35 protein-coding genes are annotated in these 45552 nt (G+C 69.2%); 21 read left to right on the top strand and 14 right to left on the bottom strand.

From position 1 onward, the window contains the following. A partial coding sequence (locus VGS97_RS14605) for a helix-turn-helix transcriptional regulator (RefSeq protein ID WP_326854024.1) occupies positions 1 to 280 on the top strand: 280 nt, incomplete at its 5' end. A gap of 353 nt (positions 281 to 633) precedes the next feature. Continuing rightward, positions 634 to 2535, top strand: a complete 1902-nt coding sequence (locus VGS97_RS14600) for an arabinofuranosidase catalytic domain-containing protein (protein WP_326854023.1) — start codon at positions 634 to 636, stop codon at positions 2533 to 2535. A 161-nt stretch (positions 2536 to 2696) separates the two neighbouring features. Here the strand turns inward: VGS97_RS14600 and VGS97_RS14595 are convergent, their stop codons facing one another. Together VGS97_RS14595 and VGS97_RS14590 are read right to left on the bottom strand one after the other, a co-directional pair. After that, positions 2697 to 4307, bottom strand: a complete 1611-nt coding sequence (locus VGS97_RS14595; protein WP_326854021.1) for a carbohydrate binding domain-containing protein — start codon at positions 4305 to 4307, stop codon at positions 2697 to 2699. Between the two features lie 581 nt (positions 4308 to 4888). After that, on the bottom strand, positions 4889 to 5071 hold the full coding sequence (locus VGS97_RS14590; protein WP_326854020.1) for a hypothetical protein: 183 nt from the start codon (positions 5069 to 5071) through the stop codon (positions 4889 to 4891). Positions 5072 to 5436: 365 nt separating this feature from the next. Here VGS97_RS14590 and VGS97_RS14585 point away from each other — a divergent pair, with 365 nt between their 5' ends. Beyond that, positions 5437 to 7290 (top strand): hypothetical protein, encoded by a 1854-nt coding sequence (locus VGS97_RS14585; protein ID WP_326854019.1) that lies wholly within the window; start codon positions 5437 to 5439, stop codon positions 7288 to 7290. After that, entirely contained in the window at positions 7287 to 8786 is a 1500-nt protein-coding gene (locus VGS97_RS14580) for a hypothetical protein (RefSeq protein WP_326854018.1), read from the top strand. Before VGS97_RS14585 ends, VGS97_RS14580 begins: the two co-directional genes overlap by 4 nt. Here VGS97_RS14580 and VGS97_RS14575 read toward each other — a convergent pair. After that, on the bottom strand, positions 8743 to 9738 hold the full coding sequence (locus tag VGS97_RS14575) for a LysR family transcriptional regulator (protein ID WP_326854017.1): 996 nt from the start codon (positions 9736 to 9738) through the stop codon (positions 8743 to 8745). The two genes, VGS97_RS14580 and VGS97_RS14575, sit on opposite strands and share 44 nt — an antisense overlap. A 143-nt stretch (positions 9739 to 9881) precedes the next feature. On the opposite strand from VGS97_RS14575, the gene VGS97_RS14570 reads away from it, so the two are divergent. Both VGS97_RS14570 and VGS97_RS14565 read left to right on the top strand, forming a co-directional pair. Next, a complete protein-coding gene (locus VGS97_RS14570) occupies positions 9882 to 11099 on the top strand; it encodes an MFS transporter (protein ID WP_349262134.1) in 1218 nt (405 codons plus the stop codon). Positions 11100 to 11386: 287 nt separating this feature from the next. Beyond that, positions 11387 to 12409 carry a glycoside hydrolase family 11 protein gene (locus tag VGS97_RS14565; RefSeq protein ID WP_326854015.1) on the top strand — a complete coding sequence of 341 codons (1023 nt, stop codon included), beginning with the start codon at positions 11387 to 11389 and terminating at the stop codon, positions 12407 to 12409. 176 nt (positions 12410 to 12585) lie between these two features. On the opposite strand, the gene VGS97_RS14560 is transcribed toward VGS97_RS14565, so the two are convergent. Then, positions 12586 to 14112 carry a chitinase gene (locus VGS97_RS14560; protein ID WP_349262133.1) on the bottom strand — a complete coding sequence of 509 codons (1527 nt, stop codon included), beginning with the start codon at positions 14110 to 14112 and terminating at the stop codon, positions 12586 to 12588. A gap of 532 nt (positions 14113 to 14644) precedes the next feature. Here VGS97_RS14560 and VGS97_RS14555 point away from each other — a divergent pair. Continuing rightward, positions 14645 to 15976 carry a carbohydrate-binding protein gene (locus VGS97_RS14555; RefSeq protein ID WP_326854013.1) on the top strand — a complete coding sequence of 444 codons (1332 nt, stop codon included), beginning with the start codon at positions 14645 to 14647 and terminating at the stop codon, positions 15974 to 15976. A gap of 197 nt (positions 15977 to 16173) precedes the next feature. Continuing rightward, positions 16174 to 18156, top strand: a complete 1983-nt coding sequence (locus tag VGS97_RS14550; RefSeq protein WP_326854011.1) for a glycosyl hydrolase family 18 protein — start codon at positions 16174 to 16176, stop codon at positions 18154 to 18156. Positions 18157 to 18279: 123 nt separating this feature from the next. Here VGS97_RS14550 and VGS97_RS14545 read toward each other — a convergent pair whose 3' ends face one another. Then, positions 18280 to 19077, bottom strand: coding sequence for a hypothetical protein (locus VGS97_RS14545; RefSeq protein ID WP_326854009.1), 798 nt, complete (start codon positions 19075 to 19077; stop codon positions 18280 to 18282). 44 nt (positions 19078 to 19121) lie between these two features. After that, complete coding sequence (locus VGS97_RS14540; protein ID WP_326854008.1) at positions 19122 to 19955, bottom strand: hypothetical protein; 834 nt, start codon at positions 19953 to 19955, stop codon at positions 19122 to 19124. 451 nt (positions 19956 to 20406) lie between these two features. On the opposite strand from VGS97_RS14540, the gene VGS97_RS14535 reads away from it, so the two are divergent. Both VGS97_RS14535 and VGS97_RS14530 read left to right on the top strand, forming a co-directional pair. Then, complete coding sequence (locus tag VGS97_RS14535; protein WP_326854007.1) at positions 20407 to 22341, top strand: glycosyl hydrolase family protein; 1935 nt, start codon at positions 20407 to 20409, stop codon at positions 22339 to 22341. A 499-nt stretch (positions 22342 to 22840) separates the two neighbouring features. Continuing rightward, complete coding sequence (locus VGS97_RS14530) at positions 22841 to 23587, top strand: maleylpyruvate isomerase family mycothiol-dependent enzyme (RefSeq protein WP_326854006.1); 747 nt, start codon at positions 22841 to 22843, stop codon at positions 23585 to 23587. Positions 23588 to 23672: 85 nt separating this feature from the next. Here VGS97_RS14530 and VGS97_RS14525 read toward each other — a convergent pair whose 3' ends face one another. Then, complete coding sequence (locus VGS97_RS14525) at positions 23673 to 24350, bottom strand: class I SAM-dependent methyltransferase (protein WP_326854005.1); 678 nt, start codon at positions 24348 to 24350, stop codon at positions 23673 to 23675. Positions 24351 to 24423: 73 nt separating this feature from the next. Between VGS97_RS14525 and VGS97_RS14520 the strand changes: the two genes are divergently transcribed. After that, positions 24424 to 25362 carry an AraC family transcriptional regulator gene (locus VGS97_RS14520; protein ID WP_326854004.1) on the top strand — a complete coding sequence of 313 codons (939 nt, stop codon included), beginning with the start codon at positions 24424 to 24426 and terminating at the stop codon, positions 25360 to 25362. Between the two features lie 21 nt (positions 25363 to 25383). Here the strand turns inward: VGS97_RS14520 and VGS97_RS14515 are convergent, their stop codons facing one another. After that, positions 25384 to 26079, bottom strand: coding sequence for a class I SAM-dependent methyltransferase (locus VGS97_RS14515; protein WP_326854003.1), 696 nt, complete (start codon positions 26077 to 26079; stop codon positions 25384 to 25386). A 126-nt stretch (positions 26080 to 26205) separates the two neighbouring features. On the opposite strand from VGS97_RS14515, the gene VGS97_RS14510 reads away from it, so the two are divergent. Continuing rightward, on the top strand, positions 26206 to 26331 hold the full coding sequence (locus VGS97_RS14510; RefSeq protein ID WP_326854002.1) for a hypothetical protein: 126 nt from the start codon (positions 26206 to 26208) through the stop codon (positions 26329 to 26331). 143 nt (positions 26332 to 26474) lie between these two features. Here VGS97_RS14510 and argG read toward each other — a convergent pair whose 3' ends face one another. Continuing rightward, a complete protein-coding gene (gene argG, locus VGS97_RS14505; RefSeq protein WP_326854000.1) occupies positions 26475 to 27842 on the bottom strand; it encodes an argininosuccinate synthase in 1368 nt (455 codons plus the stop codon). 55 nt (positions 27843 to 27897) lie between these two features. Further along, positions 27898 to 29103 (bottom strand): aminotransferase class I/II-fold pyridoxal phosphate-dependent enzyme, encoded by a 1206-nt coding sequence (locus VGS97_RS14500; RefSeq protein WP_326853999.1) that lies wholly within the window; start codon positions 29101 to 29103, stop codon positions 27898 to 27900. A gap of 100 nt (positions 29104 to 29203) precedes the next feature. Here VGS97_RS14500 and VGS97_RS14495 point away from each other — a divergent pair, with 100 nt between their 5' ends. From VGS97_RS14495 to VGS97_RS14475, 5 genes are all read left to right on the top strand, one after another. Then, positions 29204 to 30166 (top strand): cation diffusion facilitator family transporter, encoded by a 963-nt coding sequence (locus VGS97_RS14495; RefSeq protein WP_326853997.1) that lies wholly within the window; start codon positions 29204 to 29206, stop codon positions 30164 to 30166. Positions 30167 to 30277: 111 nt separating this feature from the next. Then, positions 30278 to 31486: a hypothetical protein gene (locus tag VGS97_RS14490; RefSeq protein ID WP_326853996.1), complete on the top strand. Its 1209-nt coding sequence runs from the start codon at positions 30278 to 30280 to the stop codon at positions 31484 to 31486. Between the two features lie 553 nt (positions 31487 to 32039). After that, positions 32040 to 33119, top strand: a complete 1080-nt coding sequence (locus tag VGS97_RS14485) for a ParB/RepB/Spo0J family partition protein (protein WP_326853995.1) — start codon at positions 32040 to 32042, stop codon at positions 33117 to 33119. Positions 33120 to 33220: 101 nt separating this feature from the next. After that, entirely contained in the window at positions 33221 to 33754 is a 534-nt protein-coding gene (locus VGS97_RS14480) for a hypothetical protein (RefSeq protein WP_326853994.1), read from the top strand. A gap of 322 nt (positions 33755 to 34076) precedes the next feature. Then, positions 34077 to 35429: a glycoside hydrolase family 6 protein gene (locus VGS97_RS14475; protein WP_326853993.1), complete on the top strand. Its 1353-nt coding sequence runs from the start codon at positions 34077 to 34079 to the stop codon at positions 35427 to 35429. Positions 35430 to 35678: 249 nt separating this feature from the next. Here the strand turns inward: VGS97_RS14475 and VGS97_RS14470 are convergent, their stop codons facing one another. Continuing rightward, entirely contained in the window at positions 35679 to 35834 is a 156-nt protein-coding gene (locus VGS97_RS14470) for a hypothetical protein (RefSeq protein WP_326853992.1), read from the bottom strand. 90 nt (positions 35835 to 35924) lie between these two features. Here VGS97_RS14470 and VGS97_RS14465 point away from each other — a divergent pair, with 90 nt between their 5' ends. Beyond that, a complete protein-coding gene (locus tag VGS97_RS14465; RefSeq protein WP_326853991.1) occupies positions 35925 to 36560 on the top strand; it encodes a class I SAM-dependent methyltransferase in 636 nt (211 codons plus the stop codon). A gap of 39 nt (positions 36561 to 36599) precedes the next feature. On the opposite strand, the gene VGS97_RS14460 is transcribed toward VGS97_RS14465, so the two are convergent. Continuing rightward, on the bottom strand, positions 36600 to 37973 hold the full coding sequence (locus tag VGS97_RS14460; RefSeq protein WP_326853990.1) for a cytochrome P450: 1374 nt from the start codon (positions 37971 to 37973) through the stop codon (positions 36600 to 36602). A gap of 250 nt (positions 37974 to 38223) precedes the next feature. Between VGS97_RS14460 and VGS97_RS14455 the strand changes: the two genes are divergently transcribed. Together VGS97_RS14455 and VGS97_RS14450 are read left to right on the top strand one after the other, a co-directional pair. Beyond that, positions 38224 to 38427, top strand: coding sequence for a hypothetical protein (locus VGS97_RS14455; RefSeq protein ID WP_326853989.1), 204 nt, complete (start codon positions 38224 to 38226; stop codon positions 38425 to 38427). 177 nt (positions 38428 to 38604) lie between these two features. Further along, complete coding sequence (locus tag VGS97_RS14450) at positions 38605 to 39744, top strand: hypothetical protein (RefSeq protein ID WP_326853987.1); 1140 nt, start codon at positions 38605 to 38607, stop codon at positions 39742 to 39744. Between the two features lie 106 nt (positions 39745 to 39850). Here the strand turns inward: VGS97_RS14450 and VGS97_RS14445 are convergent, their stop codons facing one another. Together VGS97_RS14445 and VGS97_RS14440 are read right to left on the bottom strand one after the other, a co-directional pair. After that, positions 39851 to 41038, bottom strand: coding sequence for a lipase family protein (locus VGS97_RS14445; RefSeq protein ID WP_326853986.1), 1188 nt, complete (start codon positions 41036 to 41038; stop codon positions 39851 to 39853). Positions 41039 to 41152: 114 nt separating this feature from the next. After that, positions 41153 to 43846, bottom strand: a complete 2694-nt coding sequence (locus VGS97_RS14440; protein ID WP_326853985.1) for a LuxR C-terminal-related transcriptional regulator — start codon at positions 43844 to 43846, stop codon at positions 41153 to 41155. A 314-nt stretch (positions 43847 to 44160) separates the two neighbouring features. On the opposite strand from VGS97_RS14440, the gene VGS97_RS14435 reads away from it, so the two are divergent. Continuing rightward, a partial coding sequence (locus tag VGS97_RS14435; protein ID WP_326853984.1) for a glycoside hydrolase family 3 protein occupies positions 44161 to 45552 on the top strand: 1392 nt, incomplete at its 3' end.

The raw sequence follows: 45552 nt of genomic DNA, 5'->3' as shown, positions 1-45552 counted from the left end.
CGCGGGTCGTGCGTCGATGTCGCGGGCGACGTTCATTCGGCGGTTCAGTGGGGCGACGGGGATGGCGGTGGGGGAGTTCATGACGGGGTTGCGGATGGCGATTGCGGCGGACATGCTCGCGGAGGGTGATCGGTCGGTCAGCGCGATCGCGGCGGCGGTGGGGTATCGCTCGGAGTCGGCGTTCGGCCGCGCGTTCCGTTTGGCGACCGCGACCACCCCGGCCCGCTTCCGCACCAACACACGGCCGGTCGGCACGCACAAGCGGGTCAAGAGGATCTGACCGTTCCGACGACATCAGTCAGAACTTTCCACACGTCTCGTACGCTGCGCCCAGTCCGGGCGCGATAGCAGCAGCCACCGGCTCTTCAGTTGCGGAACTTCCGTATGGCGTGTATGGCGGCAGGGTGCCGGTGAAGCGGCGGCAGTGGCTCGCGGGAGGCGGCCTTAGGCCGTCTTTAGCCCAAACATCTTTCGAAACGACCCTCTGGTACCCGTCATCAGCCTTGACTTATATCTAAAGTCGGCTGAACATGTCTCCTGCGCAACGCCGCCGCGGCGCCGGCTCAGCACCTCCCGCCATGCCCAGCAGACCAAGCTCAGCAGACCGAGCAACGTGACTCGACGGAGGTATTCGTGCTCTTACTACCCAGGCTTCGGCGGCGGACCCGGCTGGTCGTCGCCTTCTTACTCGCGACCGCGATCGCGGTGCCCGCCTTCGGCGCGACCGCGACGAGGGCCGTGGCGGCCACGTCGCAGCCCTGCGATATCTACGCGTCCGGCGGCACGCCGTGTGAGGCGGCGTACAGCACCACCCGGGCGCTTTACGCCTCGTACAATGGCCCGCTCTACCAGATCCAGCGCAGTTCGGACAGCAGCACCCTGAACATCGGCCTGGCGTCCGCCGGCGGGACCGTCAACTCGGCGCCGCAGGTCTCGTTCTGCTCCGGCACGACGTGCACCATCACGCTGCTGTACGACCAGAGCGCCAACGGCAACAACATGCCGATCTCACCGGGCAAGTCCTGTTCCGGCTGCTCGAACGGCATAGGCGGCCCCGGGCCGAACGGTTCGGACGTCGGCTCGAACGCGATGGCGCTGCCCGTGACGATCGGTGGCCAGTCGGCCTATGGCGCGCTGTTCAACGCCATAGGCACCGGCTATCGCAACAACAGCGCCAAGAACGTGCCCACTGGCTCGCAGCCCGAGGGTATGTACATGCTGACATCGTCGAACCTCACGAGCGGCAGCTGCTGCTTCGACTTCGGCTCGGCCGAGACCAACGACTCCGACGACGGCAACGCGACCATGAACGCGATCTACTACGGCACCGCCTGCTGGACCGGGGGCTGCTCCGGCACCGGTCCCTGGGTGGGCGGCGATCTGGAGAACGGCATGTACTTCAGCAACACCGGCCCGAACCCGTCGAGCATCCAGAGCGAGACGGGCTCGTTCCTGTCCGCGTGGGAGAAGAACAACGGCACGACCAACTTCACCCTCAAGTACGGGAACGGACAGCAGGGCGGGCTGACCCAGTCCTACTCCGGGGCGCTGCCCAACGGCTACAACCCGATGAAGGTGCAGCCCTCGATCGAGTTGGGCACCGGCGGGGACAACAGCCCGCAGGGCAAGGGAGAGTTCTTCGAAGGCGCCGTCGTGGCCGGCTTCCCCTCCGACGCCACCGAGAACGCCGTGCAGGCCAACATCACCGCCGCCGGATACGCCGGCAACACCACCACGTTCTCCACGAGCGAGGCCGTTATCAGCCTGAAGGCCCACGCCAACGGCAAGTACGTCGACGCGGCGAACAGCACCACCTCGCTGATAGCGGACGCGACCTCGATCGGCTCGGCCGAGACCTTCGACATGATGACCGGCACCGACGGCACCGTGAACCTGCGGGCGCACTCCGACCACGACTGGGTCACCGCCGAGAGCGCCGGGTCCGCGCCGTTGATCGCGAACCGCGGGGCGGTCGGCCCTTGGGAGACCTTCGATCTGATTCATAACGCTGATGGCAGCGTCAGCTTCCGTTCCTATGCCAACCGCGAGATCGTGACGGCTGACAACGCTGGTGCGTCGCCTCTCATCGCCAATCGCACTGCCATCGGGCCGTGGGAGGAGTTCGACCTGGTCCGCGACACCGTTCCGGTCAGCTTCCGAGCGCACGCGAACAACCAGATCGTGACGGCTGACAACGCTGGTGCGTCGCCTCTCATCGCCAACCGCACCGCCATCGGTTCGTGGGAGACCTTCGATCTGATCGGCAACGGCGACGGCAGCGTGAGTCTGCGTGCGCACGCGAACAGCGAGATCGTGACGGCCGACAACGCTGGTGCGTCGCCGTTGATCGCGAACCGCACTGCCATCGGTCCATGGGAGGAGTTCGACCTGGTTCCCAACACCGACGGCAGCGTGAGCCTTCGCGCCCACGCCAACCACGACATCGTGACTGCCGACAACGCCGGTGCGTCGGCGTTGATCGCGAACCGCACCTCGATCGGTCCGTGGGAGGAGTTCGACCTCATCTTCGACTGATCAGACACCTGATCAACCAGCCGGTCGGACGACGTTCCACCGGTCACGACAAGCGACGAGACCTCTGATTCATCGACCGACCCGACGGCCGGGGCGCGACATCATCAGAGGTCTCGTTCGCGTTCACGCGGTACTGACCGGAGAGGCTGCGTCGACCGATGTCACCCGCCAGGCGTGATCGGGATGGTGCTCGCGCCCGCGCCGCCGGTCACGTTGTTGGAGGCGTACACGACGTTCGGGTTCGAGGTGCACGCGGTCTGGTCCTTGATGTCGAAGCCGTAGCCGGGCGCCGAACCGAGATCGAGGGTGTTGCCCTTGAAGGTGTTGCCGCAGCCGAAGCCGGTGTAGAGCTGCTCGACGAGGATGCCCTGCTGGTACGCGTTGACGCCGGTGTTCCCGTTGACCTGGTAGCCGTTGCCCTTCACGTCGACCCAGGCCACCGCCGAGTTCGCGCCGGCCTCGCCGGTCGCGTCAAAGGAGTTGCCCTGGACCAGACCGCCCGTGGTGCCCTCCTTGATGTCGATGTTCTCGGCGGTGATGTTCGGGCCGAGCGTGTTGTTCTGCACGACGTCGTTGTTCGACGTGTCCGGCTGCCCGCCGCTGTACGTGCCCCAGTTGCTCTGCGCGGAGCCGATGTAGATGCCCTCGCCATATCCGGCCTGGTACTTGCCGGTGTCGTGCACGTGGCAGTTCTCGACGATGTCGTTGCTGCTGAAGGCGCGCAGGTGGATCGCCTCGTCGCCGATGTCGTATACGGTCAGCCCGTCGATCGTGTCGTGCGCGCCGCCGTCGACGACGACGCCCTTCTGGAATGTCGTGACACTGAAGCCCCGCAGAATCCAGTAGCTGGCCTGGAGATGGACGCCGTACGCGCTGTCGACGCTGGAGCCGGTGATGACCGCCGTCGACGGTCCGGTGAGCGTGATCGGGCTGCCCGCCGTGCCACTGATCGTCGCGTTGTACTGGCCGGAGTACGTGCCTGCGGCCAGGCGGATCGTCTCGCCGGGCACGACCGACTTGAGAGCTTGCGACAGCTGGCTTCCGGTCGAAACGTCGACCGTGGTGCCGGACGATGACGTACTGCTCGCGCTGGGGGACGGCGACGCGGAAGCCGAGGCAGAGGCAGACGATGATGGAGTCGGCGTAGGCGTCGCCGTCGTCGTCTTGCTCGGGCTGGGGCTCGCACTCGGAGAGGGTGGGGGAGTGCTTCCGGAGCCTGAGCCGGTAGCGATCAGGCTGAGGTCGTCCGCGTGGTACGTGCCCTGCGCGTACCATCCGTGCACGTATACGGTGATCGACGTGGTCGTCGCACCGGTCGTGAAGGTGGTGGACAGCTGCTGCCAGGTGGTGGCCGACGGCGTCCAGTTCTCGGTATAGCCGATCGCGCCAAGGTAGACGTACGCACCCTCCACGTACCCTGACAGTGTGTAACCGGTGTTCGGCTGGACGGCGACGGTCTGCGTGCACTGAGCGTCGTCGGAGCTGGTCGCGGCTCCGGCGAGCGAGTACGAGCCCGAGTGAACCGGCGTGGTGGTCACGCTCCCGGTGCCCGCGTCGCAGGTCCACGGCGAGAGCGCGGCCGACTCGAATCCGGGGTTCGACAACAGGTTCGTGGCGGCGCGGGCCGGCCCGGCGAACATCCAGGCCCCGGCGATCAGGGCCAGCGAGGTGGCGCCGGTCGCGGCGACCACGCCGAGCATGGAGGCCCGTTTGCGGCCGAACCAGCCGGCCCGGCGTTTGTGCGTGACGTGCGTGAAGCGCGAGACGTGCATGGACGAGTTCCTCTTCCTTTTGCTTCCGCGGAATCGGTCCGGCACACACGGCCGTGTCGCGCTGCGCGAGCGGCGGCGTCACGACGACGGTGCGCGAGGTCCTGTCAGCGACGAGGGTGCGCCGCGGACCGCGTCTGGCGGTCCACCGCCGCCCTGGATCAGAACTCGGTGGCTACCACGATTGGACTAGACCAGCTGTCTTGTCAACGCCTGTGGCGGGCTCGGTCCGTGACCACTGCGGATGCGGGAAAAGTAGAGCGGGGAAAGGCAAGATGAGAATGATGTCGCAGGTGATCGCAGGTGATCGCAGGTGATCGCAGGTGATCGCAGGTGATCGCAGGTGATCGCAGGTGATCGCAGGTGATCGCAGGTGGTGGCAGACGGTGGCAGACGACTGGTTGCGGCCGGATACGGCTGGATACGGACGGAAACGACTGCGGGACCGGCGGACGAGTTGAGACCGTCCGCCGATCCCGCGGTGATTGTTCACCTGCCAGAGCGGCACTTCGTGTTCGTATGCGTGCGCAGCGTCGCGCGCCTTGGAGGCTCGCAGTTGCGGCCGGCGACGCTGCCGGGGTCGACTACCAGCTGCCGCCGGCGCCGCCGCCACCGGACGAGCCACCGCCGAAGCCGCCGAAAGTGCTGCTGCTGCTGGCGGCGGGCGCGGACGTCGTCGCGTTCGCGGCGCTCGCGGTGACCAGGGTGAGGCCGAGGGCCGCGATCGTCGCGGCGGTCAGGGTCGCGGCTGTCAGTGCTCTGCGCACGGGAACCTGCCTTCCTTCCGTGGAGGGGAGACGTACGTTGTGAGTGAAGCAGCAGTGGCCAGACATCCGCCAGAGCAGATCCACACAGGGCAACGCGTGAGAAGGCTCGCAGATCAGTCTCCGGACACCGCCACGCCGCAGAGCATGTCCCACATCCGATATGCGCAGCTGGTCGTCTTCACCCCGACACGCCGTCTGCCGACGATGCCCGGCGCCTGAAATCGACACTCGGCCGGCTCGGCGAACTGTCCGGATACCGATCGTGTTACACAGGTAGGTCACGCTCAGGATTCGAATATGATGCGAGTCACATTGACGCGCGGATGGGTGCCCTGACCGCCCTTGACCGAGGATGGGGGAAATGCGTGGCGCAGTCGATCGATGTCGAGTGGCCGGGGCGGCGGCAGACGGTTGATCTTGTGCGTACCCGCCTCAAGCGGCGTGGCGTGCCCGCGCAGGCTGTGCCGATCGTGCTGCTGGTGGGGCGGCGGGGGACCGGGAAGACGCAGCTGCTTGAACGATTGCAGCGGGAGTTCGGGGACCGCAGTCCGTTGGCGGTCATCGACTTCGCGCACGCCCGGGATCAGAGCCCGCATGATGTGATGCTCACGGTGATGCGGGCGCTGAGCCGGCGGGTGCGTGCGGTCGGGGTGATTCCGCTGCCGCGACTGCTGCTCGGGCTCAAGACGATCGAGGCGCAGGACGGGACGCTGCCGACCGGGCCGACGCCGGGGTTGGCCGAGGACGTCATCGGGGATCTGGCGGATCTGCTGCCGGCCGGGTTCTTGTGGGCCAGGGCCGTGGCCAGGCTCGCGGTGCGGCTGGCGTATTCGATCAGCAATCGACGTCGCGGCGTCTACCTGGAGTGGTACAAGAACGAACTGCGCACTGCGGCGCCGGAGAATGCGCTGCCGGAACTGCGCAGGCTCGCGGGCTCGAACGACGACCGGATCTGGCGGGTGCTGGTCGCCGCGCTGCTCGACGATCTCGCCGAGGATTTCAACCGGTTCAGCTTGCGGCATGGCAGGCGGCTGACGAACTGCCTGCTGACGGTGGACCGGGCGGGTGCGCCGGCCGGGCGGGCGCTGCTGGACGCGATCGCGGCCGAGCGGCGGGGAACGCGTGAGTGGGGGCCGGATCCGCTCGTCGTGGTCGCGGCGCAGGCCGTGCGGCCGGAGCAGGGCATCGCCCGCAGCGCGGATCCGCTTTTTGTGATGCCGGAGCTTGTCGAGGTGGAGCGTATCGACGCCGTGTCGCGGCGGGTCGATGCCGAGATGCTGCTGCCGCTGGGGAAGGGTCTGCGGTTTTTCGGCTACGACGCGGATCGTAAGGCTGCTGACTATGTGGGTGATCTCTCGGAAGGGCACCTGGCCTCTGCGTGTCTGATCGCTGCTTCGTTGCGGTCGGCGCGGGCCGGTGAGGTCGCCCGGCTGCTGGAGCGGCCGCTCTCGGTGTCCGATGCGGCGCCCAGGCCGTTGTACGAGTTGATCGCGGACGGGCTGCTGCCGGACAGGACCGGCAGAGAGATCCAGACGCTGCGCCGCGCGCTGCCCGTGTACGCTGCGGCGTTCGAACCCGAACAGGTCGCCTTCGACAGTGTGTACAGATCAGGAGTCGAGCACGGGGACGTGGCCGACAGTCTCGATCGGCTGTTGTTGGTGGAGGCGAGCGGTGTGCGGATGTATCCGCTGCTGCGGCGGGCGTTGGTGCGGCGCCTCGCTCTCGACGAGGGGGAGTGGGTTCGCGTCCACGCGGCATTCCGGGATCATTATCGTGATGCCGGGCATGATCTCGGGTTCTGGTATCACAGCCTTGCGTTGGTGAGGCTGGATCAGGGCACTGCGCTTGATGAGCTGGTGGGCTGGCTTGACGGTGTGCTGGATCTGGAACCGGCGCGCAAGTGGCACGACGACTTCCTGGCGCCGATCGCGTCGGCGCCCAACCGGCTCGCCGCGGACCGCGATCCGGAGGACTGGGTGACGCAGCTGGCCGGTCCGGAGATCGCCGGCGACCGTAGGCGCGTCGTCAAGCGGTTGCTGGTCACGATGTGGCTGCACGGCGACCGCGACTTCGATCCCACGCACCGGCTCGCCGCCTCGGCCGCCCACGAGTACGGCGCGCTGCCTCGGCTGCGCCAGGGGGAGAACCGGGTGTTCACCGAGCGGGCAGCCTACTACCGGAACCTCGCGAACTATTGGCACCCGAGGGGGGACGTATGAGTCTGAGGGAATGGTGGGGCGGACGCAGCCGCGCGCAGCGGCTCAGCGTGGTCGCCGTGGCGGCGGTGGTGGCTGCGGGCGTCTGGGGCGGGGTCAAGATCGGCGGTACGGTGTCGCACAGCAACCACACCTGCTCGAATCAGGGGGCGACGATCGTCCTGAAGGACGGCCCGGACGGCGAGTGCGTCGGGCTGTCGGATGGTTACTACGACTTCGAACCGTCCCTGCACCGGGTTGATCAGCTCATACTCACCGAGAATCAGTGGGTTGTCGGGCAGCACAAGCCGTACGTCAGCGTCGTCTACCTGCTGCCGATGCCGAGCGGCGACGCCGGCACCCTCAGCGTCCACACGGTCGAGGAGCAGCTCGACGGCGCCTACACGGAGCAGCACTACGCGAACCGCGACGATGTCGGCAGCGCCGGCACCCTGCCGTTGATCAGGATATTGATCGGCAACGGCGGGAACCTCTGGGACGGCGAGAGCGGTACGCTGCGCGACATCGAGGCCGGGGTGTCCAGTCAGCGCATCGTCGCCTTGGCAGGCCTCGGCGTCAGCCTCGCCTCGACGGTGTCCACCGTGCAGCAGTTGACGGGTGACGGCCTGCCGGTGGTCGGCGCGAGTGCGACTGCTGACAACCTGGACAACATCCCGGGCCTGGTGCGGATCACGCCGAGCAACAGCGACGAGGCCAAGGTGGTGCTCGCGTACGTGAAGGCCACGGCGGCCAGCGCCGCGCTCATCGAGGACGACAACCCGGCCGACTCGTACGCCCAGGCGCTGAGCCGGGACTTCACCGCCGACTATCCGGCCGCCGGGATCGTGGACAAGGAGATCTACGACACCAGGGATTCCGCCGACGTCGTCCAGAACCGGATCAACCAGATGCCTGCGGACCTCTGCATCGCGCATCCCGGTGTGGTGATGTTCGCGGGACGCTCGGCGCAGTTGACCGAACTGCTCCAGGCTCTGGCTTCACGGCCGTGCTCACGCCAGGACATCACGATCGTGACCGGCGGAGACGCCACCAACGTCACGCTCGACTCCACGGTCAAGACGACTCTCGGCAGTGGTGTCGCGGTGTACTACGCGGGCATCGCGCACCCGGACGAGTGGGGCGCGGGCACCGGCGCGCCGTGTGCGTACAAGTATCAGGGGTATGCGACGTTCTGCCAGGCCTACACACAGTTTCCGGCCGGCTCGCTTGCCGACGGCAACACGATGATGGGTTATGACGCCACGCTGACCGCCGTCACCGCCATCCGGCTCGCCGGCACGCAGCCGTCGCCACAGGGCGTTGAGACCGATCTCGGCGCCCTGCAACGCGCACACGTCGTGTACGGCGCAAGCGGCCCCATCGTGCTCAGCGCCGACTACGCCGGCGGACGCGGGAGCGATCCGCAGAACAAGCCGGTCCCGCTGCTCCAACTTGAGCCGAACGGCGATCCGCGCCTCATTCGGCTGACATGGCCTGAGGGGCAGCCGTCGTCGTTTTGAGCGGGAGTTGGGGCGCTCTCCATGTCGGCGTCCAGGTCGTGGCGCTTGGTGTGGCGTCGGATTTGTTGGTACGCCTGGAATCCAGGTAGCGGTGAAGTCTGGCGAGTGCGGGGTGCGGATCGCCGTCGCGCCAGATCACTGACATGGGATAGATCGGGGCCGGGTGGCGGATGGGGATGCGCCGCAGGTCGTAGTTGTCCGGCCACAGGTAGCGTGAGCGTTCGCCGATCAGGGTCGCGACGTCGGGCGAGTCGGCGATCTCGTCGAGCAGGGCCTCGTTTCCGAATACCGGCCCGAGCATGTCGATGGCGAGCCCGAACGCGGTGGCGAGTTCGGCGTAGTAGTCGGCGACCTCGCCGCGGGCGGCCAGGCCGGGCATCCAGATCCGGTGCCCGGCGAGTTGCGCGGGCGTGACGGTGCGGGCGTTGGCGAGCGGGTGACGGGGTCCGACGAGCAACTCGTGCGGTTCGTCGATCACCAGGTTCGTCCTGATCGAGGCCGGCAGGTTCTGCTGCGGGCGGACGGCGTGGAAGGTGGCGTCGATCGTCCCGGACGCGACGGCGTCGACTGCGGCGTCGACGTCGGCGTCCAGGGTCACGATGTCCAACTCGGTGTCGGGGTGCGTGCGGTAGAAGTCCTGGAGGAGGACGGCAGGCGCGATCCGCCGGTTGACGACGTCGACGCGCAGGGCGCGGCGACCGGGACGCACGGATGCGTCAGCGCGTTCCGCCACCCGCAGGAGTTCGCGGGCGTGCGGCAGGAACGCCTGGCCGTCGATGGTGAGCCGGGCGCCGCGGGCCGTGCGGGTGAACAGGCGGACTTCGAGGTCTTTCTCCAGCGCGGCGATGCGCTTGGATGCGGCCTGCTGGGTGATCGAGAGTGTGGCGGCGGCTTCCTGGAACTGGCCGGCATCCGCGACGGCGACGAACGTGCGCACGGCGTCGAGGTCCATGGGGTGGACCCTATCGGTACAACGCGGTGTTGTGGCTCGCCGTCTGGCCGGTTGTTTGATCTGGCATCTTCGCCTTGATTTGATTCGGCGCAATCAACGACGGGTTGTGCCGGGAGCGAGGGCGAGGGTGACGGGTGCGAGGCCTGGGGGCGAGACGAGATCTGGGGCGGCAGTTCGGCTGGCTGTGGGCGGCGTACGCGGTCAGCGCCTACGGCTCCGGACTGGGATTCGGCGCGTTCCCGCTGATCGCCGTCCTGGTGTTGCACGCCGGCCCCGCTCAAGTGTCCGCGCTGTCCGCAGTGGGGCCGGCGGTGGGCGCATTGATCGCACTGCCGCTCGCGCCGTGGGTGGAGTTTCGCCGCAAGCGGCCGGTGATGATCGGGATGGACCTGTCCCGGTTCGCCGCGATGGCGACGATCCCGGTCGCGTACGCCCTCGGCCGGCTGAGCTTCGCCCAACTGCTCGTCGTCTCGGCGGTGGTGGCCGCGGCCAAGATCGCGTTCAACGCGGCCGGCGGCGCCTATCTCAAGACATTGGTGCGGTCGGACGACCTGCTGGTCGCCAACGCGCGGTTCGAGTCGACGAACTGGAGCTCCATCGCGGTCGGGCCGCCGCTCGGCGGGGCGGCGATCGGATTGTTCGGGCCGGTCACCACCGTGGTCGCGGACGCGCTGAGCTACCTGCTTTCCGCGCTGGGCATCGCCGCGATCCGCGGCCGGGACGACGCCCAGCAGAGAGCTGACAGGGGCCGGGTCGGTGCCGGCGAACTGCTCGACGGCTGGCGGCACATCCTGACCCATCCCGGCCTGCGACCGCTCTACCTCAACAGCATGCTCGTCGCCGGGCTGATCATGGCGACCGAGCCGCTGCTGGCCGTGCGCCTGCTGCGCCAGCTCGGGTTCCCACCCTGGCAGTACGGCCTCGCCTTCGCCGTGCCCTGCGTCGGCGGGCTGATCGGCTCCCGGCTGGCACGTCGGGTGGTGGCGCGGTACGGGCGGCATCGGGTCTTCCGGACCATCGGCACGCTGCGTGCGATCTGGCTGATCGGCCTGGCCTTCATCCGCCCCGGCGTCGCGGGGCTCGTCACCGTGATGGCCGTCGAGCTCGGGATCATCGTCAGCATGAGCCTGTTCAACCCCGTACTCGCCACGTACCGGCTCGAACACACTCCCGGGCACCGCGTCGCCCGCACGCTGTCGGCCTGGTCGATCGGCCAGCAGGCGTCGATCGCGATCTTCACCGCGCTCGGCGGACTGCTCGCCGAGACCACCAGTGCGCACACGGCTCTCACGGCCGTGGGGCTGCTCATTCTTGCCAGCCCACTGCTGCTGCCTCGCTGTGAGCGTCGAAAGTTTCGGTAATTTTCTCCTGGAACATTGCTAATCTGGCTGCTCATTGGTCGAGTGGCCGATCACCGACAGCCGTCTGATCTGGTGATCTGTATTTCCGAAACATTTCCGAAAGTGATTGACAGCCGTAGTGACCGGTCTGATACTCACGCCATCGACAGACCTTCACCACTGTCGATCCGGGTCACCGCTGCGACCTGCACTCCGGCCGACGCCCACACGGCGGCCGGCAATTCTCGCCGCGTCGAATCACGCTGCCTGGCCGCACGCCCGGTCTTCAACGAGGAAGAAGCGTGTAGATGAACCTCTCCCCAGCGGATCCGACCGGCCGCCGACGCGGCCGGCCCGGACTGCTCCGCGGCAACAGGCTGCTGATCGCAGCCGGTTTCGCACTCACCGCGGCGGCGACGACCCTGCCGGCCGGCGTTGCGAACGCCGCCTCCATCTGCTCGAACCAGACGGGCACCACCGGCGGCAACTACTACCAGATGTGGTCCAACGGCCAGGGCTCGGCGTGCATGACGCTGAATTCGGGCACGAACTACTCCACGACGTGGAGCGGTATCGGCGACTTCGTGGCCGGCGTGGGCTGGAACCCGGGCAGCAATCACACGGTCAGCTTCTCCAGCAGTCTGAGCGCGTCCGGCGGCACGTCGCTGATCTCGCTGTACGGCTGGTCGACCAACCCGCTGGTCGAGTACTACGTGATGGAGAACTACAACGGCTCGCCGCCCACCGCGGGCACGTACATGGGCCAGGTCAGCAGCGACGGCGGCACGTACAGCATCTACGAGCACCAGCAGGTGAATCAGCCGTCGATCCAGGGCACCGCGACGTTCGAGCAGTACCTTGCCATCCGCACCTCGCCGACCAGCAGCGGCACCATCACGATGCAGAACTTCTTCAGCGCCTGGTCCAGCCACGGGATGAACCTCGGGACGCTCAACTACCAGATCCTCGCGACTGAATCCTTCGGCGGCGGCAGCGGCAACTCCAGCGTCACGATCGGCAGCACCACCGGTGGTGGCGGCGGAGGCGGAGGCGGCGGCGGTGGTGGCGGCTGCACTGCGACGCTGTCGGCCGGGTCGAAGGGCAGCAACTGGTACAACCTCAACGTCGCGGTCACCGGCTCCAACACCTGGACCGTGACGATGAATCTGGTCGCCCCCGCGGTCGTGTACTCGACCTTCAATGTGAGCGCCACGTGGCCCAGCCAGTACGTGATGGTCGCCAAGCCCAACGGCAGCGGCAACAACTGGGGAGTCACCATCTCGCCCAACGGCCAGTGGACGTGGCCGTCAGTCTCCTGTTCGACGAGTTAGCGCAGAGCATTAACAGCGAGTACTGAGAAAACGGGCTCTGTGGCGCGACGGCCGGATACCGCCGCGCCACAGTGAGGCGCGGCGGGCGGCCTGAGGAGTTGGGCCGCCCGCCGCGCCGTTTCGTGCCCGCCTTCAGCCGCCGGCTGTCAGGTGGCGGTTCTCGGCAGGGTCAGTTGTCAGCATGTGCCGTTGTCGGTCCAGACGTTTTGGGCGTTGTTGCCGGGGATGTCGCCCTGGGTCCACCATTTGGCGGTCCATTTGTGGGTGTTGTAGCTGACGGTGGCGCCGCCGTTGTACGCGGTCGATGCGCTCCACGCCGCCAGGGTCGAGCAACTGCCACCACTACCGCTGGTGGCCGATGCGGACGCGCTGGGCGTGCCACCACCGCTACCCGTGCACGCACCGTTGTCGCTCCACACGTTCTGCGCGTTGTTGCCCGGGACATCGCCCTGAGTCCACCACTTCGCACTCCACGTGTGCCCGTTGTACGACACAACCGCACCACCGTTGTACGCCAGGGTCGAAACCCACGCCGCCGCCACACACGAACCAGTACCAGCCGACGACGACGGCGACACACTCACCGACGCAGACACACTCGGACTCGCACTCGGCGAACCACCACCGGACGGCGAAGTGCTCGGGCTCGGCGAGCCCGCGGTCGCGCCACTGGTGAAGGGCTCGAAGGTGTTCGAGAAGTACCACGTGCTCTGCGAGATGCCGGAGCAGGTGTCGGAGCCCGACGTGCCGACGCAGCCGCCGTTGTCGCGCTGGAGCGCCCAGAAGGAGAGTTCGGCGATGCCCTGCTGGGTCGCCCACTGCTCCATGGTCGGCGCGTCGGCGGTGGTGAAGGTCTCCGCCGCTCCGTAGTCGTCGATGCCGATCATCTCGGTGACGCCGATCATGTTCCACAGCTGCGTGCTGCTGTCGCCCGGGTAGAGCGAGGCGAGCTGCCCGTGCAGGCCGGTGGCCGCGCTCTCGCTGTTCTGGGCCATCTCGTGCGTGCCGCCGTCGTAGTAGTCGAACGTCATGATGTTGACCACGTCGATGCGCGCACCGTTGCTGACCGCGTTTTGCAGCACCGCCAGGCCCGAGGAGGCCAGGCCGTTCTCGGTGGACGGCAGCGTGTACGAGAACTGAACCGTGCGGTTGTTCGCGGCGGCCCAGTCCTCGACCATCTTGATCGCCTTGTTGCGCCGGTCGATGCCGGCGGTGTTGGTCAGTGAGTTGTCCTCGGTGTCCAGGTCGAGCCGCGTGACGTTGTAGGTGGTGATGACGTTCTCGTATGCGGCGGCGATCGAGGAGACGTTGGTGCAGCTGTCCGCGATCTCGGTGCCGGTGTTGTCGGCGGTGTAGCCGCCGAAGGACGGGATCACGTCCCCGCCGTTCGCGCGGACCGTCGCGATGTCGCCGGCGAAGGTGTTCCCGATCGGCTGGCTGGTGTCGCCGTCCCAGTAGACCGTACACGAACCCTTGGTCGCGGCCTGGATGAAGGCCATGTTCAGGAATTTCGCGCCGGACTGCTGGGACAGGCCGGAGAGGCTGTCGCCGTTGTAGGCCTCGAAGTAGGGGGCGAAGACGTGTGCCGGAATGGTCGGTCCGGCGGCCTGCGCGCTGGTCGCGGTGGTGGCGATGACCCCTGCGGCCCCGGCCGCGGCGACCGCCGCGGCTATCAGCGCACGGGTTTTCTTGCGCACCTGCATGAATGCTCCTGGCGGATTCGGCGATGTGAGAAAAAACGGCGGCGTGGAGGGGGAGATCGCCGTCCGCTCCGCGCTGCGCACGCCGCACTCCGGGTGTCGCCGGCACCGGGAGACGCGGCATCGTCTGAGACGGTGCCCATGATTGGACTAGACCACAGCGGGTGTCAAGTGGCCCGGGGCGCCGCAAACGCTTACAGCCGGTCGGCGCATCCTCGGCCGTTGATGATTGCATGACGGCCAAGAAAGCCTCAAATGAAGATTAAGTATCGCTGGTCAGCGTCGGCAATTGTGCGTTCACCTGCTGTTTGTCGAGTGTCATCGATGCCTGGTCTAGGCCTATTGGACTAGACCTATCTTGACAACGCGGACCGCTGTCGGTAGACCGTTGACGTTGCACTCTCCGGTGGACGGCGCATCCGTCGGACCGAGTCGCCCCGCCACGCGCGGCGCGGACCATCCCGGCCACATCCGGCCGCGGACCGGCCGCGCGGCACCCGGCCGGGCGGCCCCCCACCTGACAGGAGCAGCGACGATGGTGTCGATATCCGACCGGAAGTCCCGTGTCCCGGGCTTCTGGCGCACCGCCCGGGCCCGCGTGGCCGTCGGCGCGGCGGCGAGTGCCGCGCTCGCCGTCGGCGGCGTGCTCGCCGCCACCGGGTCCAGCAGCGCCGCCACCGGCGCCCTCAGCCACAACTGGTACGCCTCCGCGCCCTACCTGTTCGTCGACGGCAGCCAGCCGGACCCGACGCAGGTCATGGCGGCCACCGGGGCGAAGGCCTTCGAAATCGCCTTCATCCTGGCGCCCAACGGCGGCGGCTGCTCGCCGACCTGGAACGGGACCGACCCGATCGGCGGCGACACGACCGTCGGCCCGGTGATCAACGCGATCCGCGGGGCCGGCGGCGACGTCTCGGTGTCCATCGGCGGTTACGGCGGCACGAAGCTGGGCCAGACCTGCGGCACCGCCGCGGCCACCGCCGCCGCATACCAGCAGGTGGTCACCCAGTACGGCCTGCACGCCATGGACTTCGACCTCGAAGAGCCCGAGTACGAGAACTCCACGGCCATCGCCAACGAGCTCGGCGCGGCGCAGATCCTCCAGCGCGACAACCCCGGCATGTACATCTCGGTGACGATGCCGGGCACCGCGGCGGGCACCGGCTGGTTCGGCACCCAGCTGCTCGACGAGGCCAAGTCACTCGGGTTCTCGCCCGACAACTTCTCGATCATGCCGTTCGACGGCGGTTTCAGCGGCGCGGCCTCGCAGACCGGCGCGCTGGAAGCGTTCCACTCGCTGCTGATGACGCACCTCGGCTGGGACTCGGCCACCGCGTACGCGCACGAGGGCATCTCGTCGATGAACGGCCGCACCGACGCCGCGGAGTTTTTCTACCAGTCGGACTTCGCGTCGGTGCTCTCCTACGCCACCAGCCACGGCCTCGGCCGGTACACGTTCTGGGACGTCAACCGCGACCGGCAGTGCAACCCGCCGGACAACAACGGCACGCTGTCCGGCAGCTGCTCCAGCGTCCCGCAGAACGCGTGGGACTTCACCAAGTACACGGTCCAGTTCGCGGGCGCGACCCCGCCGAGCACGCCGCCGAGCAGCACTGCGGCCTCGCCGTCGGCGTCGGCCTCCGCGTCGCCGTCGCCGTCGAAGTCGGCTGGCGCGAGTCCGAGCGCGAGCCCAAGCAAGAGCTCCGGCGGCGGCACGTGCACGGCGCCGGCCTGGAACTCCACCACCGCCTACAACGGTGGAGCGGTGGTCTCGTACAGCGGCCACACCTGGACCGCCAAGTGGTGGACCGAGGCTGACACGCCGGGCGGAGCAGCCGGCGTGTGGACCGACGACGGGCCCTGCTGAGAGCCGGGCGGAGCCCCGAGCCCGGATCCGATCCAAGAACTCCTATCCAAGAACACTGTTCCGCTATCTAAGAACACTGCTCCGCACCGGCGCACCTCCTGAAGCCCGGTCGGGCCCGGCGCCCCGCACGCGCCGGGTCCGACCGCTCGGCGCACCCCCGTTTCCATCCTCTCTCAATCAATCTGGAGCCATGAGTCATGCGTAGACCCAGACGTGCCGTCCTGGCGGCAGTGACCGCCGCGGCGGCGGTGGTGGTCGGTTCGAGCCTCGCACTGGTCGGAGCCGGCAGCGCGCAGGCCGCGCCGACCAACACCACCGGCGCGGCGGCGACCTCCGGCGGTTTGAAGATCGCGTACTTCGACCAGTGGTCGATCTACCAGAACGCGTTCTACCTGAAGAACCTCGACACCGAGGGCATGGCCGGCAAGCTGAACTACCTGATCTACGACTTCGAGAACATCGACCCGACCAACCTGACCTGTTTCGAGACCACCAAGGCCACCGACCCCGACCCGGCGGGGGAGAACGACCCGAACGCCGGCGACGGCGCCGGGGACTCCTTCGCCGACTACCAGAAGTCCTACGGCTCGGACATCAGCGTCGACGGCACCGCGGACGCCTACGGCATGCCGATCGTGGGCAACTTCCACCAGTTGCAGGAGCTGGAGAAGAAGTACCCGAACCTCAAGGTCGAGGTGTCGCTGGGCGGCTGGACGTACTCGAAGTACTTCTCCGACGTGGCGGCCACCGCGGCGTCCCGGCAGAAGTTCGTCTCGTCCTGCATCGACATGTTCATCAACGGCAACATCCCCTCCCAGGGCGGCTACGGCGGCCCCGGCACCGCGGCGAACATCTTCTCCGGCTTCGACATCGACTGGGAGTACCCCGCCAACGCCGGCGGCCACCTCGGCAACCACTACACGGCCGCGGACAAGCAGAACTACACGCTGCTGCTCCAGGAGTTCCGCAACGAGCTGAACACCCTGGGCGCCAGCACGGGCAAGCAGTACTCGCTGTCCGCCGCCCTGCCCGCCGGCCAGGACAAGATCTCGGACATCGAGACCAACAACATCGGCCAGTACCTGACCTTCGGCGACGCCATGACGTACGACATGCACGGCGGTTGGGAGGCCACCGGCCCCACCAACCACCAGGCGCCGATCTACGACAACCCCAGCGACCCGATGACCGCGGTCGCCCCGGGAACGTCGAAGTACTCGGTCGACGAGGGGGTCAAGGCCTGGACGGTCGGTGACCCGCAGTACGGCATACCCGGCGGCTTCCCCGCGAGCAAGCTGACGGTGGGCGTCCCGTTCTACTACAGAGGCTGGACCGGCGTGCCCGCGGGCAGCAACCACGGGCTGTTCCAGTCGGCCACCGGGCCGGCGACCGGCGCGGCGGACTCCGGCAACGTCAACGGCATCCGCATGTACAAGGAGTTGACCGGCACCGTCGACAACCCGTCGGACACGTTCTGGGATCCGGCGGCGCAGGCGGCGTACTTCTACGACGGCACCAACTTCTGGTCCGGCGAGAACGCGCAGTCCATCCAGGCACTGAGCGACTACATGCACTGCAACGGCCTCGGCGGCGCGATGATGTTCTCGCTCTACGACCTCGACCCGGCGGCGACCCTGTTCAACGACACCGTCACCGACGTCAACGGCTCGGCCGCGGCCTGCCCCGCCCCGCCGCCCTCGCAGAGTGCGAGTGCCAGCCCGACCTCCGGTGGTGGTTCGCCGAGTGCGAGTCCGAGTGTGTCTGCGTCGGTGAGTGTGTCGCCGTCGTCGTCGGTGGGTGGTTCGGGTTCGTGTGCGGCGGCGGCGTGGGTTTCGACTCAGGCGTACAACGGTGGTGCGGTTGTGTCGTACAACGGGCACACGTGGAGTGCGAAGTGGTGGACTCAGGGCGATGTCCCGGGCAACAACGCGCAGAACGTGTGGAGTGACAACGGTGCGTGCACGGGTAGCGGTGGTGGTTCGCCCAGCGCGTCCGCGTCGGCCACCAGTGGCAGTGGTGGTAGTTGCTCGACCCTGGCGGCGTGGAGTGCATCGACCGCGTACAACGGCGGCGCCACCGTCAGCTACAACAGCCACAAATGGACCGCCAAATGGTGGACCCAGGGCGATATCCCCGGCAACAACGCCCAAAACGTCTGGACCGACAACGGCACATGCTGATTCAGTGAGCTGACAGTCTGACCGCAAGGAACGGATACGCGGCCGTCCCCGGCGCACTCCGGGGGCGGCCGCGCCGTGTTCGCCGTTCGTCGCGTTGGCGGCGTTTGCCGTGTTCGCCGCTGGTCAGGGGCTTTGCCGATACGCCTCGTCCACGACGTCCTCCGGCACACCCAGGTCCTCGATCAGCATCCGCCGGATCTCGTCCTTGGGCAGCCGCTGCGACTTGAAGTGCTCGGCGGCGAAGCGCACCTGCTTCTCCCGGATCGGGTCGACGTTCTTGCGGACCGCCGTCAGCGTGCCGGGCCTGGAGGTCTTGGCCGACCGGGCGACGAGCGGCTTGACCGCGTCGTAGGTCGAGCGGCGCGAGCCGAGGTAGTCGCCGTACTGGAAGTACGCCGAGACGATGGTGCCCACGCGCCAGGTCAGCGTGGCCCCGACGATCGCGTCGAGCGCCGCCCCGGCCACCGCGCCCACGATGGGGATGAACGAGAGCGCCGTGGCGGCGGAGCTCTCCGCGACGATCTCGCCGGCGATCTCCTTGAGGAATTCGCTGCCGAACTCGTTGGTCAGGTCCAGCGTGAGCGCGCCGAGCACGTCCGGGCCGACCGCGGCGACCAGCGAGTCCACCCCGGCCTCGATGATCAGGGCATTGCGGACCACGTTGCGGGTGAAGTCGTCGGGCTCGGCGCCGTAGACGACGGCCAGCTTCCTGGTCATCTCCGGATAAACCCTGGCCGCCTGGTAGGCCAGCTGCCCGGCCAGCGCGACGAGGCTGCCGCCGGGGATGAGCCCGCCGACGAAGCCGCTGCCGATGTCGACCGCCGCGTGTTCGATCGCGAAGCGCGTGATGATCATCTCGGCGGCCCGATTGCGCAGGTCCAGGTTGTAGATCGCGGGTGTGAGCTCGAACGGGACGGACATCGTCTCCCCTTGCCGCCGAAACGCTCGCGGCCGTGTCAGTGGTGTCAGTAGTCGCTGGTCTTCTTCCAGAGCACGAACTGGAAGTTCAGGCTGGACTGGGCCGACATCTCGGTTTGCAGCAGGTAGCCGTAACGGCCCTGCTTGCTCTCGACGCACCAGGCTCCGTGGCTCACGATGCCGAAGTAATACTGTGTGCCGGCGTCCTCCAAGCCGCTGAGTCCACCCTGGATCAGTGTGCCGCTCCACTTGCTCGCGGGCAGCGATGCGCAGGTGACCAGCGTCGGCGCGATCGGCGAGGCCCACTGAGCCGCCATCGCCCCGTTCACCATGGTCACCGCGGCCAGCGTGCCGAGTCCGGACAGGTAGATGTCCGCCGCCTTGCCGTCCACGTCGCTGTTCTGGTCCGCGTCGAGATCGATGCGCGACTTGTTGGCGGAGAACATGTTGTTGATGAAGTTGTCGGCGTTCATGCCGAGCGAGCCCGCGACGAACGGAGCGCTGTCGGCGTCCGTGTCGGCGATCGCGATCCGGGAGTCGGTGTTCTCCGGTACCGAGACGACCAACTCGTGCTGAGCAGGCGCGTCGACGTCGAGGCCGTTCATCGCGGCCTTGAACGGCCGGCCGGTGACCACGATGAAGAGGGTCGATTCCTTGGCGCCCTTGATGCTCTGGTTCAGGACGAGCAGCGTTTGGTCGCCGGCGGATGCCGCCGCCGCCTGCTCGGTGCTGATCTCACTCGTCGCGGCTGCCGCCTTGAACGTCCCCAGAGCGCTGACAACCTCCGTAGTGCCTCCGGCGGGTGCCGCGTAAGCCGCCGGCTTGTCGCGGTCGGCCGTGAATGTGATGGCGGTGAACGGACCCGCCTTCGCGTGTGCCACGAGCACTTGCGTGCCCGGCGAGCTACTGCCGCTGCCGCACCCGGTGGCCACCAGGGCCAAACCTCCTGCGATGCATCCGATCGCGGTGATGCGCAATCCCACCTCGTCCGCCTCCCCTAGCGGTACCCGCAACAAAACCACTGTCCGCGCACGTCAGTACACGAAATCTCGGGCCGAGCGTACTGCGCCGTTCCGCCGCGAATCCTGTATTAGGACGGGAACGCGGATTCGCATCCGCCGTCTGCTCCCGAAATCGTTGACGGGTCCGCGAGCACCGCTTATCGTGACGCACGCATTCACTCATCTAATCGTCATTCACATATGTGAACAACGTGGCGATGGGGACGACCGAGCGCGACCCTTGTGTGCCGGCGATCCACACAGCGGCCCGCCTCTGTCAGGGATCGAAGCATCGAGGACATCCGGTTCGAACAGGAACAGGGGATTCGCAATGCACGAAGCTCAACGCCGCGGCCCGGTACGCGGTCGCCGCCGGACCCGCGCCGGCGCCGGGCTGCTCGCGGCGGCGGTGGCCGCCGCGACCGCGACCGCCGCGCTGTCCGTCGGGCTCGGGCCCGCCTCACTCGGGTCCGCCGCGGCGGCCGCGACGGCGCCGGTGGTGACCATCGCGCAGACGACCACCGGCACGGCGCTGACCCAGGCCTCGCCCGGCCTGTCCTACGAGGCGTCCGACCTGGCGCTGCCCGGCTTCACCTCCGGGAACCTGGCCTCTTATCTCAAAACCCTGGGAACCTCGGTCATCCGGATCGGCGGCAACACCGTCGACGAGACCTACTGGACCTCCAGCGGCGAGACGGCGCCGTCCTGGTCGATCGCCACCATCACCCCGGCCGACCTGACCGCGCTGAACACCCTGGCCAAGGCGAGCGGCTGGAAGGTGATCCTCGGGGTGAACATGAAGCACTACGACCCGGCCCGCGCGGCCGACGAGGCGGCGCACGCGGCGTCCGCGCTCGGCTCCTCGCTCCAGGCCGTCGAGATCGGCAACGAGCCCGACCTCTATTCGCAGTACTCGGGCAACACGGCGCAGTACTTCACCGACTTCCAGGCGTACGTCTCGGCGATCACCGCGGCGGCGCCGGGAATCCCGGTCGAGGGCTCGGACGCCGCGAACTCGCCCACCGGCTCGTGGCAGAGCGCGTTCGTCGCCGCGCAACAGGGACTTGCGCACCCTGACATCGTCGAGCTGACCAACCACTACTATCCGCTCAGCGATTGCAGCGCGAGCGACAACCCGACGATCGCGCAGCTGCTCGGCACCACGGTGCGCAACGGCGAGACCTCGTTCGCCGACGGCCTGGTCAGCCAGGCCGCGAAGCTGGGCGTCCCGCCGGTGATGGACGAGGGCAACTCCGTGGTCTGCGAAGGCATGCCGAACGTCAGCGACGTCTTCGCGTCGGCGCTGTGGTCGATCGACGACCAGCTCGATCTGGCCCGCGAGGGCGTCGCCGGCGACTACATGCACGGCACCGTCCTCCAGTGCGACACCGGAAAGCCGCTGTTCATGTACTACACGCCGCTGTGCGCGCCGACCGCCGCCGACGCGAGCGCCGGGAACCTGGCCGCGCAGCCGGAGTACTACGGGCTGGCGACCGTGCACGCGATCGGCACCGGCAGCTTCCTGAGCGTGACGAACCCGTCCTGGGCATCCGTGCGCGCCTACGCGGTGCGGCACGCGGACGGCACGATGACGGTCGTCCTGGACAACGTCACCGACCCGGCCACCAACGGTGCGACGACGCTCCAGCTGAGCCTCGGCGCGAACTTCACCTCCGGCAGCCGCTTCGACCTGACCGCGTCCGGCGGCCTGACCGCGAAGAGCGGCATCACGCTCGGCGGGCAGAGCGTGCAGTCGAACGGCTCGCTGGCCGCGCCGGCCACGACTCCGGTCGCGGTCAACGGCAGCACCCTGACGGTCTCGGTCAACGCGGGCAGCGCCGCCGTGATCACGCTCGGCGGATCGAGCGGCACGACGACCACCACGACCTTCGTCGGCGGCCTGTCCGCCAAGTGCCTGAGCGTCACCGGGGCGTCGACCGCGAACGGCGCGCTCGCCGAGATATATACGTGCAACGGCAGCGCGAGCGAGAACTGGACGGTGAACCCGGACGGCACGATCGTCGGCGGCCTGTCCGGCAAGTGCCTTGAGGTGGCCGGCGCCTCGACGGCGAACTACGCGCAGGTCGACATCTCGACCTGCACCGGCGCCGCGAATCAGCAGTGGACGGTCAACACCGGCGGCACGATCGTCGGCGCGCAGTCGGGCAAGTGCCTGAGCGTGACCGGTGCGTCGACGGCCAACGGCGCCGTCGCGGACATCTACACCTGCAACGGCAGTGCGAGCGAGAGCTGGACCGAGAAGTAGCGGCGCGATGTAGTGCCGCGATGTAGTGCCCTGTAGTAGTGGTGCAACGGTAGTAGCAGTGCACTGTAAGAAGCCTCGCCGGCGCGGACGCCATGCGTTCCGCGTCGGCGAGATTCATTTCTTGGGGAGTTTTTGAGCTGTGGGGCCGGATCAGGGTGCGGCGTGTGGCGCGTGTGATCGCCAGGCGGAGGGTTGTGCCCGTACTTGGGGTGTGGGTACGGCTCGGCGACGCGGCGAGCGTGCGTGACACGCGACCCCGGCCCCACGAGTAATACCTCCCTCGGCTTCATGAGCCCGATTGACGGCGTGAACGTTTAGCGCGGCGGGGTCGACGCGTTGTGAGGTATGCTCCGCGGCGGCGGGGGCCTCTTCATGCGGCGAACTCGCGGCTGCGGTCGTGCGGCATGGTGGCCGCGCGCCGTATGGCACATGAACATATGCCAGCACAAATATATGATCGTGTACACGCTGTCCGCACGTGTGACAAGGAGCAACCCGGATGGGCAACCACAGTCGGCAGAACGAGGAGCTCGCAGCCATGTGGAGGCGGGCCCCGAGCGATGTCGCGTACCGCGCCACCCGCGAGAACATCAGCGGCTTGATCGAAGCGCGCCCGGAGCTGGCCGACCAGGTCGTTCCCGCCTGCCCGGAGTGGAAGGTCCGCGACCTGCTCGCGCACGTGGTCGGGAACTGCCGCTCGGAGCACCCCGTGCTGGCCGACGACCCGCAGTCGGTGCGCCCAGTGGACGAGCTCGACATCAGCGAGCTGATCGACGAGTGGTCGCAGACGGGTCCGGAGGTGGAGCAGCTGCTCGGCGAGCGCAACGGACTCAACGAGCGCATGATGGTGATGGACGTGTTCACCCACGAACTCGACCTGCGCCGGGTCGTCGAGGAGACGGCTCCCGAGGACCATCCCGCCTTCCCCACCGCCATCAGCGTTCTGCTCGGCGGGTTCTCCGTCTCGGTCAACGCGCGCGGCCTTCCGGCGCTGCGCGTCGAGACGGAGGGCGCGGATTGGCTGATCGGCACCGGCGACGAAGCCGCCACCGTGCGCGCGAACCGTTTCGACCTCTATCGGTCGATGGCCGGGCGGCGGACCCACCAGCAGATCGCGGGCCTGTCCTGGAGCGCCCCGGCGGACACGTGGCTCCCGGCGTTCACCTGGGGCCCGTTCCACCCGCCGACGCAGGCCACCGAGGACATGATCGGCACCGATGACGCGTACGAGGGAAGCCTGGTGTAGCACCCTGATCATTCACGCTGTGCAGCCCTACGCAGTCGACGCGTAGGGCTGCACAGCGTTTCTTTCGCAGTTCTTCGTTCCAGGGTCACGATGGACGTACGGCGCGGTAGTACTTGACTTGGCCCAGGACGGTGTGGCGATCGGTCACTTCGGTGCAGACCAGGCCCGCCGCACCGAGCAGCTTGGGGATACCGTCCTCGGCGTTGTCGGCGACGTGGCCGCCTTTCATCGCGCGCCGTGACAGGGCGCCGTGGATCCCGTGCGTCGGGCCGGTGAAGTCCACCAAGTGCAGCCTGCCGCCGGGACGCAACACTCGCGCCACCTCGGCCACGGCCGCCGCCTTCGTCTCCTTGTCCAGATGGTGCAGCATCAACGCCGACAGCACCCGGTCGAAGTCGGCGTCGGGATACGGCAGCCGCTGCGCGTATCCGCGTTCGAACCGGATTCCGGTCAGGCCGCGGGCCTTGCGCTGCGCGCGGGCCAGCGCCTTCGGATCGGGATCGGAGCCGACCAGTTCGATGCCGGGCTGGGCTTGTTTGGCGCGCACGGACAGGTTGCCGGTGCCGCAACCGATCTCCAGCACGCGCTGCCCGGCGGCGAGCTCGGCCTGGTCGATGAGCGTGCGGTGCAGCTTTCCGGCGCCGAGGAGCGCGGTGAACACGTCGTAGAACGGCAGGAAGGCATCCCGCCCGGCGGCTGGCAGGTAGTCGTGCCGGTGCTGCTGATGCCGTTCGGCGGCCTCTTTGGGATGAAGTTTCGTCATGCACTCCATGGTGAGGGCAGGTCCACCGTGGAATGTGGTCGATTGTTGGCAGAAGTAGGACTATCTTCGACTCATGGCCGAGATCGCACGGCCGGTGCGTTACCGCGCCGCAGTGCCCGTCTACCGCTACCAGACCGCGCCAGACGTACCGCCGGTGTCGGTGCTGCGGTTCGATCCGCACGCCCCACCCGGCCACGGCCGGCGCCACATCCACGACTTTCCGGTGCTCATCTACGTCGAACGGGCCGAGCGGGAGATGTCCGCCGGCCAGCCGTACCCGGCCCGGGACGGCGACGCGTATGTGGTGGCGGCGGGTATGGTGGTCGACCCGGCCATGCTGGGCGGGGTCGCCGCGGGCCGCGGGGTGTTCTTCGACCCTGCGGCGCTGGGCGGAGACGGGCAGGCGCCGTGGCCGTCCTGGCGGTCGCATCCGCTGCTGTTTCCGTTCCTGCACGGGATTCCGGGCGGGCTGCTGCGCCTGTACGTCCCGCCGGAACGACAGTCGGCCTGGTCGACCACGATCGCGGCGATCGAGACGGAACTGGCCGACCGCGCTGAGGGGTATCGGCAGGCCGCGCTGGCGCACCTGACCCTTCTGCTGGTCGATGTCGCCCGGCTGGCCGCGGACATCGTGGGCGATCTGCGCCGCAGCAACGAGACCCTGCTCGCCGAGGTGTTCGACGTGATCGAGCGGCGGTTCGCCGAGCCGCTCTCGCTGCGTGACGTGGCCGACGGCATCGGCGTGACGCCGGGCTATCTGACCACCCTGGTGCGGCGGCGCACCGGGCGCACCGTTGTGGACTGGATCACCGAGCATCGCATGGTGCGCGCTCGCAGACTGCTGATCGAAACGGACCTGCCGGTCGCCGAGGTCGCCCGCCGCGTCGGCCTGCCCGATCCGGGCTATTTCGCGCGGGTCTTCAGGCAGAGCAACGGTGCCACGCCACGGGAATGGCGCCAGAACGCCGCCCGCCACGTCACTGCGACGGCGCCCGCGACGATGATCGCGTGACGTAATCCTCAGACGGCTGTCTCAGTACCGGCGGCGGGCTACGAACACGTACTCCCGGCTGTCGTCGGTGAACGGCTCGTGGGCGAAGCCGCCGTATAAGGCCTCTACCTCAAGGCCCGCGACGTCGAGGAGCCCGAGCCACTCGTTCTTCGTCGCCCACCACAGGGAACTGGTCGCGCCGTCGTCGCGCACGATGTCGATGCGGCTGTCGCCGACGGCGTAGTGGATCGTGTGCGGGACCGGAGCGTCCTGATGTACGCCGTCGAGGCGCGCGGCGAGCCGGTGGTCGAAGGCGATGGCATTCCACGCGAACCGCCCGTGCGCACGCAGTGAGGCGGCCACGCGCTCGAAGGTGCGGCGGCGGTCGGCCCAAGTCGGCAGGTGCAGCAGGGAGCGGAAGGGGCAGTAGATCAGGCCGGCCGGCTCGTCCAGGGCCAGGTCGCGCAGGTCGGCTTCGCGCAGTTCGAGTTCCACGCCCGCTTCGGCCGCGCGGCGTCGTGCCTGCGCGAGCATCGCCGGCGACGCGTCGATGCCGATGACGCTTCGGCCGGTGGCCCGCGCGACCGGGATCGCCACCCGACCGTTCCCGACCGCGAGTTCGACCAACGGTCCGTCGGCGCCGCGCGCGAGCTCAGTGTAGAAGGCGACATCGGCGGTCATATGAGCGGACCATTCCTCGTACCGGTTCGCGAAAGCCTCGTCCCAGCTCGTCGTCATCGGTTCATGCTGCCACGTTCGGGCCTGTCGCGCCTCGCAATATATTGAGCGCTTTGCATCACTAGACTTCGGTTTGCCCGGGACATAGTGCCCTGGGCGGATAGGCCCGGCGAGGGGAGCCAAGCGATGAGCGAGGACGGTTCCGCGGGTTCACGGACGCAGCGGCCCGCCTGGGTTCCGGAGCAGTTGTACCCGTTCGAGAGCCACTGGATGGAGATCGGCGGGGCGCTGCGCGAGTGGTCCACCGAGTAGGGCTGTGCAGCGGACTGCTGCTGACCTCAGTTGATCGCGATCCGGTGTAGCGCCTGGGCAGGGGGCCACACCGGATGCGGGCGTCGGGAAGCAACGTCAGGAAGCGGCCATCGCGAGCTGAGCCGGTTTCAGCTCAGTGCGACTCAGTCGGTGTCCGATTCGCCGGTGTCCGAATCGCCAGTGCCGCCCGGTGACAGCTCGCCGATGAGGCCGCCCGACGCGGCCAGCCGGCCGTGTGCCGCATACAGTTCGAGCTTCGCGCGGGAGTCGGCGATGTCCAGGTTGCGCATCGTCAGCTGGCCGATGCGGTCCTCGGGTACGAAGGCGGCGTTCTCGTTGCGCTCCATCGAGAGCTTCTCGGGGGAGTAGCTCAGGTGCGGTCCGGTCGTGTCCAGCACCGAATAGTCCTGACCGCGGCGCAGCCGCACCGTGACCGAGCCGCTGACCGTGAAGCCGACCCAGCGCTGAAGGCTGTCGCGCAGCATCAGCGCCTGCGGGTCGAACCAGCGCCCTTCGTAAAGCAGCCGACCGAGGCGGCGGCCCTCGGTGGCGTACATCGCCACGGTGTCCTCGTTGTGGATGGCGTTGAGCAGCCGCTCGTACGTGATGTGCAGCAGCGCCATACCCGGGGCCTCGTAGATGCCGCGGCTCTTGGCCTCGATGATCCGGTTCTCGATCTGGTCCGACATTCCCAGACCGTGCCGGCCGCCGATGGTGTTGGCCTCGTGCACCAGCTCGACGGCGGACGCGAACTCGCGGCCGTTGATCCGCACCGGCCGGCCGCGGTCGAACTCCACCGTCACGTCCTGCGCCGGGATGTCCACCCCGGGATCCCAGAAGCGGACGCCCATGATCGGGGAGACGAGCTCCAGTGAGGTGTTCAGGAACTCCAGCTGCTTGGCCTCGTGGGTCGCGCCCCAGATGTTCGCGTCGGTGGAGTACGCCTTCTCGGCGGAGTCGCGGTACGGCAGATTCCGCTCGGCGAGCCAGCCGGACATCTCCTGCCGGCCGCCGAGCTGCGTCACGAACGCGGGATCCAGCCAGGGCTTGTAGATCCGCAGGGCGGGGTTGGCCAGCAGCCCGTAACGGTAGAACCGCTCGATGTCGTTGCCCTTGTACGTCGAGCCGTCGCCCCAGATCTCGACCTCGTCCTCCCGCATCGCCCGCACCAGCAGGGTGCCCACCACGGCGCGGCCGAGCGGAGTGGTGTTGAAGTAGGTCTGCGCGCCGGAACGGATGTGGAATGCACCGCAGGCAAGCGCGGCGAGCCCCTCCTCGACCAGGGCCTGCCGGCAGTCGACCAGCCGGGCCTTCTCGGCTCCGTAGTCGCGGGCGCGCGTGGGCACGTTGGACAGGTCCGGCTCGTCGTATTGGCCGATGTCGGCTGTATAGGCACACGGGATCGCCCCGCCCTCGCGCATCCACGCGACGGCGACAGATGTGTCCAGACCACCCGAGAAGGCGATGCCGACACGTTCGCCGACTGGAAGTTTATTCAGAATCTTCGACATGTATGCATCCTAGACGTCGCGCGCCGGCCCGGCTGGACCGGCGCCGGAGCGGACCTCAACGCTCCAGGCGGGCCGCCCGCAGCCGCTTCATCCCGTCCTCGATCAGCGAACGGTCCCTGCAACACGCCCACCTGACCATGTGGCGGCCGCGGCCGCCGTCGTAGAAGCCGTTCACCGGCACGGCGATGACGCCGGCGCGTTCCGGCAGCGCGAGGCAGAACTGCAATGCATCGTCCCACCCGAGCGCGCCGACGTCGGTGAGCGTGTAATACGCGCCCTCGGCGACGAAGGCCGGCAGGCCTGCCGCGTCAAGGCCGTCGCGCAGCAGGTCTCGGCGCTGCTGGAGGTCCGCCCCGAGCCGGTCGAGGTAGTCGGTGTCCTCGGTCAGCGCGACAGCGATCGCGGATTGGGCCGGCGCGTTGGTGGTCGACGTCAGCCACAGTTTCGTCGAGAGCACCGCGGAGACGAGCGGCTCGGGCCCGCTCGCCCAGCCGACCTTCCACCCGGTGAACGCGAACGACTTCGCCGACCCCGAGATGGTCAGCGTGCGCTCCCGCATGCCCGGCAGGGTCGCGAGCGGAATGTGCGCGCGGCCGTCGAAGGTGATGTGCTCGTAGACCTCGTCGGCGATCACCAGCAGGTCGTGCTCCTGCGCGACCCGCGCGAGGACGTCCAGCTCGGCGGGGGAGAAGACCCGGCCGGTGGGGTTGTGCGGGTTGTTGAAGATGATCGCGACGGTGCGGTCGGTGACGGCGGCGCGCAGCGCCTGTTCGTCCAGCCGGAAGTCCGGCGCGGCGAGCGGCACCGGGCGGCGTACGGCGCCGACGAGTTCGAGCCCTGCGGCGTACGCCTCGTAGTGGGGCTCCGGCACCGCGACCTCGTCACCGGGCTCGATCAGGCCGAGCAGCGCCGCCGCGATCGCCTCCGACGCCCCGGTGGTGACCACGATCTCGCTGCCCGGGTCGACGCCGAGCCCGTAGTACGACTCCTGGTGGCGGGCGATCGCCCGCAGCAGGTCCGGATCGCCCCGCATCGGGGCGTACTGGTTGCGCCCCGAACGCAGCGCCTCGGCAAAGGCCTCGACGACATGGGCCGGTCCCTCGTCGTCGGGGTAGCCCTGGCCCAGGTTGATCGCTCCGGTCCTGGCCCGGACCGCGGAGATCGTCCCGAAGACCGACGGCGGGATGTTGCGCAGCCGGCTCGCCGCCGAGCGGGGCCGCCGGTGCTCATCGGGCAACTGCTTGTCTGGCAAACGTCTCACCCCTGAAGCAGGCGTCGCGGCAGGCTACCGCCAGGCGAACGGTAAGGTTCGGCCTGACGGAGCGTATGGGTTTTCCTGGCTGGCGGGGTGATGTTCACGCATGAGCGGCGGCTCGGGAGCGCGGGCGGTGGTGACGGCGCTGGGCGCCAACGTGGCGATCGCCGTGTCCAAGCTGGTGGCGTTCGCCTTCAGCGGATCCTCGTCGATGCTGGCGGAAGGCATCCACTCGCTGGCCGACTGCGGGAACCAGGTGCTGCTGCTGATCGGCGGCAGGCGGTCCCGGCGCGAGGCGAGCGAGCAGCACCCGTTCGGCTACGGCCGCGAGCGGTACGTGTTCGGGTTCCTCGTCGCGGTCGTGTTGTTCAGCCTCGGCGGCCTGTTCGCCCTCTACGAGGGGTACGAGAAGATCAGGAGCCCGCATCCGCTGGAGAACGCGGCCTGGCCGCTCGGCGTGCTCGGCTTCGCGGTGGTCGCCGAGGCGTTCTCGTTCCGCACCGCGCTCCACGAGGCGAGGCAGCTGCGCGGGCGGGAGACGTGGATCGGCTTCGTCCGCCACGCCAAGGCTCCGGAGCTGCCGGTCGTGCTGCTGGAGGACCTCGGCGCGCTGGTAGGGCTGCTGCTTGCGGCGTTCGGCGTGGTGCTGACCCTGCTCACACATGACGGCGTATGGGACGGGGTCGGGACTCTGCTGATCGGCGTACTGCTCGCCACCGCGGCAGTGGTGCTCGGGGTCGAGACGAAGAGTCTGCTGCTCGGCGAGGGCGCGACCGGCGCACAGGTGAGCCGGATCCGCGCCGCGCTGGTGGACGGCGAGGTGGTCACCTCGGTGATCCACATGCGCACCATGCATCTGGGCCCTGACGAACTGCTGGTGGCGGCGAAGATCGGGGTCCGGCACGACGACACCGCCGCGCAGGTGGCCCGCGCGATCGACGCGGCCGAGGCGCGGGTGCGCGCGGCGCTGCCGATCACCGCCGTGATCTATCTCGAACCCGACATCCGCCGGACCGCCGAGCCGACTTCGGCCGGCGGACGGACGGACCCGCCGCCGCACGGGTCCTGAGACGGTTTGGGCGCCGAAGCGGCAGGGGCTTGGGACCGCGCACGTTTGGAAGCCGTGGGGCTTTTGAGGCAAACACGCGTTCGCGGCTGTCGGCACGGATAGGATCACGCGGTGGCCATCGCGCGTCGTATCAGTCTGCTGTTCGCCTGCCTCGCCGCGGGCGCGCTGCTGACCGCGTGCGGTTCGTCTTCGTCCTCTGACGCGGCTGCGCCGGCAAACGCGTCGGCGGCCGAGCCGATCGCCACTCCCAGCGCCGGCGCTTCATCAGCGTCCGCATCCGCGACCGCCGCGTCGTCGGCTTCTTCCGCCGCGACCGCCGCGCACTTCTCGGCCGGCAATCCGAACGGCGACGCAGCGATCCCGGCCGATGCGCAACCGGCCGACACCTCGCACCCGGACCATGTCATCGGTGACGGCACGCCCGCGAGCTGTTCCTCGGACGCGGTCGTCGCGGCGGTCGCGGCCGGAGGGGTGATCACGTTCTCCTGCGGGCCCGACCCGGTCGTGATCACGATGTCCGCCACCGCGAAGGTCCGCAACACCTCGACGCGCGTGGTGCTCGACGGCGGCGGCAAGGTGACGCTCAGCGGCGGCGGCGTGCGGCGGATCCTGTACCAGAACACCTGCGACCAGGCCCAGATCTGGACCACCTCGCACTGCCAGGACCAGCGGTATCCGCAGCTGACCGTGCAGAACCTGACCTTCGCGAACGGCGACTCGACCGGCCAGGCCGATCAGAGCACGAACGGCGGCGGTGGCGGCGCCGTCTTCGACCGCGGCGGCCGCCTCAAGATCGTCGGCTCCCGCTTCGTCGCGAACCGCTGCGACTCCACCGGCCCCGACCTCGGCGGCGCGGCCGTCCGCGCGCTCGAACAGTGGCAGGGCATGCCGGTCTACGTCGTGGACAGCACCTTCGGCGGGGCGCCGGGCCAGGGCGGAGCCTGCTCGAACGGCGGCGCGCTGAGCAGCATCGGCGTGTCCTGGGACGTGCTCAACTGCGTCATGACGTACAACTCCGCGATCGGCCACGGCGCGAATCCCGCCCGCGGCGGCACGCCCGGCGGCGGCAGCGGCGGCGCGATCTACACCGACGGCAACGCCTACACCGTCACGATTCAGGGCTCGATCATCGAGCACAACGTCGCGAACGAGGGCGGCGGCGCGCTGTTCTACGTCAGCAACGACCGCACCGGGACGCTGGCGATCCGTGACTCGACCCTGTCAGGCAACCCGAGCAGGGGATTCTGGACGGACGGCTATCCCGGCGTCTTCTTCCTCGGCTCCGGAAAGCCGTCCGTCAGCGGTTCGACAATGAACTGAACGGAGTGGAGGTGACAGGGCCCGGCTTCGGCGGATTTGACCGCCGGCTGTTCAACTGACAACGGTCAGCAGTTGAGCAGCAAAGCCTGACCATCGGCTTGAGCGGGCCGCCGCACTGCAATCGTCAGCCAATGCCGCCACGATTTAATCAAGGTCCTTGATTAATGAGGTGTCATCACAGAACCCTGGCGAGCCCGCCGTGGCTGTGGGTAGTGTCGCTCTCAGAGCGATAACGCGAGTAGCTGGAAGACGGGGACAGTAATGGAGCAGCTACGCCAGGCGGTCCCTTCGTGCCCGATCGGCGCCCGCGCACCGGCCGACATCCGTACGCGGGGCGGCGCCCCATCCCGGCGCCATCGCAGCCGTCCCGGCGGCGCGGCGATTTCAGCATCACGCTTCACAGCGGCGGTCCGGGCGCTTCGGCGCCACCGTCGGGCCTGACGCTTCCCGTAGATCCACCTGCACGACCCAGCGAACGGATCCGGAGCCACGCGGCGCTCGCCGAGCGAGCCGGGATCCGGCGGGGACGTGCTGATTATCATGGGAGTGGCTCGTGATTGAGGACACGTCATACGCCGGTTCCGTTCTTGTCGGGTACCGCCCCGCGGCGAGCGGGGAAGCAGGCGCCGGGGACGGCCCTGATCATCAGGACTCTGAGCTACGGGCCCGCGCTCCGGCCCCGCGGGATCCCGATCAGCGGGACGGGCGCTGGCTGCGCGGGGCGGCTGCGGGGCGCGGCGCGGTGAGGGTGCCGCTGTCCGCGCTGCTGGCCGGCGAGTCGCCGCGCCTTGACGGACAGGACGCCGCCCACATCGCCCGGCTGGTGGAGGTGGACGGGCCGCTGCCGCCGATTCTCGTCGAGCGCCGCACGATGCGTGTGATCGACGGAACGCACCGGCTGATGGCCGCGGCGTTCAAGGGGCAGGGCACCATCGATGTCGAGTTCTACGACGGGAGCAGCGAGGACGCCTTCCTGCTGGCGGTCCAGGCCAACGTCACCCACGGCTTCCCGCTCTCCCAGGCCGACCGCCGGGCCGCCGCGGCGCGCATCATCAAGACTCATCCGCACCTCTCGGACCGGGCCATCGCCGAGGTGGCCGGGCTCGGCGCGAAGACCGTGGCCAGCCTGCGCCGGCGTTCCGACGACGCCGGCCCGCCGCAGACGGCGCGGATGGGCCGGGACGGCCGGGTCCGCCCCCTGGACAACGCCGAGGGCCGCCGCAAAGTCGCCGAACTCATCGCGAGCCGCCCGGACGCGTCGCTGCGCGAGGTGGCCCGCGGCGCCGGCGTGTCGCCGGCCACCGCCGCCGACGTCCGCAAGCGGCTCAATCAGGGCCAGGACCCGGTTCCGGCGCGCTCGGCGAAGGTCCGCGCCGCCGGCCGCGTCCCGGAACCCGTCCCGGCTTCCGTCCTCGACAAGCTGCTGCGCGATCCGGCGCTGCGCCACAACGAGGAGGGCCGGCGCCTGCTCGGCCTGCTGCGGCAGAGCGCGCTGGGCCCGCAGGAGTGGTCGAGCCTGATCGCGGTCGTCCCGCCGCACTCGGCGAGCCTGGTGGGCAGGCTGGCCGAGCACTACGCGCAGATGTGGATGAGCTTCGCCCAGGAGCTGAAGGACAAGGCCCAGGCGACGTGATCGGGCGATTGCGAGCGATTGCCACTGATAGGGCGACCGCTTAGCATAACCCTGCGAACCTGGGCGAAACACGGGCGCGATCCAACGGGAGGCACCGAATCATGACTCTGAAGCGTGTCGCGGCGTTGCCGGTCACCGCGGCGCTCGTCTCGGCGCTGTTCACGGCCTCGCCGGCCGGGGCCGCGACGACGCCCGACCTGTCCTTCGCCGCCTTCGGCACCGGAAGCAGCGCGACAGCGGCGAACCAGGCCGCTTACACCGCCGCGCTCAGCCAGCAGGCCGTCTTCTCCGCGGCGACCGGTGCCGTGTGCACCGGGCCGGTCACCGGGACCTCGCAGAACTTCCAGCTCGTCCCGTCCGGCTACGGCGCGGCGGTCACGCTCGCCTTTCAGTGCGGCGCCCCGACGCACACCGGGCCGCTGAACGTGATGTTCTCCGGCTTCGGCACCGGGGCCGCCGCGCTGGAGGCCGCGGGCACCGCCCTCGGCGTCGCCATGCAGAATGAGGCCTCGTACACCGCGGCGACCGGCGTGAAGTGCGTCGACTCGCCGCAGCCGGACCAGGCGCAGTTCTGGCAGGTCACCACGGGCTACGCCGCCGTCGGCAAGGACATGGACACCTGTCAGGCGCCGTAGGGCGTGATCGAGAAGCGGCGTCGGCGTCGCGGTGCCTGTCGCGCGTGCCCGCCGCGTTGTCAGGTCGTGCCCAAACCTCCGGTATGGGCACGACCCTGCACCTTGCGATCGCACGCGCCGGACACCGAGCCCTGATCCGGCCCTGCTTCTCAAACCCACCCCAGGGCTCCATCCTGCAACTTCCACACGCTTCACGGCGGCGTCGCGTGCCAACCTGCGCGCGACGCCGCACCACGTTCCGGCGGCGCGGCCGCGCCTTGCCGTCCAAGGGCCCTTAATTACACTCCGGCTGGACATCGAGCCCGCACTGAGGAGCGTGAACATGCACAGGGCCCTGACACGAGGCGGCCCGGCGCGGCGCCCCGCGCGGCTGCGGCTGACCGCCGTGGCCGCCGCGGTCGCGTTCGCGGGCGGGACCGCGCTGGTCCAGTCCGCGCCCGCCCGCGCGGCGACCGGCGCCCTGCCCGCGAATACGACCTTTTACATCAACCCGAACTCGGCCGTCGAGAAGTGGCTCGCGGCGAACCCGGGCGACTCGCGGGCCGCCACGATCTCCGCCAAGATCGCCGGCCAGGCCCAGGGCACGTGGTTCACCACCTACAACCCGGCCACGATCGCCTCGCAGGTCTCCGCGCTCGCCTCCGCGGCCGCCGCGAAGGGCCAGGTCCCGCTGCTGATCATGTACGACATCCCCAACCGGGACTGCGGCGGGGCCTCGGCCGGCGGCGCGAACACCATCGCCAACTACGAGGGCTGGGCCTCGGCCTTCGCCTCCGGCCTCGGCAGCGCCACCGCGATCGTGCTGGTCGAACCGGACTCGCTCGCGTTGCAGACCTGCCTGTCCGCCGCCGACGTGACCGCGCGTGACGCCGCGATCTCCTACGACGGCCAGGTGCTGCACGCCGACGACCCGAACGCGCACGTCTACTTCGACGGCGGCCACTCGGACTGGAACCCGGCCTCCCAGCAGGCCGCCGCGCTCAAGGCGGCCAACGTGACCACCGAGGCCAACGGCGTGTTCACCGACGTGTCGAACTTCGAGTGGAACAACGACGAACTCTGGTACGGCCAGCAGATCCTCCAGACCCTCGGCGACTCCTCCCTGCACCTGGTGGTCGACACCAGCCGCAACGGCGCGGGGCCGGGCAACACCTGGTGCGACCCTTCCGGCCGCGCGCTGGGCCTGACCCCGACCGCCAACACCGGTTACTCCTACGTGGACGCCTTCGTATGGGCCAAACCGCCGGGCGAGTCGGACGGCTGCGCCGACGCGGCCGGCACCTTCGATCCGGCGCTCGCCAACGCCCTGGCCACGAACCCGCCGGTCGGCCTGCCGAGCTGCAAGATCACCTACACCGTGCAGAGCTCCTGGACCGGAGGCCTGACCGTGAACGTGACGGTCGCCAACACCGGCACGGCTCCGCTGGGCGGGTGGACCGTCAACTGGACGTTCCCCGGCGACGAGAAGATCACGAACCTGTGGGAGGGCTACTACAGCCAAACCGGTGAAACCGTCGCCGCGCACGACTACTTCGGCACCAACCAGACCATCGCGGCCGGATCCACTGCCAGCTTCGGCTTCCAGGGCACCTGGTCGGCCAGCAACGCCTCGCCGACTTCCTTCACCATGATCGCGAACAACGGTGGCACGGCGGTGACCTGCGCCACCAGTTGATCCGGTCCGCCGCATGGCACCCGCGAACACGTAACCTCGGCTCACCGTCCATGGGGTAATCGGACGGTGGGCCGAGGCCGTTACGGGCGCTGAGTCGTCAGGGCTCTTCGAACTTGACCGTGGCATCGTGGGCGGCTGTGGGCTCGCCCGCCGCTCGCCCACCACTGCGCGTCGCCCGACCCTGCGCCGCTGGCCAAGGTCGAGTTCGAACAGGGTCGTCAGCCCACGGTCAAGGTCCCGGAACCGTCGTCACCGGGTGACGGTCACCTGGTAGGTGCCGAGGGCAGGCGTCGCCGTGGGGTCACTGAACGGCACGACGCTGACCGACCAGGTGAAGGTGCCCGCCTTGGTCGGTGTGCCGCTCACGATCGTGCCGACCGCACCGTACACGGCCGGCATCTGCATGTCCGGGTCCGCCCGGATGCGAGCGGGCGCTGCCGGTGGCCGGCTGGGGCGGTGTGGTTGGCTGGTGTGGTGCGAATTCCCGATCGACTGTTGGCGAGGCTGGCGTCCCAACTGCGCCGCCCGACCGGGATGGCGGGGCTGCTGATCGCCCGAATGCTCAACCGCGGCAACCGACCCGCCATCGCCGGGGCGGTGGCGGCCGCCGAGGTGGCGAAGGGCGACACGGTCGCCGATGTCGGCTTCGGCGGGGGTCTCGGCTTGGAGCTGCTGTTGCGGCGGGTCGGCGACGGCGGCACCGTGCACGGCGTCGACGTCTCGACCACGATGCTGGAGCGGGCCCGCCGGCGGCTGCGCGGCCCGATCGCGGCGGGTGATCTGGTGCTGCATCACGCCGGGATGGGCTCGCTGCCGCTGCCGGATGCCTGCGCGGACGCGATCATCACCACGAACACCGTCTACTTCGTCGACGACCTGGCCGGAGCGCTGACCGAACTCGCCCGGGTGCTGCGTCCGGCCGGCCGGCTGGTGCTCGGCGTCGGCGACCCCGCCGCGATGGCGAAGGCGCCGGTGGCGGCGCACGGATTCCGGCTGCGGTCGATCGCCGAGATCATCACCGTGATCGGCGACGTCGGCCTCGACCTCGTTGAGGACCGACGCGTCGGTGATAGTCCCAGGGCATACCACCTGCTTGTATGCAGGCGCGCGCACAGTGGCCGAACCTCGTAAGCCAAACCGCGTAATTCGTCCTACATACCGAGCGCGGCTTTACCCATCCCGCCTGCTCAGCGTGGCCCACACGCCGTCCTTGGGATAGATGGTGAATCCCACAGCGGGCTCGGCGGGCTTGTCCGTGACCAGCTGGAGCCGGTGCCGGTGGGCGAGCGTGGCGAGGATGAGCGTCGCCTCGACGGTCGCGAAGCCGCTGCCGATGCACGCGCGCGGACCCTCCCCGAACGGGGTGGCCGCGTGCCGTGAACGTTTTGCGGACTGCTCGGGAGAGAACCGCTCCGGGCGGAACCGGTCGGCGTCGTCCCAGACCTCCGGGAACCGGTTTCCGGCGTACGGGCTCCACGACACGATCGCGCCCGCCGGAATCCGGTGGCCGCCGATCACGTCCTCGCCGAGCGCCCGCCGCATGTTCACCCAGAGCGCCGGGTACAGGCGCATCGCCTCGTCGATGATCATCCGGGTGTATGTCAGGTTCGGGACGTCCTCAAGGGCCGGGGTGCGCCCGCCGAGCACCCGGTCCAACTCGGCGGCCAGCTCGCCGTCCACGCGGGGGTCGCGCGCGACCAGGTACCAGCACCAGGACATCGAGTGCGCGAGGGTTTCGTGGCCGGCGAAGAAGAAGCCGATCAGCTCGTCCCGCAGCTGCTGCCTGGAAAGTCCCTGGCCGGATTCGTCGTCGACGGCGCCGACGAGCAGGTTGAGCAGATCGCTGTGCTCGGCGGGGTCGGCGTGCCGGGTGCGCACGACGTCCGCGACGAACTCGTTGACGTAGTCGATGTCCGCGTGGAACCGCCGGATGGCCGGAGTGGGAACCCACAACGGCGGGAAGGGCCGTGAGAGGTAGCGGGTCGCGAAGGCGGTGATCTCGTCCAGCCGCCGCGCCATGTCGGTGCTGTCCCGCAGCAGGTCGACGCCGAAGAAGGTCTGGCTGGTGATGCGCATCGTCAGCCTGGTCATCTCCGCCGAGACGTCGAAAGGCTCGCCCGACGCCGCGAGCCGCTCGCGTTCGGCCAGGACGTCGGCCAGGCACCGCACCGCCACGTCGGAGACGACGTGCACGTTGTTCTTGTGGAACGCGGGCTGGATCAGCCGCCGGCGGTGCAACCACTCCTCGCCCCCGACGGCGACCGTCAGCCCGTTGCCGAGGAACGGCCTGGCGTTCTTGTACATCGGGGCGTTCTTGTCGTAGTTCTGATAGTTGTTCCGGACCACGTGGTGGACGTGGTCGGGATGGGTGATGAAGATCAGTTCCTTGCCCAGCAGCCGGGTGCGGGCCATGCCCTGCGGCAGCGCGGCGATGCGGGTGAACAGGCTCAGCGGGTCGCGCCGGAACTCGCCGAGCGTCTTGGTCGCCTTGAGCATGGTCGGGACGGGTGACGCGGGTGCGGCCACGGGTGCGGACACGGTCACGACAGTCCACCTCGCACCCGGAGCACCGAGCTCGTATTCGCCATGGTGAACGGACCTCCTCAGTACGCTGAGACCGATTGGTTCCGGCACGCTATCGGCGATCCGGGCCCGCCGCAGCGGTTTGCCGGAGCGCACTCACCGTCGCACGGGTTCAGGGTGCTGACAATGCGGCCGATCGTAACGATCCCGCAATGCGCCCGCCGCTCGCGTACGGGCACGGGGAACCCGGGCAACCGAGGATGCGCAGGACGTGATCGCGTCCGGCACGCCGGTCTTCGAGTGCGGCGCGCTGCGCCTGCCACCCGGCCCGGGCCTCGGCGTCGAGATCGACCGTGACGCGCTGGGCCGGCTGCGCGAGCAGTACCTGAAGTGCGGAATCCGTCGGCACCGCGACGGCGTGGCGCACATGCGCTCGGCCCGCCCGGCCCGGGCCGGGAAGCGCCCGGGATCCTGACGTCGGGCGACGGCCCGGCTGAGTACGTCAGTCCAGAGCCCTGAGTACCGGGCACTCTCGACGGCGTCGCACCGGTGAAGGAGCGTGAGGCCACGGCAATCAGCCGAAACCCCACCGGCCTTGCGCTGCGGCCATGGTGCGGGTTCTTTCGTTCACGGCGAAACACAAGGAGCTAGAGTGCGCATCCGCCTTGCCCTCGGCTTGGCCGGCCTGCTCGGCGCGGCCGGGATGATCGTGGGCACCGCAGCACCCGCCGATGCGGGCACGTTGCCCGCAACCGCTGTTCACCACACCGCGAAAGGCATCGCGACACCGCCGCCGGACACGCCCGGCATAGCGCTCGGGTCGGCCGTCCCGGCCAAGCCGCACGCGGCCCGGCCGAACCTGGTCAGGCCCCTGACGTCCTTCTCGGTGTCGCTCGCCGAGAGTGCCAGAACGCTGTGGCCGCAGCAGGACGTGACCCTCACCGCGACCGCCAACATGGACGTCGGCCCCACGCCCTACTACATCCGCATCTACGGCTCGACCTTCGGCGGGTATCCCACGCCGCCGGGCAGTCCGGGCTACGTCGCCACCTGCGGCTCGGGAACGACGTGCACCGTGAGCCTCACCGAGCCGATCGCGACGCAGCAGACCTACTTCGCCTACGTCTCCGACTCGTCCTCGAACTTCCCGCCGGGCAGCATCCAGGCCACGTCCGCCCCGGCCGACGTGCAGTGGCTGCCGAGCTCGGTGACCCTCGCGGCGAGCCCGACCACGGTCGCCGTCGGCGGTACCAGCACGCTGACGGCGACCGCCAGCATGGACGTGGGCCCGACCCCGTTCTACATCGAGATCTACGACACGACCACCGGCTCGTTCATCGTCGACTGCGGCAGCGGCACCTCGTGCAGCACCTCAGTGAGTCAGAGCGCTGCCTCGACCCACTCCTATGCCGCCTACATCTCCACCTTCGGCGAAGGCTTCCCGCCGCCGAACGTCCAGGCGACCTCCGCGACCGGCTACGTCACGTGGTCCAACACGGGCTGGCAGGTCACGCTCTCCGGTCCGACCCTGGTCAGCAGCTACGCCACCTACACCGCGACCGCCAACATGGACGTCGGCCCCACGCCGTACGACATCTACATCATCGACGAGGACAACGGCTCGGAACTCGCCGTCTGCGCCGGCGGTACCACCTGCTCGACGACCTTCTCGCCGCTCTCGGGCGGCAGCACGCTCGTCGCGTACGTGGCGACCGCGGCCCAGTCGCTTCAGCTGCCGCTGGTCCAGGCATCGTCGAACACGATCACCTGCTTCCAGCGGCCCATCCCGTAAAAACCTAGAACCGTAGAACGGCAGAACGGCAGAACGGCCGGGCGCGCAGCCGTACCGCGCGCCCGGCCGTTCGCCGCCGAGGCGGTCTGATCAGGACACTCAGTACTCAGTGCCCGGCGAACATCTGCCGAGCCCACGTCAGTACCTGGGGCGCGATCGTCGGCAGCAGAGTGAAGTGGTCGGCTCCGGGCACCGGCAGGTACGTCACGTCGGTGCCCGCCGCGGCGAGCTCCTGGGCCGTCAGCGCGCTGGCCGCCGCCGGCGTCCCGTCGGCGGTGCCGTGGGCCAGCCGGACGGGCTCGGGGTAGCGGGTGATCGGGACGTCCTGCGGGTCGAGCAGGCGGTTGAATTCGGCCGCGGCCGCCGCGGGGTCCTTGAACACCTGGCCGTTCGTGACCGTGGCGACGTCGGCGGCGAGCTGGCCGACGCACTCGGTGCGCGCCTTGTCGATCAGGCCGAGGCCGAGCGGGGTGAACCACTGCGAGGCGTCCCAGCCCGGATGGGTGACCGGGCCGGTCACGCCCGAGTAGAGGGTGCCCGGGATCAACGGCGCCGCCGGGTTGGCGACCTGCTCGGTGGCCAGCTGCAACGGGAACTGGATGAAGTTGGCCAGTGCGACGGTGCCGCGGTGGCGCAGCTCCGGGGCGTACGAGTCGGCGAGGTGGGCCGACCACAGGGCCGCGTGCCCGCCGAGCGAGTAGCCGACCGAGATCCAGTCGCGGGACAGCGGCGCGACGCGGCGCGCGGCCCGGACGATGTCGATCACCGAGTATGCCTCGGAGGGCCCGTTGACGATGGAGGGCTCGCCGGGCGTCCCGATCCCGTCGTAGTCGGTCGCGGCGATGGCGTAGCCGCCGGCCAGCAGCTCGTCGTTGAGCGCGCGCTCCCAGGGGCTCGGGCCCTGCACCGACGGTGCGCACTGGTCGGCCGTCCCGCCGAAACCGTGGCTGTAGCTGACGACGGGCCACCCGCCGGCCGGAGGTTCGCCGGGCGGGACGGTGAGCGTGCCGGAGACCACGGTCGGGGCGCCGTCCCAGGCGGTGGACTCGTACCAGATCCGCCAGGCCTGCCCGGCGCCGTCCAGTTGCAGCGCGGCGGGCAGCGGGGCTTCGTGGATCAACGTTCCCTGCCACGCGTTCCCGATTGCGGTGGCGGGCCGGATCGTGGTCTCTCCTGCGGCGGTGCCGGTGGCCGCCGCCGCGTCGGCCGTCGGCGCGAGCATCGGTCCGCCGATGATCGTGACGCCGAGCAGCAGCGCCGTGGTGATTGCGGTTCTCGTCTCTCGTGTGCGCATCCAGCTCTCCTGTGGGGCCTCGGGCTGTTCGGGCTGATTGCCGTGGGCCTCACGGTGCTTCGTGCACGCGTCGCGGTCGAGAGTGGCGGATACTCAGGGTCCTGTCTGGTCTACTCAGGCCGGCTCACTCGGCCGGTGCGCTGCTGTGTCGGTGCGCTGCTGTGTCGGTGCGCTGCGCAGCGTTTCGCGCAATCCGCCGCGCCCGGACAGGCCGAGTTTGGCGTAGGCGCGGCCCAGGTGGTTCTCGACCGTGCGCTCGGAGAGCCGCAGCCGGTCGGCGATCTGCCGATTGCTCAGCCCCTGCGCGGCGCATTCGGCGATCTGGTGCTCTCGCGCGGTCAGGCCGCGGGGCCGGCCCAGCCGGGCGAGCAGGGCAGTGGCGGCCCCGCACTCGGCGGCCAGCGTCCTGGCCTGTGCGGACGAGCGTGCCGCCTCGGCCGGCGAGCCGAGATCGGCGGCGGCGATCGCGGCCGCCGCGAAGGCTTCCGCCGCGTACAGAGTGAATCCGAGCTCGAAGAAGGAGCGCGCCGCCTCGCGCAGCGCCCGGGGCTTGCCCGCCGCGTCGATCAACCCTCGTACGCAGCGGCCGAGCGGCCAGTCCTCGGGGACCGCCACCCGCTCGACCAGGTCCGCGGCGGCGGCCGGATGACCGAGCCGGAACAGTTCGAGCGCGCCGAGCACCACGGTCGCGATCATCCCGTCAGCCACCCAGGACTTCGCGGCGTGCGTAAGCCGGTCCCGCGCCGCGGCGTGCTCGCCCCGCACGTAGTCGTGCCATGCCAGAGCCTTTATGACCTCGGTGCCGAGCGCTCGCAGGTGGCGCGGCACCGGGATCGCCGCCACCGCCGCGGCCAACCGGTCCGCGTCGTCCTGCGCGCCGCGCTGTGCCGCGGCGGCCAGGCCCGTTGCCAGGCACCAGAGTCGGCCGTTCGGGTCACGTAAGGCCTGGAAGGTGCGTGCGGCCTCGGCGGCGTGGACCGCCGCGGCGCGCAGCTCACCGACGGCGAGGTGGACCGCCGCGAGCCCGGCGCCCGCCCACGCGTGGCCGACGGCGTCGCCCCGCCCGACCGCCTGCTCGACCGCCGCGCGCCCGAAGGCGGCGGCCTGCCCGGGATCTCCGGACACGCAGCGGGTCAGCGCCGCGAAGCCGATGAGAGACGGTTCGAGGCGCGTGCCCTCGTCAGGTGCGCCGCGCTCGGTCAAAGCGAGGGAGAAGGCTGACAACGCCGCCTCGAATCGGCCGATGACGGGATAGGCGAGTGCCGCGCCCGTCGCCGCGAGCGAGCGCACCTGCGGCCAGGGCGCGGCCAGCAGCGGTTCCAGCAGTTCGATCGCCGCGTCGAACCGCCCGGCCACCCCGAGCAGCATTCCGCGGTGCGCCGCGAGCTGCGCCGCCTGCGCGGGATCGCCGCCGGCGGGACCAGCCGCCGTTCCCGCCGCCTCGGCCTCGGCGAGGATCGCAAGGCCCTGATCGATCCCGTCCGCGGTCCAGCTGACCCGGTATGCGCGGGCCACGGCGATCGCGGCGCGGTCGTGACGCGACTGCGCGCGCCGGTCCAGTGCCTCCAGCAGATCATCGGCGGCTTCGTAGCGGCCTGACTCCGTCATGGCCCGATGCAGCAGCAGCCCCTCGCCGATCGCGCTCGTGCTGTCGAAGGCCGCCGCGGCCAGCCGCTCCCGCAGCTCCGTGTCCGCGCCCGAGGCGGACGCGTACCTCGCGGCGGCGACGAGCCTTTCCCGGTCTATGGGACCTCCCGCCTCCAGGCGCCACGCCGCCCAGCGCAGCAGGTCGTGCGTGCGCCGCAGACCGGTGGCCTCAAGCGCCTGCGCGAGCCGGCCTGCGTAGGCGATCCGCGCGGAAGCGGGGGTCGACCGGGAGATCAGCTCGGCGTAGAGCGGATGGCAGATGCGCACCGGCAGCCGCCGATCGTCGTGGTCGACGTCGAGCAGGCCGCGCCGTTCGAGCGTGTCGACCGCCGGTGTGTCCACCAGTTCCATGAGCAGGCGCAGGCCGACCGGCTCCGCCATGGCGACCAGTTCCAGCGCCGCACGCTCGGTGGCACTGATGCCGGTGAGCCGTGCTTCGAGCAGTTCCGCCAGACCCCCCGAGCGTGCCGCGATGCGTTCGAGCTGCCAGCAGCCGTCGACGCGGCGCAGCGTCTGCGCGGAAAGCGCGCCGAGTACCAGCTCCCTGATGAACAGGGGCACACCCGCGCCGAGTCTGGTGATCTCGCGCACCGCCGCGGGTGCGATCTCGTCCCCGAGCACCGCGGTCAGCAGCCGGGCCACGTCCGTCGGGTCGAGTGGATCCAGATCGATCCGCTCCAGCGACCCGTCGCCGAGCAGCGCGGCGAGCGGCTCGGGCAGCCGCGTCGCGGCCCGGATGGTGGTCAGCAGCCGGATCCGCCCCTCGGCGGCATGCCGTCTGAAGACGAGCGCTGACATCTCGTCCAGGAGATCCGCGTCCTCGACCACGACGACGCGGGCCGCCGCCCCGTCCGCCGCCGGTGGCCCGGATGTCGACAGTGCGCCGGGACCGCCGATCGCCGCGAGGGCGCCGAACGGGACCGACTGGTTCGCCCTCAGCCCACGGACATGGAGCGTCCGACCAGCCGTCGGCTGCTCCTGGAGCTGCTCGACCGCCTCCCGGACCAGGCGGGATTTGCCGACGCCGACCGGTCCGACGACGACCGCGCCCGCCCCGCCGCGACGTGTCAGCACCCGTCGCAGCGTGGCCAACTCACCACGCCGACCGACGAACGGCCAACGTCCGGACGCGGTGGCGGCGCGGGTGTCGAATGGCTCCATCGCAGCAACGTATGTCAACGAGTGCTGAGACACCATCGGTGTGAAAGTTGCGCAGAGCCCTGCCGGAGCCCGTTTCTGCCGCTGCCGAGCGGCACGCGCGCGGCCGGTGCCGCGCCCACCCTCTGGCGTTACCGGGTAAGGCTTGCTTTAGTCAGAAGGTATCGACTCGCTTGTTGCGGAACACGGCTGGACTCTTGACTTCTGGCCATAGTCGGCAGAATTGTGAGTCCGGCGCCGCGGCGGGAGTGCGCCACACCCACGAGCCGGGGGTGCCGACGAGGTGCGCCCCGGCAGCGTCCAATGACGGAGGCGACATGGCACGCACCAGACGGCGTCGATGGCTGCGCGGCAGCCGGACGGGCATCGCGGTGGCCGCGCTGCTCGGCAGCGCCGCGATCGCGCAATCGGCACCAGGGCACGCAGATCGGCTCCCCGGCACCGCGCCGGCGGCGAGCAGTGCGCCGATCTACCTGAACACGAGCTACTCGTTCCAGGCCCGCGCGGCGGACCTGGTCTCCCGCATGACGTTGGCGGAGAAGGCGGCGCAGCTGAGCACGAACAGCGCGCCGGCGATCCCGCGGCTCGGCGTGCAGCAGTACACGTACTGGAGTGAGGGCCAGCACGGCATCAACACGCTCGGCGGCGACCAGAACAACGGCGGCGTGAGCGGAGGCGTGCACTCCACCAGCTTCCCGACGAACTTCGCGTCCACGATGTCGTGGGATCCGGGTCTGGTGTATCAGGAGACCACTGCGATCTCGGATGAGGCGCGTGGGTTCCTGGACAAGTCGTTGTTCGGTACCGGGCAGAACAACCTCGGCCCGTCGTCCGGCGATTACGGTGATCTGACGTTCTGGGCGCCGACGGTGAATCTGGATCGTGATCCGCGCTGGGGTCGTACGGATGAGGCGTTCGGTGAGGATCCATACCTGGTCGGGCAGATGGCCGGGGCGTTCGTCGACGGGTACGAGGGCAACACGCAGAGCGGGCAGTCGCAGAACGGCTACTTGAAGGTCGCGTCGACGGCGAAGCACTACGCGCTCAACAACGTCGAGGACAACCGCACCGGCATCTCGTCGAACGCGTCGGACACCGACATCCGGCAGTACTACACCAAGCAGTTCGCGAGCCTGATCGAGAACGCGCATGTCTCAGGCCTGATGACGTCGTACAACGCGATCAACGGCACACCGTCGGTGGCGGACACGTACACGCTCAACCAGATCGCGCAGCGCACCTACGGCTTCGGCGGCTACGTCACCTCCGACTGCGGCGCGATCGGCACCACGTACCAGAACTTCCCGAGCGGACACTCGTGGGCGCCGCCCGGCTGGAGCACCGACAACGGCGGCTCGAACGCCGTGTGGACCAACTCGGCGACGGGCGCGCAACTCGCCGGCGCGGCAGGTGGCCAGGCGTACGCGCTGCGCGCGGGAACCGACCTGAACTGCGCCGGGAATGAGAACACGTTCACCAACATCCAGGCGGCGATCAATGCCGGGGTTCTGAGCCAGGGCGTGATCGACAACGCATTGGTGCATTTGTTCACGGTGCGGATGCAGACGGGTGAGTTCGATCCGGCGTCGCAGGTGCCGTATACGTCGATCACGAAGTCGGTGATTCAGAGTCCGGCGCATCAGGCCTTGGCGACGCAGGTGGCGGACAACTCGCTGGTGCTGTTGAAGAACGCGAACGTGTCCGGGACC

This window comes from Actinocrinis sp. (assembly GCF_035946395.1).
Lineage (GTDB): Bacteria > Actinomycetota > Actinomycetes > Streptomycetales > Catenulisporaceae > Actinocrinis.
Note: the sequence above shows the minus strand (reverse complement) of the source record. Positions and strands in the feature narration are given on the sequence as shown.

Bases quoted from the DNA above. Each gene is read 5' to 3' on its own strand.
- VGS97_RS14595 (WP_326854021.1), bottom strand. From the start codon at position 4,307: ATGCACGTCTCGCGCTTCACGCACGTCACGCACAAACGCCGGGCCGGC.
- VGS97_RS14580 (WP_326854018.1), top strand. From the start codon at position 7,287: ATGAGTCTGAGGGAATGGTGGGGCGGACGCAGCCGCGCGCAGCGGCTC.
- VGS97_RS14575 (WP_326854017.1), bottom strand. From the start codon at position 9,738: ATGGACCTCGACGCCGTGCGCACGTTCGTCGCCGTCGCGGATGCCGGC.
- VGS97_RS14565 (WP_326854015.1), top strand. From the start codon at position 11,387: ATGAACCTCTCCCCAGCGGATCCGACCGGCCGCCGACGCGGCCGGCCC.
- VGS97_RS14560 (WP_349262133.1), bottom strand. From the start codon at position 14,112: ATGCAGGTGCGCAAGAAAACCCGTGCGCTGATAGCCGCGGCGGTCGCC.
- VGS97_RS14555 (WP_326854013.1), top strand. From the start codon at position 14,645: ATGGTGTCGATATCCGACCGGAAGTCCCGTGTCCCGGGCTTCTGGCGC.
- VGS97_RS14550 (WP_326854011.1), top strand. From the start codon at position 16,174: ATGCGTAGACCCAGACGTGCCGTCCTGGCGGCAGTGACCGCCGCGGCG.
- VGS97_RS14545 (WP_326854009.1), bottom strand. From the start codon at position 19,077: ATGTCCGTCCCGTTCGAGCTCACACCCGCGATCTACAACCTGGACCTG.
- VGS97_RS14535 (WP_326854007.1), top strand. From the start codon at position 20,407: ATGCACGAAGCTCAACGCCGCGGCCCGGTACGCGGTCGCCGCCGGACC.
- VGS97_RS14530 (WP_326854006.1), top strand. From the start codon at position 22,841: ATGGGCAACCACAGTCGGCAGAACGAGGAGCTCGCAGCCATGTGGAGG.
- VGS97_RS14525 (WP_326854005.1), bottom strand. From the start codon at position 24,350: ATGACGAAACTTCATCCCAAAGAGGCCGCCGAACGGCATCAGCAGCAC.
- VGS97_RS14520 (WP_326854004.1), top strand. From the start codon at position 24,424: ATGGCCGAGATCGCACGGCCGGTGCGTTACCGCGCCGCAGTGCCCGTC.
- VGS97_RS14515 (WP_326854003.1), bottom strand. From the start codon at position 26,079: ATGACGACGAGCTGGGACGAGGCTTTCGCGAACCGGTACGAGGAATGG.
- VGS97_RS14510 (WP_326854002.1), top strand. From the start codon at position 26,206: ATGAGCGAGGACGGTTCCGCGGGTTCACGGACGCAGCGGCCCGCCTGG.
- argG (WP_326854000.1), bottom strand. From the start codon at position 27,842: ATGTCGAAGATTCTGAATAAACTTCCAGTCGGCGAACGTGTCGGCATC.
- VGS97_RS14495 (WP_326853997.1), top strand. From the start codon at position 29,204: ATGAGCGGCGGCTCGGGAGCGCGGGCGGTGGTGACGGCGCTGGGCGCC.
- VGS97_RS14480 (WP_326853994.1), top strand. From the start codon at position 33,221: ATGACTCTGAAGCGTGTCGCGGCGTTGCCGGTCACCGCGGCGCTCGTC.
- VGS97_RS14475 (WP_326853993.1), top strand. From the start codon at position 34,077: ATGCACAGGGCCCTGACACGAGGCGGCCCGGCGCGGCGCCCCGCGCGG.
- VGS97_RS14470 (WP_326853992.1), bottom strand. From the start codon at position 35,834: ATGCAGATGCCGGCCGTGTACGGTGCGGTCGGCACGATCGTGAGCGGC.
- VGS97_RS14445 (WP_326853986.1), bottom strand. From the start codon at position 41,038: ATGCGCACACGAGAGACGAGAACCGCAATCACCACGGCGCTGCTGCTC.
- VGS97_RS14440 (WP_326853985.1), bottom strand. From the start codon at position 43,846: ATGGAGCCATTCGACACCCGCGCCGCCACCGCGTCCGGACGTTGGCCG.